Source organism: Pseudomonas sp. NMI542_15 (assembly GCF_021283425.1).
GTDB classification, from domain to species: Bacteria; Pseudomonadota; Gammaproteobacteria; order Pseudomonadales; family Pseudomonadaceae; genus Aquipseudomonas; species Aquipseudomonas fortuita.
Window position 1 is genome coordinate 631,298 of sequence record NZ_JAJSRO010000001.1, and the last position, 57,671, is coordinate 688,968.

General features: G+C 61.6%; 53 protein-coding genes (1 of these 53 cut by a window edge). 17 read left to right on the top strand and 36 right to left on the bottom strand.

All coding sequences use genetic code 11. The features are described 5' to 3' along the window. Positions 1-226: 226 nt before the first annotated feature. The 10 genes from LU684_RS02850 (at position 227) to LU684_RS02895 (ending at position 9,191) form a co-directional block, all read left to right on the top strand. The gene (locus tag LU684_RS02850) at positions 227-757 is read left to right on the top strand and encodes a thiamine pyrophosphate-binding protein (protein WP_019470870.1); all 531 of its coding nucleotides are present in this window, start codon (positions 227-229) and stop codon (positions 755-757) included. Next, a complete protein-coding gene (locus LU684_RS02855; protein ID WP_016499729.1) occupies positions 745-1,341 on the top strand; it encodes a thiamine pyrophosphate-dependent enzyme in 597 nt (198 codons plus the stop codon). The genes LU684_RS02850 and LU684_RS02855 overlap by 13 nt, the downstream gene beginning before the upstream one ends. Positions 1,342-1,416: 75 nt before the next feature. Further along, positions 1,417-2,577 carry an acyl-CoA dehydrogenase family protein gene (locus tag LU684_RS02860; protein ID WP_232894144.1) on the top strand — a complete coding sequence of 387 codons (1,161 nt, stop codon included), beginning with the start codon at positions 1,417-1,419 and terminating at the stop codon, positions 2,575-2,577. A 56-nt stretch (positions 2,578-2,633) separates the two neighbouring features. Further along, entirely contained in the window at positions 2,634-3,830 is a 1,197-nt protein-coding gene (locus LU684_RS02865) for a CaiB/BaiF CoA transferase family protein (RefSeq protein WP_191087731.1), read from the top strand. Between the two features lie 52 nt (positions 3,831-3,882). Then, positions 3,883-4,632 carry an electron transfer flavoprotein subunit beta/FixA family protein gene (locus tag LU684_RS02870; RefSeq protein WP_232894122.1) on the top strand — a complete coding sequence of 250 codons (750 nt, stop codon included), beginning with the start codon at positions 3,883-3,885 and terminating at the stop codon, positions 4,630-4,632. After that, positions 4,632-5,561: an electron transfer flavoprotein subunit alpha/FixB family protein gene (locus LU684_RS02875; protein WP_191087729.1), complete on the top strand. Its 930-nt coding sequence runs from the start codon at positions 4,632-4,634 to the stop codon at positions 5,559-5,561. The genes LU684_RS02870 and LU684_RS02875 overlap by 1 nt, the downstream gene beginning before the upstream one ends. Before the next feature lie 13 nt (positions 5,562-5,574). Further along, the gene (locus LU684_RS02880; protein WP_232894123.1) at positions 5,575-6,417 is read left to right on the top strand and encodes an FAS1-like dehydratase domain-containing protein; all 843 of its coding nucleotides are present in this window, start codon (positions 5,575-5,577) and stop codon (positions 6,415-6,417) included. After that, entirely contained in the window at positions 6,414-7,232 is an 819-nt protein-coding gene (locus LU684_RS02885; RefSeq protein ID WP_232894124.1) for an HpcH/HpaI aldolase/citrate lyase family protein, read from the top strand. The genes LU684_RS02880 and LU684_RS02885 overlap by 4 nt, the downstream gene beginning before the upstream one ends. Before the next feature lie 187 nt (positions 7,233-7,419). Then, positions 7,420-8,025 carry a TetR/AcrR family transcriptional regulator gene (locus tag LU684_RS02890; protein WP_232894125.1) on the top strand — a complete coding sequence of 202 codons (606 nt, stop codon included), beginning with the start codon at positions 7,420-7,422 and terminating at the stop codon, positions 8,023-8,025. 50 nt (positions 8,026-8,075) lie between these two features. Continuing rightward, the gene (locus tag LU684_RS02895) at positions 8,076-9,191 is read left to right on the top strand and encodes an FUSC family protein (protein WP_191087725.1); all 1,116 of its coding nucleotides are present in this window, start codon (positions 8,076-8,078) and stop codon (positions 9,189-9,191) included. A gap of 3 nt (positions 9,192-9,194) precedes the next feature. Here LU684_RS02895 and LU684_RS02900 read toward each other — a convergent pair whose 3' ends face one another. The 4 genes from LU684_RS02900 to LU684_RS02915 all read right to left on the bottom strand — a co-directional run bounded on the left by LU684_RS02900 (position 9,195) and on the right by LU684_RS02915 (position 13,888). Beyond that, positions 9,195-10,238, bottom strand: a complete 1,044-nt coding sequence (locus LU684_RS02900) for a hydroxyacid dehydrogenase (RefSeq protein WP_191087724.1) — start codon at positions 10,236-10,238, stop codon at positions 9,195-9,197. A gap of 12 nt (positions 10,239-10,250) precedes the next feature. Further along, complete coding sequence (locus LU684_RS02905; RefSeq protein ID WP_269803251.1) at positions 10,251-11,606, bottom strand: MFS family transporter; 1,356 nt, start codon at positions 11,604-11,606, stop codon at positions 10,251-10,253. Positions 11,607-11,829: 223 nt separating this feature from the next. Next, a complete protein-coding gene (locus LU684_RS02910; protein ID WP_191087723.1) occupies positions 11,830-12,492 on the bottom strand; it encodes an RraA family protein in 663 nt (220 codons plus the stop codon). Positions 12,493-12,544: 52 nt separating this feature from the next. Further along, positions 12,545-13,888, bottom strand: a complete 1,344-nt coding sequence (locus LU684_RS02915) for an MFS transporter (RefSeq protein ID WP_191087722.1) — start codon at positions 13,886-13,888, stop codon at positions 12,545-12,547. 151 nt (positions 13,889-14,039) lie between these two features. On the opposite strand from LU684_RS02915, the gene LU684_RS02920 reads away from it, so the two are divergent. Continuing rightward, entirely contained in the window at positions 14,040-14,939 is a 900-nt protein-coding gene (locus LU684_RS02920) for a LysR family transcriptional regulator (protein ID WP_191087721.1), read from the top strand. A 102-nt stretch (positions 14,940-15,041) separates the two neighbouring features. After that, a complete protein-coding gene (locus LU684_RS02925; protein ID WP_019470885.1) occupies positions 15,042-15,707 on the top strand; it encodes an RraA family protein in 666 nt (221 codons plus the stop codon). A 53-nt stretch (positions 15,708-15,760) separates the two neighbouring features. Here the strand turns inward: LU684_RS02925 and LU684_RS02930 are convergent, their stop codons facing one another. Then, complete coding sequence (locus LU684_RS02930) at positions 15,761-16,180, bottom strand: PA0061/PA0062 family lipoprotein (RefSeq protein ID WP_024717887.1); 420 nt, start codon at positions 16,178-16,180, stop codon at positions 15,761-15,763. A 181-nt stretch (positions 16,181-16,361) separates the two neighbouring features. Between LU684_RS02930 and LU684_RS02935 the strand changes: the two genes are divergently transcribed. Together LU684_RS02935 and LU684_RS02940 are read left to right on the top strand one after the other, a co-directional pair. Continuing rightward, entirely contained in the window at positions 16,362-16,532 is a 171-nt protein-coding gene (locus LU684_RS02935; protein ID WP_177336035.1) for a hypothetical protein, read from the top strand. Positions 16,533-16,633: 101 nt separating this feature from the next. Further along, on the top strand, positions 16,634-18,205 hold the full coding sequence (locus tag LU684_RS02940; RefSeq protein WP_232894127.1) for a sensor domain-containing diguanylate cyclase: 1,572 nt from the start codon (positions 16,634-16,636) through the stop codon (positions 18,203-18,205). A 24-nt stretch (positions 18,206-18,229) separates the two neighbouring features. On the opposite strand, the gene LU684_RS02945 is transcribed toward LU684_RS02940, so the two are convergent. From LU684_RS02945 to LU684_RS03090, 30 genes are all read right to left on the bottom strand, one after another. Further along, on the bottom strand, positions 18,230-20,302 hold the full coding sequence (locus tag LU684_RS02945; protein WP_023048115.1) for a hybrid sensor histidine kinase/response regulator: 2,073 nt from the start codon (positions 20,300-20,302) through the stop codon (positions 18,230-18,232). Between the two features lie 181 nt (positions 20,303-20,483). After that, on the bottom strand, positions 20,484-21,671 hold the full coding sequence (locus tag LU684_RS02950) for an MFS transporter (protein WP_145914186.1): 1,188 nt from the start codon (positions 21,669-21,671) through the stop codon (positions 20,484-20,486). Positions 21,672-21,695: 24 nt separating this feature from the next. Beyond that, positions 21,696-22,733: a Rieske 2Fe-2S domain-containing protein gene (locus tag LU684_RS02955; RefSeq protein WP_016486864.1), complete on the bottom strand. Its 1,038-nt coding sequence runs from the start codon at positions 22,731-22,733 to the stop codon at positions 21,696-21,698. Positions 22,734-22,855: 122 nt separating this feature from the next. Beyond that, entirely contained in the window at positions 22,856-23,689 is an 834-nt protein-coding gene (locus LU684_RS02960) for an SDR family NAD(P)-dependent oxidoreductase (RefSeq protein ID WP_016486863.1), read from the bottom strand. A 23-nt stretch (positions 23,690-23,712) separates the two neighbouring features. Beyond that, positions 23,713-24,477 (bottom strand): SDR family oxidoreductase, encoded by a 765-nt coding sequence (locus LU684_RS02965; RefSeq protein WP_191087718.1) that lies wholly within the window; start codon positions 24,475-24,477, stop codon positions 23,713-23,715. Between the two features lie 132 nt (positions 24,478-24,609). After that, the gene (locus LU684_RS02970; RefSeq protein ID WP_016486861.1) at positions 24,610-25,860 is read right to left on the bottom strand and encodes a helix-turn-helix transcriptional regulator; all 1,251 of its coding nucleotides are present in this window, start codon (positions 25,858-25,860) and stop codon (positions 24,610-24,612) included. 48 nt (positions 25,861-25,908) lie between these two features. Further along, on the bottom strand, positions 25,909-28,299 hold the full coding sequence (locus LU684_RS02975; RefSeq protein WP_232894128.1) for an efflux RND transporter permease subunit: 2,391 nt from the start codon (positions 28,297-28,299) through the stop codon (positions 25,909-25,911). Further along, positions 28,286-29,329, bottom strand: coding sequence for a WD40/YVTN/BNR-like repeat-containing protein (locus LU684_RS02980; protein ID WP_016486859.1), 1,044 nt, complete (start codon positions 29,327-29,329; stop codon positions 28,286-28,288). Before LU684_RS02980 ends, LU684_RS02975 begins: the two co-directional genes overlap by 14 nt. A gap of 142 nt (positions 29,330-29,471) precedes the next feature. Beyond that, positions 29,472-30,680, bottom strand: coding sequence for an acetyl-CoA C-acyltransferase (locus LU684_RS02985; RefSeq protein ID WP_023049059.1), 1,209 nt, complete (start codon positions 30,678-30,680; stop codon positions 29,472-29,474). Between the two features lie 8 nt (positions 30,681-30,688). Continuing rightward, complete coding sequence (locus LU684_RS02990) at positions 30,689-31,159, bottom strand: MaoC family dehydratase (protein ID WP_031312466.1); 471 nt, start codon at positions 31,157-31,159, stop codon at positions 30,689-30,691. A 9-nt stretch (positions 31,160-31,168) separates the two neighbouring features. Beyond that, positions 31,169-31,954: an SDR family oxidoreductase gene (locus LU684_RS02995; protein ID WP_016486856.1), complete on the bottom strand. Its 786-nt coding sequence runs from the start codon at positions 31,952-31,954 to the stop codon at positions 31,169-31,171. 146 nt (positions 31,955-32,100) lie between these two features. After that, complete coding sequence (locus LU684_RS03000; RefSeq protein ID WP_016486855.1) at positions 32,101-32,979, bottom strand: SDR family oxidoreductase; 879 nt, start codon at positions 32,977-32,979, stop codon at positions 32,101-32,103. Between the two features lie 33 nt (positions 32,980-33,012). Beyond that, positions 33,013-34,164 carry an acetyl-CoA C-acetyltransferase gene (locus tag LU684_RS03005; RefSeq protein ID WP_023049055.1) on the bottom strand — a complete coding sequence of 384 codons (1,152 nt, stop codon included), beginning with the start codon at positions 34,162-34,164 and terminating at the stop codon, positions 33,013-33,015. A 3-nt stretch (positions 34,165-34,167) separates the two neighbouring features. Continuing rightward, complete coding sequence (locus LU684_RS03010) at positions 34,168-35,226, bottom strand: acyl-CoA dehydrogenase family protein (RefSeq protein WP_016486853.1); 1,059 nt, start codon at positions 35,224-35,226, stop codon at positions 34,168-34,170. Positions 35,227-35,235: 9 nt separating this feature from the next. Beyond that, the gene (locus LU684_RS03015; RefSeq protein ID WP_232894129.1) at positions 35,236-36,396 is read right to left on the bottom strand and encodes an acyl-CoA dehydrogenase family protein; all 1,161 of its coding nucleotides are present in this window, start codon (positions 36,394-36,396) and stop codon (positions 35,236-35,238) included. Positions 36,397-36,405: 9 nt separating this feature from the next. Further along, positions 36,406-37,158: an enoyl-CoA hydratase family protein gene (locus tag LU684_RS03020; protein WP_016486851.1), complete on the bottom strand. Its 753-nt coding sequence runs from the start codon at positions 37,156-37,158 to the stop codon at positions 36,406-36,408. Beyond that, a complete protein-coding gene (locus LU684_RS03025) occupies positions 37,155-38,261 on the bottom strand; it encodes an NAD(P)H-dependent flavin oxidoreductase (RefSeq protein WP_060517728.1) in 1,107 nt (368 codons plus the stop codon). Before LU684_RS03025 ends, LU684_RS03020 begins: the two co-directional genes overlap by 4 nt. Beyond that, positions 38,258-39,169 (bottom strand): enoyl-CoA hydratase, encoded by a 912-nt coding sequence (locus LU684_RS03030; RefSeq protein WP_024717888.1) that lies wholly within the window; start codon positions 39,167-39,169, stop codon positions 38,258-38,260. The genes LU684_RS03025 and LU684_RS03030 overlap by 4 nt, the downstream gene beginning before the upstream one ends. A gap of 16 nt (positions 39,170-39,185) precedes the next feature. After that, on the bottom strand, positions 39,186-39,983 hold the full coding sequence (locus LU684_RS03035) for an acyl CoA--acetate/3-ketoacid CoA transferase subunit beta (protein WP_016486848.1): 798 nt from the start codon (positions 39,981-39,983) through the stop codon (positions 39,186-39,188). A gap of 11 nt (positions 39,984-39,994) precedes the next feature. Then, positions 39,995-40,870, bottom strand: a complete 876-nt coding sequence (locus LU684_RS03040) for a CoA transferase subunit A (RefSeq protein WP_016486847.1) — start codon at positions 40,868-40,870, stop codon at positions 39,995-39,997. Next, entirely contained in the window at positions 40,867-41,772 is a 906-nt protein-coding gene (locus LU684_RS03045; RefSeq protein ID WP_232894130.1) for a VOC family protein, read from the bottom strand. The genes LU684_RS03040 and LU684_RS03045 overlap by 4 nt, the downstream gene beginning before the upstream one ends. Before the next feature lie 198 nt (positions 41,773-41,970). Next, positions 41,971-42,918, bottom strand: coding sequence for a bifunctional OB-fold nucleic acid binding domain-containing protein/MaoC family dehydratase (locus LU684_RS03050; protein WP_095115429.1), 948 nt, complete (start codon positions 42,916-42,918; stop codon positions 41,971-41,973). 5 nt (positions 42,919-42,923) lie between these two features. Then, positions 42,924-44,135, bottom strand: a complete 1,212-nt coding sequence (locus LU684_RS03055) for a thiolase family protein (RefSeq protein ID WP_024717891.1) — start codon at positions 44,133-44,135, stop codon at positions 42,924-42,926. Positions 44,136-44,274: 139 nt separating this feature from the next. Continuing rightward, a complete protein-coding gene (locus LU684_RS03060) occupies positions 44,275-45,951 on the bottom strand; it encodes a DUF1302 domain-containing protein (RefSeq protein ID WP_016486843.1) in 1,677 nt (558 codons plus the stop codon). A gap of 71 nt (positions 45,952-46,022) precedes the next feature. Next, on the bottom strand, positions 46,023-47,111 hold the full coding sequence (locus LU684_RS03065; RefSeq protein WP_016486842.1) for an MBL fold metallo-hydrolase: 1,089 nt from the start codon (positions 47,109-47,111) through the stop codon (positions 46,023-46,025). Further along, positions 47,104-48,969, bottom strand: coding sequence for a long-chain-acyl-CoA synthetase (locus LU684_RS03070; RefSeq protein ID WP_016486841.1), 1,866 nt, complete (start codon positions 48,967-48,969; stop codon positions 47,104-47,106). Before LU684_RS03070 ends, LU684_RS03065 begins: the two co-directional genes overlap by 8 nt. Positions 48,970-48,994: 25 nt before the next feature. Further along, on the bottom strand, positions 48,995-50,068 hold the full coding sequence (locus LU684_RS03075; RefSeq protein WP_016486840.1) for an alkene reductase: 1,074 nt from the start codon (positions 50,066-50,068) through the stop codon (positions 48,995-48,997). A gap of 9 nt (positions 50,069-50,077) precedes the next feature. Next, the gene (locus tag LU684_RS03080) at positions 50,078-50,707 is read right to left on the bottom strand and encodes a nuclear transport factor 2 family protein (protein ID WP_016486839.1); all 630 of its coding nucleotides are present in this window, start codon (positions 50,705-50,707) and stop codon (positions 50,078-50,080) included. 5 nt (positions 50,708-50,712) lie between these two features. After that, positions 50,713-51,486 carry an SDR family NAD(P)-dependent oxidoreductase gene (locus tag LU684_RS03085; protein ID WP_016486838.1) on the bottom strand — a complete coding sequence of 258 codons (774 nt, stop codon included), beginning with the start codon at positions 51,484-51,486 and terminating at the stop codon, positions 50,713-50,715. Positions 51,487-51,500: 14 nt separating this feature from the next. Next, positions 51,501-52,235, bottom strand: a complete 735-nt coding sequence (locus tag LU684_RS03090; RefSeq protein ID WP_016486837.1) for an SDR family NAD(P)-dependent oxidoreductase — start codon at positions 52,233-52,235, stop codon at positions 51,501-51,503. 227 nt (positions 52,236-52,462) lie between these two features. Between LU684_RS03090 and LU684_RS03095 the strand changes: the two genes are divergently transcribed. From LU684_RS03095 to LU684_RS03105, 3 genes are all read left to right on the top strand, one after another. Further along, on the top strand, positions 52,463-53,797 hold the full coding sequence (locus LU684_RS03095) for a spinster family MFS transporter (RefSeq protein ID WP_016486836.1): 1,335 nt from the start codon (positions 52,463-52,465) through the stop codon (positions 53,795-53,797). A gap of 17 nt (positions 53,798-53,814) precedes the next feature. Beyond that, positions 53,815-54,645, top strand: a complete 831-nt coding sequence (locus LU684_RS03100) for an alpha/beta fold hydrolase (RefSeq protein WP_232894131.1) — start codon at positions 53,815-53,817, stop codon at positions 54,643-54,645. An 82-nt stretch (positions 54,646-54,727) separates the two neighbouring features. Continuing rightward, positions 54,728-56,857 (top strand): oxidoreductase, encoded by a 2,130-nt coding sequence (locus LU684_RS03105; protein ID WP_232894132.1) that lies wholly within the window; start codon positions 54,728-54,730, stop codon positions 56,855-56,857. Positions 56,858-56,904: 47 nt separating this feature from the next. On the opposite strand, the gene LU684_RS03110 is transcribed toward LU684_RS03105, so the two are convergent. After that, on the bottom strand, positions 56,905-57,671 hold the 3' portion of the coding sequence (locus LU684_RS03110) for a DUF1329 domain-containing protein (RefSeq protein WP_024717894.1). It continues 616 nt past the right edge of the window; only the last 767 of its 1,383 coding nucleotides appear in the window; the start codon falls outside the window, past its right edge; its stop codon occupies positions 56,905-56,907.

Below are 57,671 nucleotides of genomic sequence, written 5' to 3' on the forward strand. Positions count from 1 at the left end.
GCTGAGCGCGTCTATCAGCTATGCCCGCTTTATATAGCCACTGGCGGGCCTGCCCGGGCCATGCTTCACACGGCGCGGCAGTCAGTCGCACTCAACGTCGATGACCGGTGGCATGGGCTCACCTATGCCGCTACGGCATATCTCAAAGAAAAAAACGGTAGTCGTCCTGCGCTGCATCTCGCCGCATGATGAGGAAAAACAAAAGCAGCACTGCCGGGAGATACCCATGTCATCGCAAGAAGCTGAACAGAACTGGCAAGAGGACGTGTTCCGTGTTCTCAAGGCCCACGACGTCAAGCACGTCGTATTCGTACCGGACGCTGGCCACTCGGCGTCCATTCGCATGTCCTATGCAGACCCCGACATCAAGGCCGTTGTGCTCACCACGGAAGAAGAAGGCATTGGCTACCTGGCCGGCGCCTGGCTGGGTGGTGAACGTGGCGCCCTGCTGATGCAGTCGAGCGGTGTCGGTAACTGCATCAACACCCTCGCCTTGCAGAACTGCGCCGGTTTCCCCCTGCTGATGGTGGTGACCATGCGGGGTGACTGGGCGGAATTCAACGCCTGGCAAAACCCGATGGGTCAGGCCACTGAAGCCTCCCTGAACCTGATGAAAGTGATGACCTGGCGCGCTGACAAACCTGAGGATGTGGCCCCCCTGCTCCATGGCGCCGCCACCATGGCCTTCAACGGCGATGCCGCCACCGCCCTGCTGCTAGGTCAGCGCCTGATCGGAGAAAAGAAATGGGTCAAGTAAGCGCCAACCACGTGCTTTGCCGCCGGGAGGTCGTCCGTACCTTGCTCGCCGATCGCAATGATGTGCTCGTCGTCACCGGCCTGGGCTCTGCCTCCTATGATGTGATGGCCGCGGGTGACCACGACAACAACTACTACCTTTGGGCGGCCATGGGCAGTGCCATTACCGTGGGCTTGGGCCTCGCCAATGCGCAGCCGGACAAAAGCGTGGTGGTTGTCACCGGTGATGGTGAGCTGCTGATGGGGTTTGGCGCACTGGCCACTGTTGCACTGCAGCAGCCGAAAAACCTGACCATCGTGGTGCTGGACAACGGCCACTTCGGTGAGACCGGCATGCAAGTCAGCCACGCCGGCTTCGGCATCCAGTTGGACCGGGTCGCTGAAACCTGTGGCTTTGCCTGGACCCAGGAAATCCGTGAAATGGACGGGGTCCATGCCCTGCGCGAGCGTTTCGCCAACCGGGACGGGGTGAAGCTGGCCACCGTGAAGATCAAAGCCGAAAACCCGCCACGTGTACTGCCGCCGCGTGATGGCCAATACATCAAGAACCGTTTCCGCGCCGCCCTAGGCTTTCAGCCTATCTGACCGTGTTGCCGGGTCGGGCCGGCGGCCGAACCACGATGACGCTGCCGGCCTGCCCCACCCTGGAGAATGATGATGATCGACAACAATCAAGAAGAACTCAACGCCATTCGTGAGGGCGTACGCGCCCTGTGTGGCGATTTCCCGGCCGAATACTGGCGCAAGATCGACGAAGAAAAAGGCTTCCCTGAAGCCTTCGTCAAAGCCATGACTGAGGCCGGCTGGCTGTCGGCGATGATACCCGAGGCGTTTGGCGGCTCTGGCCTGGGTCTGGCCGAGGCGTCGGTGATTCTTGAAGAAGTCAACGCCTGCGGCGGCAACTCCGGCACCATCCATGGCCAGATGTACAACATGTTCACCTTGCTGCGTAACGGCAGCGAAGAACAGAAGCGCTACTACCTGCCCAAACTGGCCAGTGGCGAGCTGCGCCTGCAGTCGATGGGCGTGACAGAGCCAACCACCGGTACCGATACCACCAAGATCAAGACCACGGCGGTTCGCAAAGGCGACAAGTACGTGATTAACGGCCAGAAAGTGTGGATCTCTCGCGTCCAGCATTCTGACTTGATGATCCTCCTGGCGCGTACCACCCCGCTCGCCGAGGTCACCAAGAAGGTCGATGGCATGTCGATTTTCCTGGTCGACCTGCGTGAAGCCATCGGTAACGGCCTGACCGTACAGCCGATTGCCAACCTGGTGAACCACGAAACCAACGAGCTGTTCTTCGACAACCTGGAAATCCCTGCCAGCAGCCTGATTGGCGAAGAAGGCAAGGGTTTTCGCTACATCCTCGACGGGCTCAATGCCGAGCGTACCTTGATCGCCGCCGAATGCATCGGCGATGGCCGCTGGTTCATCGAAAAATCCAGCCAATACGCCCGTGATCGCGTGGTATTCGGCCGACCGATCGGCCAGAACCAGGGCGTGCAGTTCCCCATCGCTGAAGCCCACATCGAAATCGAAGCCGCCGACCTGATGCGCTGGCGTGCTTGCGCCGAGTACGACAGCGGTCGCAACGCTGGCGCCGCCGCGAACATGGCCAAGTACCTGGCGGCCAAAGCCAGTTGGGAGGCTGCCAACGCATGCTTGCAGACCCACGGCGGCTTCGGCTTTGCCAATGAATATGACGTCGAGCGCAAGTTCCGCGAAACCCGCCTTTATCAGGTCGCGCCCATTTCAACCAACCTGATCTTGTCCTACGTGGCCGAACATCTGCTGGAACTGCCACGTTCGTTCTGACCCAGGGCCCCCTCGCCAACCGGGAGGGGCCTGCCAAAACAAGAGAGACAACAATCATGAGTCAGCCCATTCGCCCACTTGACGGCATAACCGTCATCAGCCTCGAACATGCGATCGCAGCGCCCTTCTGTACCCGTCAGCTGGCTGACCTGGGCGCCCGGGTGATCAAGGTCGAACGCCCGGGCAGTGGCGACTTCGCCCGTGGTTACGATCAGCGGGTCAACGGCCTGGCCTCGCATTTCGTCTGGACCAACCGCTCGAAAGAAAGCCTGGCCCTTGACCTCAAGCAGGATATCGCCGGGGACATCCTTGGCCAGCTACTGGAGCAAGCCGATGTGCTGGTGCAGAACCTGGCGCCAGGCGCGGCCGCCCGCCTTGGGTTGAGCTTTGAGCAACTGCACGAGCGCTTTCCGCGGCTCATCGTCTGCGACATCTCCGGCTATGGCGCTGGGGGCCCCTACGAGCAGAAAAAAGCCTATGACCTGCTGATTCAGAGCGAAGGCGGTTTTCTTTCGGTCACCGGTGGGCCCGGCGAAGACGGGATGGCCAAGGCGGGCAATTCGATAGCGGATATTGCTGCCGGCATGTATGCCTACACGGGCGTCCTCTCGGCCGTACTGTTGCGGGAAAAAACCGGCATCGGCAGCCACGTTGAAGTTTCGATGTTGGAGAGCCTGGTGGAGTGGATGAATTACCCGCTCTATTACGCCTACGAGGGTGCCCCGCCACCGCCTCGCGCTGGTGCAGCGCACGCCACGATCTATCCATACGGCCCATTCCCTATTGGCGATGGCAGCACCGTGATGCTCGGCCTGCAGAACGAACGGGAGTGGCAGCTGTTCTGCGAGCATGTGCTGATCCGGCCAGAGCTTGCGGATGATGATCAGTTTTCTGCCAACTTCAAACGCGTGGCCAACCGCGACGCCCTGCGAGCGTTGATCATCGAGGCTTTCGCCCCATTGAGCTTCGATACCGTTATTCAGCGGCTGGACCAGGCCAGCATTGCCAACGCCAAGGTTAACGATATGCAGGGTGTCTGGGAGCACCCACAACTAAAAGCCCGAGACCGCTGGCGGCGCATCGACACGGCCGCAGGCAGCGTTCCCAGCCTGCTCCCGCCCGCCACCAGCAATGCCTTTGCGCCCCGTATGGGCCCGGTGCCCGCGCTTGGCGAGCACAGCGAAAACATCCTTGCCGAACTTGGCCTGACTCATGAACGAATTCAACAGCTGCGCGCTTCAGGGGTCATCTGACCCCTCTTTTTACCGCCTGTTGTGAAAGCTCAAGAACAGAGTATTACTGCTTATGAAAGTGCTGGTCGCTATCAAACGTGTGGTCGACTACAACGTCAAAGTCCGCGTCAAGGCGGACAACGCCGGCGTCGACCTTGCAAACGTCAAGATGTCCATGAACCCCTTCTGCGAAATCGCCGTGGAAGAAGCCGTACGCCTGAAAGAAAAGGGCGTGGCGAGCGAGATCGTCGTCGTCTCCGTCGGCCCGCCCGCTGCCGAGGAGCAGCTGCGTACTGCGCTGGCGCTAGGCGCCGACCGTGCCATCCTGGTCGAAGCCGTCGATGAGCTGAGCTCCCTGGCCGTAGCCAAAGCGCTGAAAGCCGTTGTCGACAAAGAGCAGCCGCAGCTGGTCATCCTTGGCAAGCAGGCCATCGACAGCGACAACAACCAGACCGGCCAGATGCTGGCCGCGCTGACCGGCTACGCCCAGGGCACCTTCGCCTCCAAGGTCATCGTTGCTGGCGACAAGCTGAACGTCACCCGTGAAATCGATGGCGGCCTGCAGACCGTGTCGCTGAACCTGCCAGCCATCGTCACCACCGACCTACGCCTGAACGAGCCACGCTATGCGTCGCTGCCGAACATCATGAAGGCCAAGAAGAAGCCGCTGGAGACCGTCAAGCCTGACGACCTGGGCGTTTCCCTCGCCTCCACCAACACGACCCTGAAAGTCGAAGCGCCAGCTGCGCGCAGCGCGGGTATCAAGGTCAACTCGGTGGCCGAACTGGTCGAAAAGCTGAAGAACGAAGCGAAGGTAATCTGATGACCATCCTGGTAGTAGCTGAACACGACAATCACACACTCGCCGCGCCGACCTTGAATACCCTGGCTGCAGCCCGCCAGATCGGAGGGGAAGTCGTGGTCCTGGTCGCGGGGCTGGACGTTTCCGGTGTCGCTTTCGCGGCTGCGCAGATCGCTGGAGTGAGTAAAGTGCTAATGGCAGACGACGCTGCCTACGCGCGCCAGTTCCCGGAAAATGTTGCGCCATTGGTGGCCAACCTGGGTCGCGACTTCAGCCATGTACTGGCCCCGGCCACCAGCAACGGCAAAAACATCCTGCCGCGGGTGGCAGCATTGCTGGATGTCGATCAGATCTCCGAAATCATTTCTGTCGAGTCTGCCGATACCTTCAAGCGCCCGATCTATGCGGGCAACGCCATTGCCACCGTGCAGTCGAACGCCGCAGTCAAAGTCATCACCGTCCGATCCACCGGCTTTGAGGCCCTGCCGGCAGAAGGCGGTAGTGCGCCGATCGTGGCATTGGCTGGCGCCCGCGATACAGGCATATCAGCGTTCGTCGGCGAAGAACTGGCCACGTCCGATCGCCCCGAGCTGACCGTGGCAGACATCGTTGTTTCCGGTGGCCGCGGCATGGGCAACGGTGACAATTTCAGCCACCTGTACCGCCTGGCCGACAAGCTGGGCGCCGCAGTTGGTGCATCGCGCGCAGCGGTAGACGCAGGTTTTGTTCCCAACGACATGCAGGTCGGCCAGACCGGCAAGATCGTGGCCCCGCAGCTGTACATCGCGGTCGGTATCTCCGGCGCGATCCAGCATTTGGCGGGCATGAAGGAATCCAAGGTCATTGTCGCGATCAACAAGGATGAAGAAGCCCCGATCTTCCAGGTGGCCGATTACGGACTGGTCGGCGACTTGTTCGACATAGTGCCAGCACTCACCTCCACGCTGTAACAGGACAAAAACAATGACCCCATCAGCACCTGAAACCTGGATCGGTCGCAGTGAGACCGTGCACGATTGCATCAGCCATAACCTGGTTAAACGTATTGCCGCAACCCTGAGTGAGCCAGCGCCAGCTCCGGGTGCCCCCCTGCCCGAGCTCTGGCACTGGGCATTCTTCCAGGACGCCGTCGAGCACTCCGGCCTAGGTGGGGACGGTCATCCAGCGCGAGGCGGTTTCTTGCCCCCGGCAGATAACCGCAACCGCATGTGGGCAGGTGGTCGCCTGGAGTTCCTCCACCCGCTGCGCGTCGATGCCCAGGTATCTCGCCGTTCGACCATCCTCAACGTTCAGGAAAAGCATGGGCGTACGGGGTCCTTGCTGTTTGTCACCGTACAACATGAGTACGTGCAAGACGGCCAGCGGGCGCTCATCGAGGAACAGGACATCGTTTATCGTGAGCCATCGCCACCCAAACTGGGCGGAACCGAGCCGCTGCCGCAGGGAGACTGGCATCTTCACGTTCAGCCAAGCCCGACGCTGCTGTTCCGCTATTCGGCGGTGACGTTCAATGGCCACCGCATTCACTATGATTGGCCTTATGTGACCGAAACCGAAGGTTACCCTGGCCTGGTGGTGCACGGCCCCCTGATCGCAACGCTGAACGTGCAAGCATTCGTACGGGCGAACCCGCAATTGACAGTGCGTCGATTCAGCTTCCGTGGTGTTCGTCCCTTGATCTGCCCTGACGCGTTCGACGTCGGTGGCCGATTGATCGGTGAGGGTAAAGCCCAGGTCTGGGCTGGCAATCAGGCAGGTCAGGCCCAGGTCGGCGAGATCGAATTCGTCCAGGAGGCACGCCAATGACACAACAACCCGTAGTCCGTAGCGCGCTTTTCGTTCCCGCGACTCGCCCAGAACGCATTCCGAAAGCATTGGCCAGTGGTGCGGACCGGGTCATTGTCGACCTTGAGGATGCTGTGGAAGAGACGCTTAAGGAGCAGGCGCGCAACAACCTCGACCAGTTCCTCGACGATCATCCGCAGGCCAAGATGCTGGTACGGGTGAATGCGCCTGGTCACTGGGCCCACGAGGCTGACCTGTCGCTTTGCCGGCGTCATGCCGGGGTCATCGGCATTCTGCTGCCAAAGGCTGAAAGCGTCGACCAGATAGATCGTGCCCATGCTACTGGCAAGGCGGTGTGGCCAATCATCGAAAGTGCCAAGGGCCTGGCTGCCCTACCATCCTTGGCGGCAGCGGCTGGCGTAGACAGGTTGTCATTTGGTAGCCTGGACCTGGGCCTGGACCTTGGCCTCAGCACGGGTAGCGCAGCAGCCGAGCACGTGCTGGGGCACGCCCGTTACGCAGTGCTGCTACATAGCCGTGTCGCGGGATTGGCCGCGCCCTTGGACGGCGTGTTCCCCGCCATCCAGGATATCGACGGCTTGCAGCGTCAAGTCCGGTTCGCACGGGACATGGGCTTTGGCGGTGCCTTGTGCATCCACCCAAGCCAGGTCAAGGTGATCCACGATGCCCTGAAGCCCTCACATCACGAGCTGGATTGGGCTCGACGGGTGGTCGAGCAGGCCGAAGCTGGCGCCGGCGTATTCACCCTTGATGGCCAGATGGTCGACGCTCCGGTGATTCTGCGTGCCCGGGCAATCTTGCTGCAGGCGGGTTGAAGGGTTCAGTTCATGCTCCCGTTACAGCACGCGACCACTGTTCTGACGCGCAGGGGTAATCTGTATCGGGGGCACCCGTCGAAGAGGTGCCGTATGTGGTTGATGAATGGCGCAGCCCTGCCACCGCGCAACTGCTGCAAGCGCTTGATCTGCCGGCTGCTGCGTGCCCTATCCAGGTTGCCGGCGTATGGTTGACGCCGCCCGTACATGCCCTCCACCTGTCATGCAGGCCGCGTCAGAGCTGATGGTTGAAATAGGCTATACCGCCATGACCATGCGAAAACTGGCGCAACGTGTCGGAATACTCCCAGGCAGCCTTTACCATCACGTCGACTGCAAACAGGATCTCCTGCTCAATGTGGTCTTGGACATCGTCGAAAAACGTCTTCAGGCGTGGCATGCGAGCGTATGCCCACGCGACCTGAAGGGATATGTGTGTTTCTCACTCGAGCGACAAGTCACCGTCCCACAGGAAGATTTGATTTTGCGACACGAGGTCAGGCACCTTGAAACCAGCCACCGGCGCTGGCTGGATCGGGCGAGTGCGCAGCTGGCCCAGCCTGTGGAGTGCATCATTCAGAAAGGTTGTGCGACAGGCCAGTACCGCGTGGACGACCCCTCCAAAGCCTCGCTGGCGATCGTTGCGATTATCGAAAGCGCCAACAGCCTGCGGTTCAGCAAGGCGCCTTTCGATGAAACCTGGATCCAGGAGCACATCCTGCAGGCGTGCAATGCATTGCTGCGACCTCATCATCGCGCGCTCTGGTGCTCAGGCCACCGCAATCATCCTTGACCTATCCTGTCTGCAAGCACGCCCGGACGGAACGGATCAGGACCTAGATCATGCCATTCAGATTCACGCTGTGGTCGAGCCTCGCGCAGTTCACCCAAGGGATCCGAAAAGAGTTCTCCAACCCGGACCGCCTCCCCCAACGCTTGCTGGACGAAGCCGAGACGCTACTGTCCGTGTTGCTGGCTATCGGCATGGCGCATTATCTGGCTGTCGATAATGTTGGCTGGGCTGCTTTCAGTGGCTACATGGTGATGCGTTCAAGTCTGCACGACTGCGTTTACCGTGGCGGGCTCCGGATCATCGGCACTGCCGCAGGCGGCTTGGCCGCAGCAGCGCTACTGACTCAAATGCAAATAAGCGTGCATTGGCTTGGTCCCGTCATAGGGCTGGTCGGCGCATGCACGCTGTGGTGCGCCATCCTCCATGAGCATGGTTACGCCTGGCTGTTTGCCGGACTGACATTCGCCATGGTGGCTATCTCCGGATCTGACGCGACGGGTGGCCCATCCGTGATCGAGATAGCCAGAACCCGCCTGGAGGAAGTGGCATGCGGCACCCTTGCCTGCTGGTTCGTAGCCATGCTCTCCGGCCGTACTGTGCGCAAGATGGTTCCCGATGGTGCGTTATCTTCCCGATCTGGCGCGCGCGTGAGCGAACCGGACCTTGACCGTTGCCTGCTAGGTCATGTGCTGCAGGCAGGCCTGGCGTTGGCGTTGATCCCTTCCTTGGGTATCTGGCTGGAAGTGGCGGGATTGAGCCAGGCAGCTATCACCGTCATGGCCGTGATGATGGTGCCACCGGGGGCGCTATTGCCAGGTAGCCGCGCAGTCACGCTGCGCAATGTTCATCGCCTGGCAGGCTGTTGCGCGGGCGCTGCCTGTGCGGGGCTGGCTTTATGGCTGGTAGGTTCGAACTGGATCGCCATGACCCTGGCAATGTGCATCGGCGTGATGGTCGGGCGGCACATCGAGAACAGTAACCGCTCATACGCTTACGCCGGCACCCAATTTTCCCTCGTGTATCTGGTAGTGATGGTGCCTGATACTTACGTCAACGTCAGCCCTGCGCCCGGGTTCATCCGCCTGGAGGGGGTGCTGGCAGGTTTCGTCCTGATCGGCGTAATACGCCTGGCGAATCAGCTGATCCGCCAGAGCGTGTCCCAATGAACGCTAGGCTGACGAATGACTGCTGGGCTGGAGCCGTTGTCGATAGGCTGCAAACACTTGCGGGTTGACCATACGTGGCCCCTCCTCCCCGCGCAGCACCTGCAGAATTTGCTCCGCTGCCCATAGCCCCATGCGCAGACGGGCCTCGCGGGTTACACCTGCGGTGTGATAAAGGCCTACCACGTTATCAAGCCCAAGCAATGGATGATCGAGGGCTGGCGGCTCTTCGTCCCAGACGTCGATACCCGCGCCCCCAAGGTGATTACAGGCCAGCGCCGCATAAAGTGCGGCCTCGTCATGCAGGCCGCCACGCGCCGTATTGATAAAAATGGCGCCCTTGCGCATCGACGCAAACGTTGTTGCGTTCATCATGTTCAGCGTCGAAGCCAGGCGGGGGCAATGTAACGACACGACATCACTCTGCTGCAAAAGCGCCCCCAGTTCGCAGCCTGTTGCGCCTCGCTGATCGATCTGCTCGCTTGTCAGTAACGGATCATGGGCGATGACCCGCATGCCCAGGGCCTGGGCGATACGTGCTACCCGTGTACCTATCTCACCGATACCGACCAGACCCAGCGTTTTTCCTGAAAGCTCGAAGCCCATCAAATCTTCGCGAGGGAAACCTCGGTCCCTACGCAACCGCCGATCCGATTCGCTGATGCGCCGCGCACTGTCGAGCATCAGCCCGATGGTTGCCTCTGCTACCGATTGGGCATTGGCACCGGACTGGTTCACTACCAGAACGCCGGCACGGGTGCAGGCATCGACGTCGACGGTGTCATAACCGGCCCCATTGGTTGAGACACAAAGCAGGCTTGGCAGTTGGTTGAGTAAACGTTCAGTCACACGCCATTCAGGTGGCAGCTCATCGCGTGCGGATGGCACCTGGTACACCTGGCAACTACGCAGCGCTTGCATGATCAGCGCGGGCGCCTGGTCACGAGGTACGGTTTGCAACACCACATCGGCTGAGGCTTCGAGCGTCTGGGCCATCACGGGGTGGTACCAGACGTCGAAGCGTACGATCTTCTTCACTTCGCTATTCATGCTCGCCTCACCTCAATGGCTGATGTGGGATGGCGTGGATTTGCGTCCCATGAACTTGCGAACCCCAATGTTCTCCTCGACCTTGCCATCGCCATCCAGGTAACCATGTCTGGAGAGGTCTGGCATCAACAGGGAGGAAACAAGGGTGATGGCACCGATGGCTGCGACATACAGATAGAAGTACTGCTCCATGCCCAGCGAACGGAAGCTCAGTGCTACGTACTCAGCGGAACCCCCAAACATTGCAGCACCTACCGCATAAGGCAGCCCTACACCAAGGGCCCGAACGGTTGGTGGGTAGAAGTCTGCTTTCAGCACGCCAGTAACCGGCGTATAGAAGGCTGCAATGAGCAACCCGGCGACCACCAGCGCGAATGCACTCAGCGGGTCCTGAACAGACTTGATCGCTGACAACAGGGGTATGACCAGGAAAGTGGACAGCAGACCGAAAATTATCATGTTGCGGCGTACGCCGATCTTGTCCGCAAGCATGCCGAAAACCGGCTGGGCACACATGAAGATCACCAGCGCCGAAGCCATGATGATGCTCACTGTCGGTGCCGGAATACCGACACTCACCACGAGGAATTTCTGCATGTAGGCAGTGAAAGTATAGAAGTACAGAGAACAGCCGATGGTAATGGTGAAAGTCAGCAGTACAGCGCGCTTGTGTTGCATGAGGCCCCTGAGCGAACCCGCCTCTTTGCTCTTCATACCTTGCGCAGTGGCTGTTTCGCGCATGGTCCGGCGCAGGTACACCACCACGATCGAGGCCAGCGCGCCGATCAGGAACGGCACTCGCCAACCCCAGGCTTTCAGGTCCTGTTCAGACAGCACCAGTTGCAGCACTGCCACCGTCAACAGCGCCAGCAGTTGCCCTGCGATAATGGTCATGTACTGGAACGAGCCATAGAACGAGCGGCGCCCAGCGCGTGATACCTCACTGATGTAGGTAGCGCCGGTGCCATACTCGGCACCGACCGATAGCCCTTGCATCAAGCGGGCGACCACCAACAATACCGGCGCCGCAACACCGACAGTGGCGTAGGTAGGCATGACAGCGATCATCAACGACCCACCGCACATCATGAACACGGAGATGATCATCGATATCTTGCGACCACGCGTGTCGGCGATGTAACCGAATATCCAGCCACCCAGCGGGCGCATGAAGAAACCGACCGCAAAAATACCAGCTGTGGCTAATAGCTGGCTGGTCTGATCGCCCGCCGGAAAAAACAGTGAGGCGAAATAGATTGATGTGTAGGCATAGATGAAGACGTCGTACCACTCCACCAGATTGCCGGAACAGACACCTACAATTGCAGTTGTACGCTCTTTGCGAGTCAACGGACGTGCCGTGCTCATCTCTGCATTCATGATCGCTACCCTTGTTGTTATTGTTTTGCTCACTCGGGTACAGCTTTGCACAGCGATGGTGTGACGGAAGACCTGCCGAAGATCTAACAGCTATGCCTGGCGGGCATGGCCGTTTGTTTGAAACGCGCTGGCCGGCTCTACCCAAATAGCCAGAGCTGGCAATCGGCGGGTAACCCAGCGACAGGTCTGCAAGCGGTTGGCGCTGCGGCGCTTACGCTTTGCGTTGCAAGGTGTGGTATCCAAGGTCCTCGCGAGCTTGCTTCAGGGTTTTGCCCTGGCTGATGGCTGTGCGGATATCGGCCTCGACCCTCTCGATCTCGCGGGCGAGCTGGGCAACGTCACGGGCGCGCCCGCGTGGCACTACGAGCACGCCATTGGCGTCGGCGACAACGATGTCGCGTGGGCACACCCGCGCCTGGCCGACGGAGACCGGTTCGTTGACCGCACCAACCTCAACCCGGTCCTTGCCGGTACGCATGAAACGGCCCTTTGTAAACAGCGGGTAGCCGTCGCCCAATGCCTTGTTGACATCGCGGCAGACGCCGTCGATCACGGTCGCAGCGATTTTCCGCGAGCCTGCATACTGGGTCATGATGTCGCCCCAGACAGTGCAGTCCGTGCGCCCGTCATTGTCGATCACCACCACATCGCCTTCGCCCACGTCCTCGATAAAGTCACCTACGGTGCCGGGCGGCACGCTGGCACAAACATACCGGACGGTGAACGCAGGGCCGACCACGACCTGCTGGTAGTCGCCCAGCGGCATCACGCCAAAGCAGTGGCCGGGCAGCCCCAGTTTGTCCATCGCATCGGACACGCCCGGGGTGTCCAGGCCTTCGAACAAGGCGATCAGTTCTCTGTCTTCGGTGTTCATCTGCAGCTCCTTGGTAAGGTAATAAAATGGCAGGGATGAGCGTCGGTATGGTTCAGGATGCAGTGGTTTTGGGTACCGGCTCGATAATGGTCAACAACAACACGAAACTGAGGAACGAACCGATCGCCAGGTAGGAGAACACGTAACTCCAGCCGTAGCTGTCGAGCAGCAAGCCGGTCAGAAACGGCGTGGCCGCAGCACCCAGCTGGCCGATCATGTTGACGATGGCATTGGCAATCGGGAACGTCTGTTTACTGGCCAGGGCCATGGGGTAAACCATGTAGGACGAGAAGCCGAAGCTGAGCACCACACCCGTGGCCATCAGCAGCAGGCCATAGGCCAGAGGGTCTGCGGGTGAATTGATCAGCAGGTACATCATCACCGAGGTACCCAGCGCTGACAGCAGCATCCCGGGCTTGCGCCGACCTGCCAGCCAACGGTCCGAACAGTAGCCTCCCAGCAGGTTGCCGAGCACGGCGCCAACCCAGGGCGCGGCCGAGACCAGTCCCATGTTCATCACCGTGAAGCCCTTGACGGTCATCAGGTAGGTAGGGATCCACGCCAGCAACACGCTGGACACCCCCAGCTGGAAGCAGTAACTCAGCGCGCTACCCCAGATCTGCCACGAGCCGAATACCTGCCGGCGGGTTTCCAGCAGCGGTACTTCGCGACGCCGAATGAAGGCGTCCAGGCGCCTGAAGCTACGCGCCGAAGGTTGCGTGGCGCTGCCCGCCTGCGATGGGTCGACGGGTGCCGGGTCACAGATATGGTTCAACTCGCCCTGGTTGACGAACCGGCTTCTGGACGGATGGTCTGCCACCATGAAATACCAGGCAATCGAAAGCAAAATGCCGGGCGCTGCGAAAAAATAGAACACCTCGCGCCAGCCCCACACCGAGATGATCACAGCACACAGAGGCGGCACGATGACAGGGCCGAACTTCACCGCTGACAGGAAAATCCCGGAAGCGATGCCCTTTTCACGGGGAGGGAACCAGTTGTTGATAGTGGTCGTCATGCTGATCGGCAACGGACCCTCTGCCAACCCCAGGCCCAGACGATAGAGCTTCAATGCGACCAGGGACCCCGCCGTGCCAACCAGGCCGGTCAACACAGAGGTCATTATCATTGCGCCTGGCAGGATGCGGCTGACGCCGAACTTGCTGAACGCCAGCCCGGCTGGGATTTGTGCCAGTGCGTAAGCCAGCAGGAACAGGCTCATGAGCCCACCTGCCTGGGCGTTACTCATCTCGAATTCTTGCCGAATGAAAGGCAGCGCCACCCCGAGATTCGCCCTGTCCGCTGCTGCAATTGTGTAGATTGAAAAGATCATCCCGGCAACGATCCAGCGGTAACTGCTGCGCCCTTTGGCATGGGCAATTTCAGCGGTCGACATACTATGCGTACCCTTGTTGTTGTAATTCGTGGGTAATCTAAGCAGGGCAAAACAAGAAAAAAAGCGACAAATACTCAACTCAAATCATCACTTTTGGTGGACAATCTTCACCCCCGTCCTCCGCTTGCGCGACACACGCCAAGGAAAACAAGTGATTACCCTCAAGCAGATCGAAGCCATTTACTGGATTGTCGAGCTGGGCAGTTTCGAGGCCGCCGCAGCCAAACTGAACATGTCGCAGTCTGCGATCTCGAAACGGGTTCAGGAATTGGAGGACGCGTTCGGGGTGTCGATTTTCGATCGCTCAAAACGCAGTGCCCGGCTCACGCAAAAAGGGGTTGAATTGCACGGGTGCGCCGTCGATATGCTGCGCCAGCGTGACGATCTGCTTGAACGCATCAGCTCCAAGGAAACCCTGATCAGAAGGTTCCGCCTGGGCGTTACGGAACTTACCGCACTCACCTGGCTGCCTGCACTGGTGGATCGCATTCATCAGAGCTATCCAAGGGTCGACCTGGAACCCTCCATCGAACTGAGCACCGACCTGTTGCGCCGGCTGGAGAGCGACGAGCTGGACCTGATTATCGTGCCCGATATTTTCAAGGACCCACGCTTCATCAGTACACCGTTGAAGGCAGTGGAGAACGCCTGGATGTGCGCCCCGGCTTTGCACCAGGGCGACGAGGCAATCAGTCTGCAAAAGCTGTCTTCCTTCACCGTGCTGACGCAGGGCGGCAGCTCTGGCACGGGCCAAACCTACGAGCGCTGGCTGGCCGAACATGACATACGGCTAGGCAAGACCCTCACCAGCAACTACCTCGTTGCGCAAGTGGGCTTGGCCATTTCCGGAGTGGGTGTCAGTTACCTGCCACTCGCCTGCATGGGGACGTTGATCGCCCAAGGCCGTCTCAAGGTGATTCACACCGAGCAACCCCTACCAACCATCAACTATGTCTGCGTACACAGATCCGATCGGTATCAGGGCCTAACGGTCGAAGTTGCCGGGCTCGCGCAGCAAACCTGCGATTTCGACAAACTAATCATCACCTGAAGCGATCATTTTCGATCAATAAATATCGCTAAAAGCAAACGCTTTTATCTCCTACCATCGCCGCACCAGCCGAGGGTTTTCACTTCATTCAGGAGATTGAGCATGTCGTTACCCGGGTCTCGCATCCTTGCATCACCCGCTCTGGCCCCCGCTTCGCTTATCGAAGCGTTCGCCTCAGTCGTAACCCCACACATCAGCGACAACCTTGGCCGCCACATCGGCGCCAGAGGCCTGACTCGCTACAACACCACCGGCAAGCTAGTGGGCACAGCGCTGACCATTAAGACCCGGCCCGGTGACAACCTTTATATCTACAAAGCGCTCACATTGCTTGAGCCCGGTCATGTACTGGTTATCGACGCTCAGGGTGATACCAACAATGCGGTCATCGGCGAGCTCATCAAGCTCTACGCGCAACAGCGCGGCTGCGTGGGGTTTGTGGTTGATGGGGCTATCCGCGACGTTGACTCATTTGCTTCGAGCCCCTGTTACGCGCGCGCCGTTGTGCATTGCGGGCCTTATAAAACCGGCCCTGGCGAGATCAACGTGCCGGTATCGGTTGGGGGCATGGTGGTTAATCCTGGGGATATTATCGTGGGTGACGAGGATGGAGTAGTTGCCTTCCCTCAGGCAGTCGCCCAGCAGGTGCTGGCCCAGGCCCGGGCTCATGAAGCACATGAAGAGCGGGTCAAAGCTGAAATCGCCACGGGTGCGATCGATCAGTCCTGGCTGGACAAAGTGCTTGAAAAGGCGGGGCTGGCTAACTGAGCTCTGAGCTTGCCACTGACCACACAGCCGCAGAGGCTGAGGCTTCCTGCCCCTTAGAGGCAATAGAACTCGCTTACCTCTGCAACCACCTCCCCCTTGGCATCATACAAGCGCGCCTCAGGTGTCAGCGCCATCGACCTTCCTTCCAGCACATAGCGCTGGCCTGCCTGAAAGTTCGCGTAAGGGACTGTCAGGTAACATTCGCGTACAGTAGTGCCGCCCATCAGGCTCAGCCCGCCGCCACCGCCCACTTCATAGTCAAACCTGACGATCAGCTCATGGCGCCCGGGGCTCACTTGAAAGAAGCGGCCGTCGCGCAACCGTTGCTTATCCAGCCGTTCGGCCATCAGTAACCTGTCATTGGGAAATGGCACCGAGAAATCGACCCAGGCCATCTGCGGATTGGCGCTTGGCAGCGGCGACTGGCAACCTGTAACTGCCGTGATTGCCAATAAAAGCATCATTGTGCGCATGATCGGTGCACCTGGGGCTGGGGCTTTCAGGATACCGCCAACCAGCACTCCACATCCTGCCAAAGAGGTCCGTTCTGCCATTTCACAGGTAAACACGGCCGCAGGCGCGCAAGTGGGCTGCACAATTTCGGCTGCGCCGGTATGGTCAGGGTTCTGATATCGAACTGCATCGGAGGCAGTCATGACAACCCTCTTTCGCATCAGCGTGCTGGTGTTGGTCGCAGGTATGTTGCTGGGCGATATCCTGGTTGCCAGTGTCGGCCTGGCGGCCGTGTGCGGGGTTGCCGTGTACAGCAACATCCAGCAGGACCAGCAGCCGGCTTGCCCTGCAGACTCGGAGTTTCTGGCCTGATGGCTCACGCCAGAGCAGCAGCTCTCCGACGCCCGCCTGCGCGGCAATACCCGTCTAAGCTTGTGCCGAACTTTCCAGCTTTCGAGGGATGAAGCGTACTCATGAGCAAGGTGCTGTCATCGCGTATCGGCCTGCGTGGCCTGGTTCTTGGCTTTGTCCTGCTCGCCGTGCTGAGTACCCTGTGCAACAGCCTGATCACGGCCTACAGTGTGCAACGCGATGCGCTGGTGCATTCGGCATTGGAGGCCAACCGTGCCTATGCCTTCAAGGTCGCCTCGAGCATCGATCAGTTTCTGTACTCGGTCAATGAACGCCTGAAGTACAGCACACAACGCCTGGGCAGCGACTTTGCCAATCGAGCGTTGCTCGAGGAAGAAGCGCACCGCCTGCAGGCCCAGGATTCAGAGTTGAACACCGTGCTGATCACCGACCCTGCGGGCCGGGTGCTGCAGGCTTACCCGCCTGCGGTGCCGATCGGTTCGACGGTCAGCTCCGACGAACTGCACGAAGCGCTCAACGTGCGTCGCCCCATGGTCAGCCAGGCGTTTACCTCAACCAACGGCAAGCTGATCGTCTTCGTCTCCCAGCCTGTCTTCAGCCCCACAGGCGAGTATCTCGGTCTGGTCGGCGGCTCCGTGGTCTTGCAACAGCGTGGCGTGATGCATTCTTTGATTGGTGAACATCACCTTGATGGCGCGTTTGCCTTTGTCGCCGATGGCAACCGCCGGTTGCTGTACCACCCCGATCAGCAACGAATCGGTGAAGTGCTCGGCTGGAGCGAGACGGTGGACAAGGCCTTGGTCGGTGACAGCGGCACGCTGGAGACGGTCAACTATCATAAGGTGCCGATGCTCGCCGGGTTCGCTCACGTGCAGGGCTCCAACTGGGCCGTGGTTGTCCAGCAACCCCGGGAACAGGCACTGGCGCCACTGGGCAAGCTGATGCGCGACATGCTGATCAGGATCATCCCGGCTGGGGTGATCGGTCTGGTCCTGATACTGCTCGGCGTGATGCTGATCACTCGCCCATTGCGCGCGCTGGCCGGCCATGCCACCGACCTTTCGACCCCGAATGCAACGGCTGAACTATCAGCCATCAACGCCTGGTATGCCGAGGCCGCGGCGATCCGCCAGGCGCTGGTATTACAGTCGCAACAGCTGCAACAGAAAATCGGCAGCTTGAACGCCGCGGCCGACACCGACCCGCTCACCGGCCTGGCCAACAGGCGCGCGATGAACGCGGCCCTTCAGGGGCTGGACGCAAGCCAACAGGTGTATTCGGCACTGGCGTTGGACGTCGACCATTTCAAGCGGGTGAACGACAACTTTGGTCACGATGTCGGTGACCTGGCCTTGCAGAGGGTGGCCCAAGTAATCCGCGACTGTACCCGGGCCGGGGACCTGCCGTGCCGTGCCGGTGGCGAAGAGTTCTGCCTGCTACTGCCGAACACCGCGCTGAACACGGCCTGCGAGGTCGCCGAGCGGATCCGCACCACGCTCAGCGCTGCCGCTGTGTCGGAGATCGGCACGTTGACCATTTCCATCGGTGTGGCCAGTCGCAGTGCACACACCCCCAACGCTACGGCCATCCTCAAGCGTGCCGACGAACGCCTGTACCTGGCCAAGCAGAATGGACGTAATCAGGTCGTGGCTGAAGATCGCCTGACGCTCTGATGCGTCATTGAAATACGGCACTTGTCAGCAGCAGTTCTTGAGTAAAGCATTTACGGTCAACGTCAGCGTTTCGAGTGTGAAGGGTTTTGTCAGCACAGCCGTGTTGGGCTCGAGCTGGGCATTGTCCAGTATCTTTGGCTGCGCATACCCGGTCATGAACAGGACTGGCAGGCCAGGCCTGATGCTGCGGCCAGTATTGGCCATCTGCCTGCCGTCAGTGCCTCCTGGCAGGCCGATGTCTGTGACAAGCAGATCGATGCGGGTATCCGAGCGGAGCAACTGCAGGCCAGCCAGACTATCCGTGGCCTCAATGACAATGTATCCGCAGCTACCCAGCGACTCGCTCACAAACATGCGCACGGAGGGTTCATCGTCGACGACCAGGACCGTTTCGCCTGAGGAGGTCAGCTCTGATTCAGGCAATGGCTCGGTACGACCTGCCGCATCCACCTCAACCTTGAGGCTGGGTAGCTGCAGATACACGCGGGCGCCCCGGCCCACTTGGGATTCGATCCGAACCTGCCCGCCTGACTGTTTGGCGAAACCATAGATCATGGACAGGCCGAGCCCTGTACCCGCCCCTACAGGTTTGGTGGTAAAGAATGGCTCGAATGCACGCGCTAGCGTCTCAGTGCTCATCCCTACCCCGTCATCGGCTACACAGACGGTGAAGTACGTGCCGGGTGCCAGTTCAGGATCGAGCGCGTCCCCTTGTACCAGCTCCTCGTTGTACGTCTTGATGGAGATCGATCCTCCACCTTCCAATGCGTCGCGAGCGTTGATGCATAAATTCAGCAGTGCGTTCTCGACCTGAGCCGGATCGACCAGACAGGTGCTTGATTTTGCCTGGAGCTCGACCTTGAGTTGGATCGCTGGCCCGACCGTCCTGCGTATCAGCTCCTCCATGTCGCTGATCAGGGTGTTGACATCGGTATGCACAGGCATCAGCGTCTGGCGGCGTGAAAAGGCCAAGAGCCGGTGGGTCAGGGACGCGGCCCTTTGTGCCGCACCATGTGCCACTGTCAGGTAACGTTCTACGTCAGCAATACGGCCCTGCTTCAAGCGAAGCTTGATCAAATCAAGGCTGCCTGTGATGCCCGCAAGCAGGTTATTGAAGTCGTGAGCGATACCCCCGGTCAGTTGGCCGACCGCCTCCATTTTCTGCGATTGACGTAGCGCTGCGTGCGCCGCCTCTCGCTCGGCCACGGCTTGTTCAATCTTCGCTTCCAGCGTGCGGTTAAGCTCCAGCAACTCCGACTCGGCATTTTTGCGCGCGGTGACATCGATGGACGAGCCAATCAGCCCCATGACCTCGCCTGCTTCGTCGCACAGTGGCGCTTTGACAGAAAGCCAGTAAGTAGCCGTGCCGTCCGGCATGTCGACGCGCTCTTCGATCTGAACGGCTTTCCCGCCATGCATGACGAGCCGATCGGTTTCCATTATCTGCCGTGCTTGAGCTTTGTCTTCCAGAAACTCCAGGTCGGTTTTGCCCAGGTAAAGCTCTGGTGGTTTGCCAACCAGTTGGGTGACACCATCATTCGCAACGATTAGCCGCCCCTCGCGATCTTTTGCGTAGACAACACCGGGAACGGCCGCCGTGAATGTCCGAAGCAAGGCTGACATCCTGTCACGCTCAGCCTCGGCTGAACGGCGTGACTCAACGTCCATGAGAATGCCGGGGAACCGCACAGCCTGACCTTCCTCGTCAAGCTCGGCTCTTCCATTGGCCTCGATCCAGCGGTAGCTGCCATCATGCTGCCTGACACGGTATTCACACCGGAAGCCCCCCCCGCGGCCCATCGCCTCCTGGATATCGGCAGAGACACGATCTCGATCGTCCGGGTGAATCGAGGCGAAAGCTTCCTCGATTGGAATACCCGCCATGCATTTATCTGCAGGCAGTCCGAAAGATCGCGAGAATCGCTCATCCGCAGTCACCTGGTTGGGGCGAATATCCCACACCCACGTTCCAATGATGGCGCCAGCATCAAGCGCCAACTGTAGACGCTCCAACGCGGTCGTTGGAAAAGCAGACTCCTGATTGGTTAATGCGGGAGCATCCAGGTCTCCTGAAGAGCCGGCGGCTTCGCGATCCATAATTGCCTCTTTTCTAATGCACTGAACGACAGGCCAATGGATGCGATTCTAGAGCGTGATGCCTGGCAATAGCGAGCAAAGTCCTTCGCCGGATCTGTTTTCATTTTAGGAGCTCCCGAAACGCCGTGCCTCGCGAACCGGCAGGCATCGGCCAGCCTCGTGGGTTTATAGCGGTCCGCCATCAAGCCTGCACACCAACCGCGCAGCCAGTGCCCACGTTTTGCAAGCGTGGCGCCAGCAGCCAGGTAAAGGCCAGCACCGGGATCAGCGCACAGCCTGCCGCCAGCCATAACAGTACGCCGAAGCCCTCACTGACCAGTTGCCCGGCCAGGGCCGGACCTGCCATGGAGCTCAGCGCAAAGGCGCCTGGAATCAGCATGATCGAACGACCGCTGCGGTCCAGGCGTGCAATCGCTGCGGTCTGATAGACACAACCCCAGGTAAAGCCCACTTCCCAGATCCAGGCGCCGGCGGCATACATCAAAAAGCCTTCGGCATTGCCCAGTAACAACAGCCCGGTACCCAGCACCGCGAGAACGATCAGATGGGGGACGCGTACGCCCAGGCGGTCACCCACCACGGCCAAGGCAAGCGCCGCTGCGCCGCCCAGCAGTTTCAGCACGGCGAAGACGATACCCAGTTCCGCTGGCTGCAGCGCCAGGCCATGGCCCAAGCGTTCGAGAAACGCCCATAGGCCTATCTGCCCGGCGCCGAAAAGGAAGAAAAACGCCAACGCAGCATAAGCCGCCGGCGGGAACCTGAAGCGTGCCAGCAACGAATCGGCTTGCCCCTGCTGCGCTTCGTGAATGAATTCCTGACGCCTGGGCAACGCCAGCGCGCTTAGGCTCAACAGCAGAATGATCGCAGCCAGCATCAAGGCCGCGCCGGTGTAATGGAAATACGCAATTACCAGCGACGGCAAGGCAAACAGCACTGCGGCTACCACGCCCAGTTCAATACCCAGGCGCATGCCCAGGGCGCGTTCCTTGTTGGCCATTTCACCCATGATGCGCATACCCAGGCAAGTCATCAGCGCAGCAAAAAAGCCGATCACCGCCCACAGCCACGACTGGACCGCAGGCGGCAGCCAGGACGACATACCATATGCCGCCGCAGCGCCAAACGCACACCCCAGGGTCAACCAGCGCCAGTTCATGCGATCGATCAGCACCACTGCCAACAGCGTGCCGAGCAGGTAGCCGGCAAAACACACCGAGCCCAGCAGGCCGATCTGTTCGACAGTAAAGCCCAGGCTATCGACCATCGACCCGAGCAGGATAGGCAAGGTATTGAATGGCAAGCCGCCAATCGTCGAAGCGAAGCTGGCGGCCAGCATGATCGCCAGTGTATTTCGGCCACTCATGTTCATTGCTCTCTCCTGCTCGGGCGGCTTTCAGCGCTGGCCGACGGTAATGATTTCGCGCCGCTCGGCCATGGTGGCCGGCACGCTGGTTTCGTCCATGAAAAACTGCTCGTACCATTCACGCAGTTGATAGACCGGGCCATCGCCTTCGGCCAGGACCGGGTTGTTCACCCGAATCTTGTGCGCCCAGATATCCACGTCCTGGTAGAAGGATTCGCGGTTGCGCATCACATAGTCCTTGGCCATTTCCCGATTTTGTTCTTCGCTCCACCCCGGCACTTTCTTCACCATGCAGCCAAAACGCAGCTCAAAACTGTTGGCGGTGATCGGCACATGGCAGTTGAGCAGGATCGAGTGGATCTCCATGCCCTCAAAAACTGCCCGCATCCGGGTAAAGTGCGTGGCTGGTCCGTAGTACGCCGACTCGGCCACCAGATCACCGCCCAGGCGCTCGGAGTCACCATGGAAAATCTGCTGGGCAATGTGGCCTTCGAAGACGTTGGCGAAATACTTGGTTGGCGTGCCATGAACCGGACCGAAGTGCTGGGCATCTGCCAGGTTATCGACCAGTTCGCGTGGGTTGGTCTCGATAATCAGCTTGTCCATGTGCCAGTCGTGCAGCCATTCGTCACTGTCCTGTTCCGGCAGATGAGGAATCACAACACCGTCTGCCGGCGCCTTGCCTTCCGGGTTGTTCCAGACAAACAGAAGGTTGTTTTCTTCACACGTCAGCCAGCTGTGGGTCTTGGCTTTCGGCGGGATACGTTTGCAGTACGGGATCTCCACGCACTTGCCGCTGGCATCGTACTGCCAGTGATGAAAGGGGCATACCACCCGGTCATTTTCCAGGGTGCCGCGCGAGAGGTCAGCGCCCATATGCGGGCAATGGGCATCAATGACGCTGATCTGGCCGCTGGAAGTCGCAAATGCCAGCAAGCGCGTGCCGAAGATATTCAGGGTGTGCAGCTGGCCATCACGGTAGTCGGCCGCTTCACCCAGGCAGTGCCAGCCTCGGCCGAAGCGCGGGGCCAGAGCAGTTTCGACATTGATTGCTGCGAGCTTGGTCATTGTTATTGTTCCTCGTGTGAAAATCCCCGGTAACTTGCCCGGTCAATCTTCACCGAGCAGCCGCCGGTGCTCATCCTCCGCATGGACTAGATGAGCACCACGAGTACTTCTTCAGCCAGTGTTCATCGCCAGTTGGCGACGATGCCGTGCTCCAGCGCAAACGCCTGCGCGGCGATGGTGCGCCGTTGAAAGCGCGCGGCCTGATCGTGGGTGGCCAGCCACACCATCACCTCTGCCGGCACCTGGGGAGGCGCAGTGCCGATGCGCATGGCCAGCACGCCGTTCTCACCGATCGTGGCCTTCAGCGCGTCAGTGGTGACCACCCCCGGATTGAGCGTGAAGGCGCGAATCCCCTGCTCGCCCAGTTCGGCTGCAAGCACCCCCGAGACCCTGGAGACCGCAGCCTTGCCGGCACCGTACGCATAGCCCCAGCCACCGTCGACGGCGGCCACAGGCGGGTCGCCTTCACCGGCACCGGAGGTGACGTTGATCACCACCCCGGCGCCCCGTTCGAGCATGCCGGGCAACACGGTCTGGGTCAGCAACAGCGGCGCCAGCACATAACCCTGGAATACCCGCTGCATGGTCTGCGGCTGCAGCGACATGAATGCGCTGTTGAGGTCGTGACCCTGGTAGATGGCGTTGTTTATCAGCACATCGATGCGCCCGAGCGCCGCCAGTACTGCCTGCCCGGCGGCCAGTACCGAGGCGCTGTCGAGCAGATCCATAGGCACCACCAACGCCTTGCGCCCCAAGGCGCGGATCGCGGCTGCCGTACTGTTGAGGCTGCCCGCCAGGGGCACGCCCTGGGCATCGCACAGCCGATGCACTGTGCTTTCGCCCTCCTCAACAGTGCGGGCACTGATCGCCACATCGAACCCGGCCCGGGCAAAGGCCAATGCCGTCTCGCGCCCGATACCGCGGCTTGCCCCGGTAATGAATGCCACTTTGGTCATTGTTGTTCTCACGTGTACATAGGCTAGAAACGTGCCGGACGAACCATGGCATCCATACCGCCATCTACAAACATCACAGTGCCGTGGACAAAACTGGCTTGAGTCGACTGCAAGAATGCCACGACCTGGGCGATCTCCTCAGGGTTGCCGGCGCGCCCCAGCGGTGCGACAAACTCACGGACCGCCTTGGCAAAGCGTGGATCGTTCAGAGACGCCTGGTGCAACGGTGTCTCGACTGCCCCAGGCGCCACCACATTCAGGCGTATGCCTTGTTTTGCCCAGGCAACCGCCTTGCTACGGGCATTGCAGGTCACGGCGTATTTGGAACTGGCATAGGCCACATGGGACTGCCCCAACGTATTGGCGTGTTCCAGCGCCAGCGCTTCGTTGCCGGCCAGCATGGCCGCAATCATCGGCTGCTGATCCGGGTTCACATGGGTGGCGGCAATCGATCCGATCACTACAGCGGCTGGCCTTTCGCCTTTGGCCAGTGCATCGGCCAGGCCGTCAAGCAGCTCACAGACACCAAAGTAGTTGACCGACACGATAGTACTGGATTCCGCGCTGGAGCCGACCCCGGCGCAGCACACCAGGCCGTCGAGCACCCCGTCGCAGTGCTCGAACACCTCACTGATGGCGGCCTGGCGCCCGCTTGCGCTGGACAGGTCGGCAATCACCTCGGCATTTGCCCGGTCGATGCCGATGGTGCGGTGCCCGGCGGCGCGTAGCGCCTGGCAGACTGCCGCACCGATACCGGATGCAGAACCGCTGACCGCTGTAACTGGCATAACGTTGCTCCTTGTTGAATGGTGGTGCTGGCTAGTATTGGTGCCGCGCAAACCCCACAACATCGTCCGCACGGACTAAAACGCCCCGGCCTTGCAAACAGGACCGGGGCGTTCGGGTAAGCGGGGCGAAGGTCAGGCGCTATTGCGCGCCGGGGTGGCCAGCTTCAACACCGGTTTTTCCGGCTTGTCGTTTGGCAGTGCTGCCAGTTTGGGCTTTCCCAAGGCAACCACACTGTTGAGAATGATGCGCACCAACTCCGTCTGGCGGCGCACACCCGTCTTTGAAAAGATCGAGCGCAAATGCGCCCGTGCGGTGTTGCGGCGCACATTCAATACTTCGGCGGCCTCTTCAAGCGACAGGCCGTTAGCCAGCTCCATGGCCAGTGCGGTTTCGGCCCGGGTCAGGTTGAACAGTTGCTTGGTTACCGTTTCGCTAGCCATAGAGCGGCCAACCGCGTCGCGGATGTATACCACCACCGCAGGTTTGCTCTTACCCTCGGCCCAGTCCTGGGTCGGAATGGCCTCGATCACTACCCCCAGGTTGACCTGGCCCGATGGCCTGGCCACCGACATCGCTTCGGCCGCAGTGCTGACCTTTTCGCTATTGACGTCACGCGCGAAGGCATTGCGTACCAGGCGCTGCAGTTCGCGGTTGTCGCTGGGATAGGTGGCTTCAAGGCGCCCACCCACCAGTTTCAGGCCGTCCGCCTGTTCCAGCAGTTCGCTGGCCACCGGGTTGAGGCGCAGCACGCTGCCACTCTGGTCAAGCACGATGGTGGCCACTGACAGGCGGCTGATGGCCTGGGCATACAGCTCGCTGATCGACTCGCTGCGATCGAGCAGGTTGTGCACGTGCATCGCACGGCGCAAATGCGGCAGGATCATTTCACACAGGGTGCGCTCGGAGGCGGTGAATTTCAGCGCGGCTTTGGGCCGGGTAATGCGAAACCGCAGCTTGCCGCCATCGGGAGTTGAAACGTCGGCACCCATGATGTGGTAGGTGTCGTGCACGGTACCGTAGGTCTTGTAGTAGACCGAATTGGCCCACTCGGCTTCGGTCATCAGGTCTTCGACGGTGAACACCTGGTCCATCGGCGGGTTGCTGAAGGGGGTAACAGCTTGTGGGTAGGCCCAGTAACTCACCTCCCCCTCGCCTTCGATGTCACCGACGACAATCATCAGGCCCAGGTCAGGTTGCTCTGGCACTCGCAAGATCAAGGTGACGTAATTGGCCTGATACAGGCTGCGTACGTGGCGCAAGGTCTTGGCCATCAACTTGTGGTTCAGCGAGCCGTCATAGAACTCGCCGATGAGCGTGTCATATTCAGCCAGCTCCATACCCATTTCTGCCAGCGCTCCAAACCCCACGGTGGAATTTCCCATCGCCCGTCTCCTCGCGGGGCACAGCCCAGGCCGTGCCCGCTTTTATTGTTATGATTCAAACACGTGTGCGCGCGCTGCACGGTTCGCTTTGACCGCAACCAGGGGTTTGCCGAGGTTGAACCAGGCGGCCAAGGCCGGCAGCAGGAAAATTGCCCCAAGTACATTGACCAGAAACATGAACGATAGCAAGACCCCCATATCGGCCTGAAATTTCAGCGATGCAAAGGCCCAGGTGCACACCCCGATCGCCATGGTCAGGGCAGTGAAAACGGCCGCTGTTCCGCGTTGGCACATGGCCTGGTAGAACGCGTGGCGCAGGTTGGCGCCCTCGGCCATTTCGTGCTGGATCCGCTCATACAGGTAAATGCCGTAGTCAACCCCGACGCCAACCCCAAGCGCCATCACCGGCAGGGTCGCCACCTTCAACCCGATGCCAAGCATGGCCATCAGTGCATTGCACAGTACCGCCACGATGGCCAGCGGCACCAGGATGCACAACACCGCGCGCAACGATTTGAAGGTCAACCAGCAGAACAACAGCACCGAGCCAAACAACGCCACCAGCATCAGCACTTCGGCGCGCTTGACCGCATCATTGGACGCCGCCATTACCCCCACATTGCCACCGCCGAGAAAGAACCTGATTTCCGGCACCTGGACCTGGGCAATGATCCGCTTGGCCTCCTGGACCACATGCGAGACCGTGGCGCCATCGTGATCGGTGAGAAACACCAGAATCTGCATCTGCTGGCAGCCATCGGTCACCAGGCCGTCCTCGGGCATGTAGGCACGGGCACCTTGACTCAAGCCCCGGGCCGACCCAGGAATGGCCGCCCAACGTGGGTTGCCTTCGTTGTTGCCGGCAATCACCGTCTTGCCAAAGCCGGCCACCGACTGCACCGACTGCACGCCGGTGACGCTGCGCATCTGGAAGTCGAAGGCTTCCACCGCACGCATCACCGACGGTGACAGGCACGCCTCTTCCAGCCCCTGAGCCCGGACAAACACCGCCAGCACATCCAGGCCGATGGAGTAGCTGCTGACAATTTTCGTGTTGTCCTGGTTGTAACGTGACTCGGCGCGCAACTCTGGCGCGCCAGCACCGATGTCACCGACTTCCAGCTGCCGGGCCTTGAGCACCGCCACGCTCAGCAACATCAGGCTGAGCGCCAGCACCGCCAGGGCCGGGCGCGGTTCGGCCAGCGCCGACAAGCGCCACCACAGCGGGTGCCTTCCCTGCTGCTGGACGCACTCCTTGCTCAGCACACTACGCTCCAGGCGCAGGTAGGAAATAATGATCGGCAACATCAGCTTGTTGGTGATGATCATCAGCATCACGCCGATACAGGCCGTGACCCCCAGTTCATGCACGATAGGGATGTCGATCAGCATGATCACGCCAAAGCCCAAGGCATTCATCAGCAACGCCAGGGAGCCAGGAATGAAGATCTTGCAAAAGGCCAGTTGCGCCGCCTGCAGCGAATCCTTGCCGGCCAGCACTTCCTGTTTCCAGGCATTGGTCATCTGCACGGCGTGCGAAACGCCAATGGAAAAAATCAGGAACGGCACCAGTATCGACATCGGGTCGATACCCAGGCCCATCAGCGGTAACAAGCCCAAAAGCCACACCACCGGCAGCAAAGCCACCAACAGCGCCACTACGGTCAGGCGCAACGAGCGTGAATAGAGCCACAGCAGCAGGCCGGTGATCAGGAAGGCGACGACAAAAAAGCCGATCACGGTCATCAGCCCTTCGACAACATCACCCACCAGCTTGGCGAAACCGACAATGTTGATCTCGATCTGATCGCTGCTGTACTTGTCGCGAATGTCCTCCAGACGCTTGGCGACTTCAACATAACTGACCGATTTGCCTGTTTGTGGGTCAACGTCCTGTAAATCGGCACGGACCATCGCCGACTTAAGGTCATTGGCCACCAGCCGCCCGACCTGCCCGGAGCGCGCGGCGTTGCTGCGCACCTGAGCCAGGTCTTCGGCGCTCGCGGTGAAGCGTGGCGGTACCACCACATCACCAAAAAAGCCTTCTTCGGTGATTTCGATGTAACGCACGTTGGCGGTGAACAGCGAGGTTACGCTGGCGCGGCTGACGCCGTTGATGAAGAACACATCGTCAGTCACCTTGCGCAGCGTGTCGAGAAACTCGGGGTTGTAGATGTCGCCTTCGCCCTTCCATCTAACGCTCACCAGAAAGCGGTTAGCGCCGGTGAAGTACTGGCTGAATTCGAGGAAGTTTAGCATGTACTCATGCCGCACCGGGATCTGCTTGTTGAAGCCGGGGTCGAGCTGGGTGTGGGTAGCGCTGTAGCCCAGCCCCAGGGTCAGCAAAAGGAATACCGTCAACAGCAGTTTGCGTCGTGCCAACAGCAGGTCGGCGCAACGCTCGACCAAGCGCCCGGACCGCGCTTTAGCGTACTTCATGACTTTGCTCTCCTTTGCCCAGTGAGGCAACGCTGTTACCGTTCCCTTGGAAAACGCCCCGTTCACCGGCTACCAGCAACTGATCGGTGCCCACCACGATGGCTGAGGTCAAGGTGCCCAACCCCGGTTGCCGGGTGGTGCCGATCAAGCGGCCTTGTGCGTCCAGGCGCACCATCGAGCTGCCGCCGCCGACAATCAGTACGCCGCTGTGGTCTGGCAGCACAACATGGCCATAAAGCGGCTGGGTATTGCCGACCTTGATCGCCTGCCACTGCTCACCGAAGTTGTCGGTCACAAACACATGGCCGCGCATGCCGTAGGTCACCCAACGCTGGGCGCTCAGGCGAACCACGCCAAACAGTGAGCCGTTATAGAATGCCGGCAACTGTTGCCAATGCTGCCCGTTATCGGCGCTGCGCATGACCAGGCCCTGTTCGCCGACCAACATGCGTCGGCCATCGCTACCGCCATCCAGCGCATTGAGATGGGCACGGTCGACCTCCAGCGCCACCGCGCGCCAGCTGCGTCCGGCATTCTCAGACTGGTAGAACTTGCCGTAGCTGCCGAATACCACGACCTGCTCGCCACCGGCCGCCCATGCACCGAGCAACGGCTCGCCTGCTGCGGCATCAAATTGGACCTCTTGCCAGCTGCTGCCAGCGTCATTGGAGCGCAGAATCAGGCTGTCCTGGCCAACGGCTACCAATTGCTCGGGGTTCAACGCGGTCAAAGCCGTCAGGGAAATCTGGCGTTGCGGCTCGACCGTGGCTTGCTGCCAGGTGCGGCCGCGGTCATCGCTGATCAGGATGGTTCCGCGCTCACCCACCGCCACCTGACGGCTGCCCAGATTGAGCAGGCCGTTTATCTGCATGCGCTCGGTATTCAGCGTTGTCTGGGCGATGTTCAGCGCGCCGCGTGGGGTAAATGCCAGCGCAACGATTGCGGCGACCGTAATGCACACGAAATAGGCAATAAGCTTGGCGCATGGGCGACTGCGTGCAGCGACATCCAGGCGCTCGACAATAGACATACGGTCCACCCTCTTGTTCTTGTAGTCGTGAATCACCGCGCCACCCAGGCGCGGTGTCTGAGGTGTGTAGATAGTCCGTCTGCTCGACCTGCGGGACATCGTCCAAATGGCCTAACCCGGTGCCGATAGACAGAACCGCGGGTCAGTCCAGCTCGAACAGGCCCGCCGCGCCCATGCCCCCCCCGATGCACATGGCCACGACCACGTAGCGCACGCCGCGACGGCGCCCTTCCAGCAGGCCGTGACCGACCATGCGCGCACCCGACATGCCGAACGGGTGACCAATCGAAATAGCCCCACCGTTGACGTTCAGGCGCTCCGCAGAAATCCCCAGAGCGTCGCGGCAATGCAGGACCTGGCAGGCAAAGGCTTCGTTGATTTCCCATAACCCGATTTCGGCCACGCTCAAACCGAAGCGTTTGAGCAGTTTGGGCACCGCCAGCACCGGGCCGATGCCCATTTCTTCCGGCGCGCAGCCGGCCACGGCGATGCCGCGATACGTCCCCAGCGGCTTCAGGCCACGCCGGGCGGCCTCGGCGCGGCTCATCAGCAAGCTGGCCGAGGCTCCGTCGGAGAACTGTGATGCGTTGCCGGCGGTGATGAACTCGCCCTGCTCGACCCATTGGCCGTTCTTCCACACGGGTTTCAACGCCGCCAGGTCTTCGAAGCGGGTTGAAGGACGGTTGCACTCGTCGCGATCGGCAACCACCTGCTCATGGCCATCGGGCTGGCCTTCCTTGTCAAAGCGCAGCTTGCGCACTTGCAGCGGTACGATTTCTTCGTCGAACAGGCCATCGCGCTGGGCCACCGCGGTGCGCTGCTGACTTTGCAGGGAGTAGTCGTCCTGGGCCGCGCGGCTGATGCCGTAGCGCTGGGCAACGATCTCGGCGGTTTCGATCATCGGGATGTAGGCGCTTGGCATACACGCCAGCACCGCCTCCGACTGGTTGCGGTAGGTGTTCTTGTGCTTGTTCTGGGTCAGCGACAGCGACTCGACACCGCCGCCGATGGCAATGCTCATTTCACCGAGCAGAATGTTCTTCGCCGCCATGCCGATACTGATCAGCCCTGAAGCGCACATCCGGTCAAGTGCCATGCCCGGCACGCTGTCGGGCAAACCGCCGGTGTAGGCGCATAGCCTGCCAATGTTGTAGCCCTGGGTGCCCTGCTGTACTGCAGCGCCCATGATCACGTCATCTACCGCGCCAGGCTCGATACCTGCACGCTCGACCACCGCGCGTACCACATGGCCGCCAAGCACCGGGGCTTCGGTGTCGTTGAAAGAGCCGCGAAAGGATTTGCTCATTGCAGTACGGGCAGTCGCTACGATTACAACGTCTTGCTTGTCCATGAACAGCCTCACTCGGTGACGGGATTGAAGGTGTAACGGCTGATGGTGTCGACCACGCAGCCAGGGCGTTCGGCGCCCTCGATCTCGACGCTGATGCGCACCACCAGCTGAACTGCGCTGCCGATCAGCTCGGCACTGATGACCTGCCCTCGGCCGCGTACCCGCGCACCGACTTTCACCACGGCGGGGAAACGCACGCGGTCGGTGCCGTAGTTCACCCCCATGGCCATGTTGTCGATGCTCATCAACTGCGGCATGAACAGGTTGGCCAGGGCCAGGGTCAGGTAGCCATGGGCGATGCACGCCCCGAACGGGCCATTGGCGGCGCGCTCAGGGTCGACATGTATCCACTGCTGATCGCCAGTGGCTTCGGCGAACAGATTGACCCGCGCCTGGGTCAGCTGCAGCCAGTCGGTGACGCCCAGGTCCAGGCCCTGGGCCTTGAGCATTTGCTCGGCGCTACAGAATCGGGTGCTCATGGGGTGCCCTCAAGCCTGTTGTGAACTGACCGACAGCACTTCGCCGACCATGTAGGAGGCGTAATCGCTGGCCAGGAGGATCATGACGTTGGCGACTTCCCACACTTCAGCGGCGCGGCCAAAGGCTTCACGATCGGCCAGTTTGGCCAGCAGTTCTTCGCTGCTGGCTTTCTTGAGAAATTCGTGCAAGGCAATCGACGGCGACACGGCGTTGATGCGCACCCCGCTTTCGGCGGCTTCCAGCGCACTGCAGCGGGTCAGCGCCATGACCCCGGCCTTGGCGGCGGCGTAGTGCGCCTGCTCTTTCTGCGCACGCCAGCCGAGTACCGAAGCGTTGTTGATGATCGCCCCGCTCCCTCGGCGCTCCATGTGCGGCAGCATCGCGCGGGTCATGCGGAAGGTGCCGGTGAGGGTCACATCAATTACCCGCAGCCATTCCTCGTCGCTCATCTCGGTGACCCGCCTGGAACCACCAAGGCCTGCGTTGTTGATCAGCACGTCGACGCCGCCAAGGGCCTGTTCGGCGGCGGCGACCAGGGCTTGCACCTCGGTTTCGACAGTGACGTTGCACAGCTGGCCGTACACGGCCTGCAAGCCGGTGTCGGCCTTGAGCTGTTCCACCGCCTGCTCCAGGCGCCGGGGATGAACATCGGAAATCATCAGGGCGCGGCAGCCTTCTTCGGCGCAGCGCTTGGCCACGGCATAGCCGATGCCAGCGCCAGCGGCGGCAGTGATGAGCACGGATTTGCCAGCCAGCAACTGGTGGCCTGGCACATAAGGAGGGGCTTGTTTCACGCGGTATACCTCTGACAGAAAACAGGTTGTCGACAGGTATAAAGGCCGCAGGGGGCAGGCACATCGTCAAAACGGACGGGGTCGGTTGTGGCAAGGCAAAAAGAGGCAGGCGCCGGTAATGCCGACGCCTGTGCATCAAGCTGCGCTCACGTACCCCAGACCTTTTGCGCCTTGGGTGCTTCGCTGAGGATCGCATCGACCGCCGCCCCTAGTTCAGCGACCTGCCATCGCGCCCCCTTGTCGCGGGTGACGCCGGTACGCCAGCCATCACCGAGGGAGATCCGGCCGCCCTGGCTCTCGAACAGCTGGCCACTGACATGTCCGGACGCCTCACTGCCCAGCCATACCACCAAAGGTGCGACGTTCTCCGGCGCCCAGGCGTCGAAGCTGTCGTCCTCGGGCTTCTTGACCATGTCCGGCATTGCGCTTTCGGTCATCGCCGTACGCGCCGCCGGGGCCAGGGCGTTGGCGGTGACGCCATAGCGGGCCAGTTCCGCCGCCTGCACCAGGGTCAGGGAAGCGATACCGCCTTTGGCCGCTGCATAGTTTGACTGCCCGATCGAGCCCTGCAAACCGGCGCCGGAACTGGTATTGATAATACGCGCCGCCACCCGGATACCGGCCTTCGCCTGATCGCGCCAGCGCCGGCCGAGGATGTTGGCCAGGCAGTAATGCCCCTTCAGGTGCACGCGCATCACCATGTCCCAGTCCTCTTCCGACAGGCTGATGAACATGCGGTCACGCAAGACCCCGGCGTTGTTGACCAAAACATGCACTTCGTCGAACGCCGCCAATGCAGCATCGACGATGCCTTGAGCGCTGCTCAGGGTGGTGATGTCGCCATCGTTGGCGATTGCTCGGCCACCCTGGGAGCAAATCTCGTCGACCACTGCCTCGGCGGCCTCGCGACGAATGTCATTGACCACCACATTGGCGCCTTCGGCGGCAAATGCCAACGCATACGCGCGGCCCAGCCCGCCACCGGCACCGGTGATGATCGCAGTACGACCTGCACAGATTCCCATAGGATGTTTTCCTGTTGTTGAGTGTGGGTAGCTTCAAAGCCGTTCGATGATGCTAACGTTGGCCTGGCCGCCGCCTTCACACATGGTCTGCAGGCCATAACGCCCGCCGGTGCGTTCAAGCGAATGCAGCAAGGTGGTCATCAAGCGCGCACCGGTAGCGCCCAGCGGGTGGCCAAGGGCGATGGCGCCGCCATTGACGTTGGTGCGAGCCGGGTCGTAATCGAGCTCCTTGGCCCAGGCCATGACCACCGAGGCAAACGCTTCGTTGATTTCCACAAGGTCGATATCAGCCATGCGCAGGCCAGCCTTCTTGAGCGCCGCACGGGTGGCTGCAATCGGTGCCGTGAGGTGCCAGATCGGGTCGTCGCCGAGCACCGACAGGTGATGAATACGCGCCCTGGGGGTCAGGTTGTAGCGCTTGAGCGCCGCCTCCGATACCACTAGCAAGGCCGCGGACGCATCGCAGGTCTGGCTCGATACGGCGGCTGTGATCGACGGGAACTCAGCGCTCACAGGCTCCAGGCTGGCCATTTTCTCCAGGCTGCTGACCCGCGGCGTTTCATCAAAGGCCAGGCCTTCACAGGCAACGATCTCGCGGGCGAAATAGCCGGCTTCTGCAGCCGCCAAGGCGCGACGATGGCTTTCCAGGGCAAACACTTCCATGTCTTCGCGGCTGATCTGCCAGTGATCGGCGATGCGCTGTGCGGCGTAAAACTGATTGACCGGCTGCTGCCCAAAGCGCGCCTGCCAGCCTTTGCTGCCGGAAAACGGGTCACTGAAGCCCAGCGGTTGGCCAGCGAGCATCGCCGACGAGATCGGGATCTGGGTCATGGTCTGCACACCACCGACCGCCACCACCTCCTGCATGCCACTCATCACCGCTTGCGCGGCAAAATGCAGCGCCTGTTGCGACGAACCGCACTGCCGGTCGACCGTGGTGCCCGGCACGTTCAGCGGCAAGCCGGCAGCCAGCCAGCTGGTGCGAGCGATGTCACCCGCCTGCGAGCCGATGGCGTCGACACACCCGAAAATCACGTCGTCATACGCGTGGGCAGGAATGGCGTTGCGTTCGACCAGCGCTTTCAACACATGCGCGCCCAGGTCAATGGCATGCACGTGGGCCAGACTGCCTTTGCGTTTGCCCGTGGGGCTGCGCAGGGCATCGACGATATACGCTTGGGGCATGGCTCAGTCCTCGAAGGTGGCGCCCGGCCCAAGCCGGGCTTCATCGCTGAGCACATAGGCGGCGACGCGGGTTTTATGGGTGGCACGGTCGCCCCAGGACGGGTCCAGCGACCACACGCGCTTCATGAACATCTGCAGGTCGACCTCCCAGGTGTAACCCATGGCACCGTGCACCTGGATACCGTGGCGCGCCGCCAGCCAGCTGGCGTCGCAACAGGCCAGCCTGGCCTGCGATACATAGACATCGGCGCGGCGATCCCCCTGCGCCAAGGCATAGGCCGCGCGATACAGCACAGGTTTGGCGAATTCGATCTTGCTGGCGATATCGGCCAGGTGATGCTTGACCGCCTGAAAGCTGCCGATCGGCTTACCAAATTGCTTGCGCTGGGCCACGTAGTCCACCGACAGGTCGAGGATTCGCTGGGCCAGGCCGAGCAGTTGCCCGGCAACCGACAAGGCGCCGCGGTTCAAGGTATCGGCCCACAAGGCCCGCCCCTGTTCGCCGCCGATCAGCAAGGTGTCGCGTGTTGGCTGCCAGCTCACCAGGCCCAGGCGCCTGGAGGCATCGATACTGGCGTTGGCCTGCACATCGACCTGCGCGCGCGGCACCGCATGCACCTCATCGCCCTGGGCAAGGATCAGCCACTCTGCCAGCGGTGCATCAGGCACCAACGGGTTGATCGGGTGGCCGATAGCCAGGCGCACGCTGCCATCGGCGATGCGCGGCAGCAGGCGGGCTTTGACCGGGCTGTCGTCTGGCAGGCCGTTGAGCAGCCCGGTGACCACATAAGCCGTGTCGGCCAGCGAGTCCGGGATGGCGTAGTAGCCCAGCTCCTGGGTCATCAGTGCCCAGGCCACATCGTCCATGCCCAGGCCACCGAACTGTTCGGGCACCGACAATGCCGTCAGGCCCTGTTGGGCTATCTTGTTGCGCAAGTCAGCGGAGCGGCCTGTATCGGTTTCCCAGATCTCGCGCAGCATTTCGGGCGCCGCCTCGGTCATCAGGAAACGGCTGATGGCTTCGCGAAACGTGAGCTGATCATCGGTAAAGGTAAAGTCCATGGCCGGCTCCTATTTCGGCAGGCCGAGCATGCGCTCGGCGATGATGTTGCGCTGGATTTCGTTGGTGCCGGCGTAGATCGGCCCGGCCTGGGCGAACAGGAAGCCATCAAGCCAGCCGCCTTCGACCGCTTGCGCAGCACTGCTCAACAACTCCCCGTGCGCACCCAGGATGCGCATGGCGGTTTCGTGCATCTTCAAGTCGAGCTCCGACCAGATGATCTTGTTGATGCTCGACTCGGCGCCGATTTGCGCGCCACGGCTCAAGCGCCCGACGGTGTGATAGGACGACAGCGCGTAGCCTTCAGCGCCCAGCCAGGCCTCGACAACCGCTTCGCGGATGCTCGGGTCGCGGTCGGCGCTCTGGCGGTTGGCGTTGTACAGCTGTATCAACTTGCGCGCCGTGGCCTGGAAGCGTGCCGGCGAACGCAACAGCAAACCTCGTTCAAAGCCGGCGGTGGCCATCGCCACATGCCAGCCCTGGCCTTCGGCACCAATGCAGTTTTCAACCGGCACGCGCACGTCGTCGAAAAACACTTCGGCAAAGGTGTTCTTGCCGTTCAGCGACTTGATCGGCCGGATGGTCACGCCCGGGGCATCGAGCGGCACCATCACGAACGACAAGCCGTTGTGCCGGGTCGAGGCCGGGTCGCTGCGGAACAGGCCAAACAGCCAGTCGGCAAACAGTGCGCGGCTGGACCAGGTTTTCTGCCCGTTGAGCACATAGTGATCGCCATCACGGATGGCCTTGCTGGTGATCGCGGCCATGTCGGAGCCGGCATTGGGCTCGGACCAGCCCTGGGCCCACATGTCGACACTGGACGCCATGCGCGGCAGGAAGCGCTGCTTCTGCGCCTCGGTACCGAACTCCATCAACGTTGGGCCGAGCAGCAGCTGACCGTTCTGGTTGATACGCATCGGTGCGTCTGCGCCGTAGTACTCTTCCTCGAAAATCAGCCACTCGATCAGGTCGCAACCGCGCCCGCCGTAGGCCTTGGGCCACATGACCATCGACAGGCGCTGCTCGAACAGCTTCGCCTCCCAGGCCCTATGCTGCTCGAATCCTTCCCGGGTGTCGTAGTTGGCCAGCGGCGTAGTCGGCTGATTGGCCGCCAGCCATTCACGCACTTCCTCACGGAAGGCCTTCTGTTTGGGGGTATAAGCTAGTTCCATGGCACTCTCTCAGAACTTGGCGTCGCGTTTTTCGACGAAGGCGCGGCGGGTTTGCGCAGAATCCGGACTGGTGTAGGCCTGCAGGGTCAGCCCCTGCTCCCAGCGGTATTTGTCTTCCAGGTTGCCGTCCTCGATACCGTTCAGGGCTTCCTTGGCGATACCGATCATCACCGGGCTCTTGGCAGCGATTCTGGCGGCAATCTCCAGCGCGGTTTCGCGCAGCTGCTCTTTGGGCACCACGCGCTCGATGAAGCCATACTGCGCAGCCTCGGCGGCGCCGATCTTGTCGCCGGTGAAGAACAGATAACGAACCTTCTGCACCGGGAACAAACGCTGCAGGTGCGCGCCGCCGCCCATGGCCCCACGGTCAACTTCGGGCAAGGCAAAGGTGGCGCACTCTGAGGCCACGACAATGTCGGCAGCACCGGTAATGCCGACGCCACCACCGAGGACGAAGCCGTGCACGGCGACGATGACCGGCACAGGGTTGCGATGCACCGCCTTGAACGCCGCATAATTACCGGCGTTGACCGCTACGATGCGTTCGGGGTGGGCGTCCAGTTCCTTGATGTCGACACCGGCGCAGAAACCACGGCCTTCGGCACGGATGACGATTACCCGGACGTCGGGGTTGGCGCCCAGGGCTTCGACCTGATGGGCCAGGTCCATCCACTCCTGGCTGCCCAGGGCATTGACCGGCGGTTTGGCCAGCACCAGCTCGGCAATGCCCGCCTCGATCTGTGTGGTAAATGCTTGACTCATGAGGGTGTTCTCCAAAGTTCGGCAGGCTGATGCTCGCTACGGCAGGCCAACAGGGCTTCCAGGCAGCGTTCGGCTTCCTGGGCAATTTCTTCGATCACTTGCTGGCAACTCTTGAGTTCGCCAATGGCGGCGGCTACCTGGCCGCTGGGCAGAATGCCTTCGTCCGGAACACCGTCGATCATCGAACGCTGCAGCAGTACCGGCTGGTTGGCGGCCATCAGCGTTTGCGACAGCGCGCCGGGGTCTTCCTTGAGTGCCTGGCGCAGCACACCGAACAGATGGCTCAGGCTCATTCCGGTTTGCTGCTTCCATTTCCAGGCGCTGCGCAACGCGATGCACAGGCGCCCGAAAGACCCGGCCTGCTCCAGGCGGTTGATAAACGGGTTCTCGATCATGCGGTGGCGCATGCCATCTACCGCCGTGGTCACCCGCACCCGTTGCGGGTCGTTGACCTCGAGGTAATGCACCAAGGTGCTCGACGGCGTAGGCGAGTCCCGGGTCATCAAAAAGCGCGTGCCCATGGCAATACCCACAGCGCCGGTCGCCAGCGCGCCGGCAAGGCCTCTGCCGGTGGAGTAACCACCTGCGGCGATTACCGGGACCGACACCGCCGCGAGCACCTGGGGCAACAGGATCGAACTGGGCACACCACCGGTATGCCCGCCGCCCTCGCCGCCCTGGATGGTGATCATGTCCGCGCCCAGCTCCACCGCCTTCAGGGCGTGTTTGAGTGCACCCACCGTCGGGATGCACAGCACCCCGGCAGCCTTGAAGCGGGCGATGGTCTGTTTGTCCGGGCCACGTCCGTAACTGACCGCCCGCAAGCGGTAGCGAATCGCCAGGTCAACGCATTGGGTCGCGTTTTCCTGGAACATATGGAAGTTCAGGCCGAAATTGCTGCCACCGGTGGCGGCAATTACCTTGTTGATCTCGCCTTCCAGGGCATCGGCCGCAATCGTGGCCCCGGCCAGAAAACCGAAACCACCGGCGCGGGTTGTGGCAATCACCAGGTTGGCCTCTGCCACCCATCCCATGGCGGTCTGCACGATCGGGTAGCGGCAGCCCAAGGCTTCGGTCAGTGGCGTACACAACCAGCGGCTCATGCCTGCTCTCCACTGGCGGCAGCCTTGTTGGCCTGGGCCATGGCCTTGGCATCGAAGCCGCCCAGCTTGTCACCCGACAGCAGTTCGTTGTGGGCATGGGCGAAGTGGTGCCAGGCAAAGGCGGCGTCCATCGCCGTGCGTTTACCCTGCAGATCCTCGACGTGGTTAATGGCCTGCTTGGTCAGCGCAAGGCCCATTCGCGGCTGCCGGGCAATACCGGCCGCCAGCGCATAGGTGCCCTGCTCCAGTTCCTCACGGGGCACTACCCTGTTGACCATGCCCATCTGGTAGGCACGCTCGGCACTCATGCGATCGCCGGTGAACAGAAACTCCTTGGCGATGCGTGGGTTCAGTTCATACGGGTGGGCAAAATACTCCACCCCCGGAATGCCCATACGTACCACGGGGTCCTGGAAAAACGCATCATCGCTGGCCACGATCAGGTCGCACACCCAGGCCAGCATCAGCCCACCGGCCACACACGCACCCTGGACCATGGCAATGGTCGGCTTGGGCAGCTCACGCCAGCGCCGGCACATGCCCAGGTACACCTCTTGCTCGCGGGCATACAGCTGCTCGGCGCCGGGCTTGTTGGTGTGATCCCACCAGAGGTGTGCACGCTCGAACGGTTTGTTGATATCGCGCCCGGGCGTGCCAATGTCATGGCCGGCCGAAAAATGCTTGCCCGCCCCGCGCAGTACAATGACCTTGACCGCATCATCGTTGACAGCCTGGCGCAGCGCCGCATCCAGCGCATACGTCATCTGCGAGTTCTGCGCATTGTTGAAGCCTGGCCGGTTCATGGTCAGCGTGGCGATACCCTCTGCCACGCTGTACAACACCGGTTCCTGCGTTTCGTACACCGAGTGGTCTGCACGCTCGACGAATTCACTGTCAGGGCTGTTCATGCTCATGTCCCTCGCCTTACGCCAGGCGTATGCCAGCCGGGTTGCCCTTGATCGCCGAACTGCGCAGATCATGGGGGTCGAGCCGACGGATGAGCGCCAGTTGCTCAGGCGTCGGGTGTACGGTTTCTTTCAGCGACGCTGACTTGAGCAGCGGGAAACCGGTGTTTTCCTGCACCTGCTCAAAGCTCACCCCCGGGTGCAGGCTGCGCACCTGCACCGCGCGGTCCGGGCCGTCGAAATCCATCACACACAAGTCGGTGATGATCAGGCGGATGTCCATCAGGTCGCGACGTACGCCTTTTGGCCAGCGGTCGGCCTTGAAACCGACACCGGAGACCATGTCCACTTCGCCGCTGACGAACACGCGGGTGTTATGGTTGGGTACAAAGAACGAGTTGATGTGATTGATGCTGTTGCCGGGCAAGCCGCGCACACCCAGCATTGCGGCCTTGGGCTTGTGGTAATCGCCCACGCAAGAAAGGTTGCTCTGGCCCCAGCGGTCGATCTGCGTCGGGCCGATCATGGCGTGACGGCGGCCACCCCAGACGCACTCGAACACCCGTTCGAAGGTCAGCGAGCCCGAATATTTGGGCACATGATCGCCACGCGGCCCCAACGGGATCGGTTCTTCGACCAGGTAGGCCTCGCTGTCGGTCATCAGCAGTTGCGGGCTGTGGCTGAGTTTGGCCAGGCTGGCGCCCAGGCGCGGGATCACGCCCAGGCCCGAGGCGATCAGCTCGCCGTTGTCACGCCAGGCTTCGCTGGCCGCGACAATCATCAGTTCCGCGAGGGTGAATTCACAGGTAGTCGACATTTTCATCCTCCTCAGAATACTGGCAGGGCCAGGGAGCCCATGCGTTCGGCACCGCCGTTCTGCTCTTGATAAGCCCGCTCACCGGCCGCCACATACTGCGCAACATAGGCCTGCCAGCCGCCCTCTTCACCGGCACTGGCGGCATAGCGTTTGAGGTGGCTCAGGTCCCAGCCATACTCGGGCTGGCAGGCGGTCGGGTGGGCGCCGAACGGTGCATGGATCACGCCACTGACCAGGTACCGCTCAAAGGTGTTGCAGCGTGCCTGTTCGGTGGTCAGTTCCAGTCGTTCGTGCAATTGCTCGCAAGACACGAAGCACTGCTGGGCCGCGCGAGCGAACAGGTGGTCGAAATACGGGTCTGGGCCGGTCACCAGGGTGTTGCCCAGGCGGTCGGCGACGTTGACGTGGACAAACGCCACGTCCAGGTTCAGGGCGGGCATGGCCAGCAGCACTTCACCGTCGTCATACGGCGACTGGATGGTTTTAAGTTCAGGGTTCAACCGTGTGACATCGGTGGCCAGGCCGCAGCGGGTCGGTAGAAACGGCAAACGCATGGCCGCTGCACGCAGGCCCCACTGGAACATGCCTTCATCCACCTCTAGCAACTCCAGCCCACCGGCTTCGCGGGCTTTGCGGTAATAGGGTTCCAGCGGAATGGCATCGAGGGTGGCAAAGCCGAACACCAGCTTCTTGACCTTGCCCTCCGCACACAGCATGCCCACTTCCGGGCCACCGTAGGCGACCACGGTCAGGTCCTTGACGGGGGACCGCAGAATCTCGCGCACAACCGCCATCGGCTTGCGCCGTGGCCCCCAGCCGCCGAAGCCGATGGTCATGCCATCGCGCAGGTGCGCCACGGCATCGGCCGCCGTCATTTGCTTGTTCATTGCACATCTCCTTGCTGTTGGCCGACGGAAAAGTCATGCCCCCACAGGCTTACCCGGGTAAATTCGAAGGCCGAGTGCTCAGCCCAGTCCACTTGCAGGCCGCCGTAGCCGTACTCCAGGTCGAAGCCGGACGGGGTCTTCATGTAAAACGAGGTCATCCGGTCATTGAGGTGCTGACCGAGGGTCGCCGACAGCGGCACGTGATGGGCCAGGCGCCGGTCATGGGCGCGGCCCACTTCAGTCATCGAACCCACTTCCACCATCACGTGCACGCAGCCTGAAGGCACCGCGTACTCCGCCAGCGCCAGCGAGTGATGGCGGCTGTTGCGGCAATGCAGGAAGTGAATGCGGATTGGCGGTGCTGCCGGGTCGGGGCGAAAGTTGAAGATGTCCGACAGCTCGAAGCCCAGCACGTCCTTGACGAAGGCCAGGGTCGCGTCAAAGTCCGGGGCCGGCAGCACGGTATGGCCCAGGCCCATGTCGCCGGTGACAAAACCCGGTACGCCTTGCGGCGAAATGAACGGCAGGCAATCGGAACGGTGCCCCCAGCTCAACTCGTGGCGGTTGCCGGAGGGGTCCAGGACAATCACCAGTGCCTGTACGCCACGCTGCTCGATCTCGGCGGCAGAACCTGCTTGCCAGCGCACACCGTTTTGCTCCAGTGCCTGCAATGCGGCGTTGAATGCCCGCTCGCTGGCCAGCTCCCAGCCTGAGGCCAGGTACCCTGCCTTGGCGCCTTCGACGATGAGCATGCGAAACGGCCGATCGTCCATCTTCACGTACAGTCCGCCACTGGGCGCGGGCACCACCATCATGCCCAGCACGTCTTCGGCATAACGTTGCCACTGACTGAGGTTTTCGATTTGAGCGACAAAGTAGCTCAGCCCCCGGATATCCATCATGCCCTGCTCCTCAATGACTGGACCGTTGTTGGTCTTCATTGTGCTGAGGGCAGGCCTGGTGCTCATCGTCCGTTGAGACTAAGCAGTTGATCTATCGGGAGTACTGAAATGCAGGCGGTGGAAACAGGCTTGCCCCGCGACAGTGATGCGCAGGCACAACGCATCGCATCGCAGGGCAATCTCGCGCCTTCGGAGGGGTTACATGTACAGGATTACCAGGTCGTTGATGACCGAGGGCCGATCACTGCCGACGACGTGGGTATTCACCTCCAGGGTCAACTGGGTGCCGCGCTTGACCCGCGCCACCTGCTTGACCCTGGCCCGTGCATGAACCCGCGAGCCCGCCGGCACCGGCGCCGGGAAGCGCAGGCGGTCGGAGCCGTAGTTGACCATGGTGCTGAAACCGGTGATCTCATAACCCAGCGCCAGCTTGAGCCGCGACTGCAACACCTGTACCAGCGCGCCGTGGGCAATGGTGCCGCCAAACGGGCTGTCCTTGCGTGCACGCTGCGGATCGGTGTGAATCCAGTAGTCATCACCCGACAGCGCGGCGAAGGCATCGATCAGTGCCTGATCGATGACAATCTGGTTGCTCCAGGGGCTGAAGGTTTCATTGACCAGGCTCTGCAGTGCCACCTCATCATCCATGGCGACCAAGCGCACAGATGCTGCTTCACCCTGCTCCGGCGGTTGCGCCTGAGGCACGCCGTTGTAGCGCTGTAGCGCCGTGCTGTCCTGGTCCGGACCGGTAAAGCGCAGTAAACGCGTACCCTTGGCGTCGACTTCGGCAAACACCGGTTTGAGCCGCATGCCGATGCGGATCTGATCCTCTTCAAGCCCCACCAGGGTGGTGTTGATTCGCACGCCTTCGTCCAGTTCGATGACGGCCAGCTTTTGTGGCATCTCATCGGCAAAATCCGGCAACGTGGCAATGCGTGCCACGGTGAAGCTGTACAGGGTGGCGCTACCACTGACTTCGCGCCAGCTCAGGTCATGGGCCAGGCACTGCGGGCAGTGCCTGCGCGGGTAGAAGACCCAGTGTTCACAAGCATTACACTGTTGTATCAACAGGCGCTGTGCCTTCAGGCCTTCCCAGAACGGCGCGGAAATTTCAGTCGGCACCGGCATTGGCTTATTGTTCGACATGCGGGTCATGCTCCCTGAAGTATCAACGCGGCCTGCTCACTCATCACGCCACCGGTGCCGGACACGTAGACAGCGTCGCAGCGTTCAAGCTGGCGCTCCCCCGCCTCACCGGTGATCTGCGTGACAGCCTCGATCACCTGTGACATGCCCCCGGCAGCGCCGGCCTGGCCGAAACTCAACTGGCCACCGTGGGTGTTCATGGGGAAATCGCCGCGCCAGGTCAGGTCATGCTCGCGAACAAACTGCATGCCCTCACCCTTGGCACAGAAGCCGGCGTCCTCCAGGGTCAGCAACGCGGTAATGGTGTAACAGTCATAGATCTGCGCCGCATCGACATCGCCCGGTTTGAGCCTGGCCATCTCGAAGGCGCGGCGCGAAGCAGGCCCAATCGGGGTGTTGAGCATGTTCTGGGCATACGAAGGTGACTTGAACGCCAGGTGCTCACCGAAGCCTGTGATGAATGCCGGGCGCTTGCGTGCACGTGCGGCCACTTCTTTGGAGGCAATGATCAATGCCGCGCCACCGGCCACCGGCATGACAATCTCGAGTACGTGCAAAGGATCAGCCACACGCTTGCTCGCCAGCACCTGCTCGATCGTCAACGGCTGGCCATGGAACATCGCCTGGGGGTTGGCCAAGGCATTGGTACGTTGATCAACGGCAATCTTGGCCATGGCCACCGGGTCGTAACCGTACTGCGCGGCGTAGCGCTGGGCGATCATGGCGTAGCCGGTGTTCTGGCCCATGTGGCCGTAAGGCAGATCGAACTCCGCCTCTGGCGCGCCAAAGGCGGTACTGTGACCGCCGTAACGCATGGCGCGGGCCATTGCCCCGGGATCTTCGTCGGGGCCCATCGGCGCCAGGCGCGCCGGCATCACACACAGCACCGCCTGGCACAGGCCCAGCTCGATCGCCGCGGCCGCGCGCCAGACCATACCCACTGCGGTACAACCACCAAGGTCGACCACTTCGGCGAAATTAACAGACAAACCCAGGTATTCAGCGGCCATGGCCGGCACGAACACCGAAGCTTCGTGGAAGTGCGGGCCATTGATCACCAGGCCATCGAGGTCGTCGGCACGCAAGCCGGCGTCGTGCAGCGCCTGCGCTGCCAGGTCGGCCACTTGCTCAAGATGGAACATTCGCGGCGCTGTGGCGTACTTCTCGGGTTTGTATTGCGCGGCGCCGACAATCGCCGCATGACCTTTAAGACCCATGTATCCCCCACTCGAAGGCTGTGTGCTTGAGGTTTTTGTCTTGCGACCATGCCACAGGTGCCGTGGCGAGTGATCGTCCATTTTGACTAGAACAGCGGCCAGCGTCAGGGTTGACTCAAACCTGACGCCGGCGCGCTAATCAGAAGCTGTATTTGACCGAGAATGTACCGTAGTCGCGGTCTGCCAGCAGGCGCTTGACCGGGTCAGCGTCGCCCAGGTAGCCGGTAACCCGCAGGGCGACTTCCAGGTTGCCCAGGTACTTGAAGGTGGCGCCCAGGCTCAACCGGCGATCACCCTGCAACCCGGAGATGGTCCCGGCCATCGGCGTGGCACCACTGAACACGTTGGAGAAGTTCACCGGCACTTCCAGGTCCCAGCCTTCGAACACGCCCGGGTAGCTGAAAGACGCACCCAGGGTGTAGGCACTGGCAGTCTTGCTGCGCCAGCCAGTCGAGGTCTTGTAGGTGTAGTCGTCGGACGGTTGCACCAGCGGCCGCATGGACGGAATCAGGCTGTTGCCTAAACCCAGCAGGTTCGGCGCGGCCGAGGCTTCGTCCACGCTGTCGACACGCACATGCACGATCTCGGCGGTAAGCGAGGTCTGGCTCGCCCAAGGCCGGTCACCCAGAATACGGATCGCCGACAATTGCATTTGCTGGCCCTTGCCACGCGCAGGCGTGGGGCCAAGGCCGGTGTTGACCATCACTGGAGCACCGTCGCGATACGACCACTCGCCACCGATCTGGGTCTCGCCGATTTTGGTCGAGGCACTGATCCCGGTCAGCTTAATGTCTTCAAAGTAGGTAATGCGGTAGCCATCTGGCGTGCCGAAGAACACGCCTGGCCCGGCCGGGACGGCCCGGTAACCCACCAGGGCAGTGGCTGGGTTCTTGTCATGATAATTGACATGAAACAATGACAGTTCCAGGGCGGGCACGGGTCGAAAGCGTATCTGAGCCCCCCACTGACCGCTGTCACGCGGTTCATCGGTGCCCTGGTAGTTGATGCGCGTACCATTGGCCCCGATGAGAAATTCTCGTCCTGGCCCGACCACATCGCTGGTGGACAGGTAGCTGCCCACCGGCGGCAATTCCGTGCCCATCCATTCGTATTGCACGTAAGCGCCCAAGGTCCACTGCGGGTTCAAGCGATACGACGCCGACACCTGGCCGACCGGCAACAGCACTTCCTTGACCTCGACCCCGGGCTGCGCGGCCTTGACCGCATCGGACGGGTTCTGTACACCACTGACGCCGGGGTAGAACAAGCTTTCGCCCCACGACTCGATATGGCGCCCGGCCTTCACATCGAGCATCGAACCATTGTCAAAGCGCCAGCCGCTGAACACATAAGCATCGAGGAACTTGCTGCGCCCGCCGCTGTAATATTTGGTGTCGCTGGTGAACTCGTTATGGTCGCCAGCCTTGTTGACCGTGCCCGGTGAGTCGTTGTCGTTGGAACGATGGTAAACATCATCGTAGAAGGTACTGGCGCGCAGCACCCCGCCGTAGTTGTCCTTGCGCACGATCATCTCGGCCAGGGCGCCGATCCGGTTGGTCACCAGGCTGCCCTTGTCGAAGTTGCGATCGCCATCATCGGCGTTGGGTGTCAACAGTTTGCTTGACGGGTTCGACAGGCGAACCCCCAGGCCGTAGCTGGTGGTCACCGTCCAGTCGATTGTCGTGCCGTTGTCGAACTCGATCGTTTCACCAGACCATGCGGGTGTGCAAACCAATGCGGTTGCCACCACCAGACCCGATAATTCGAAACCCGATACAGCTGGGCCAGCACCATATTTGTTGTTTTTATTAGTCACACTGCCTCTCCGATTAACGACCTGACGGTCGCGCAAAAGTGCAAGAACACCACTCGTTAGCCTCAGCCCACTCACAGCTGCCCTAGCACCGACTGAACGTTGACACCCTCGGGCGTGCGCCCGTAGCGGAACACGCCGGCTGTTTCTTCACGCACCAGTTGCCCCTGCGCAATCAGGTAATTGACATGCGCCAGGGTCTCGCCAATCGCCATCAATTCATCGAAGCGCCCCTTCACCTTCGGAAACAGCTCGGCCATCAGCTCCACGGCACTGCGCGGCGCGGTGCAGGCGGCCAACAGTTGCTGCAAGTGCCCCAGGTGGTGCGCGCGCAGTTGATCAAGGCGCAGATGCAGGTTGTAAAACGGCCGTTCATGCGCCGGTAGCACCAGCACGCTATCGGGCACCTCCCGCAAGCGCTCGACCGAATCCAGCCAGTCGCGCAATGGGTCGGCATCGGGCTCGGTGACCTGCACGCAGACACTGGAGGTGATGCGCGGCAGCACCTGGTCACCGGAAATCAACAGGCCGTCCTCGGCGCAGTACAGGCAGGCATGTTCGGGCGAATGGCCGCGGCCGATCAGGACCTGCCAACGGCGCCCGCCTATCACCAGTTGTGTGCCTTCACTCAGGCGCCGGAAACTGGTGGGCACCTCTGGCCGAAAGTGCGCGGAGCCCAGCAACGGGAACAATGCTGCGGTCTGTTCCTGGTTGAAGCCTGCGCGCTGGTAATGCTGGTAAAACGCCCAGCTAGTGCTGGTGTCACCTGGCGCGCGCAGCTGGTGCATCGCCTGATATTCACTGGCGCTCATGAACACCGGGCAGCGGAAGCGCTCGGTCAACCAGCCGAGCACCCCGACATGGTCCGAGTGAAAGTGCGTGCAGATCACCGCCAGCAGCGGCAAACCACCCAACACCGTCACAAACAGCGCTTCCCAGATGTCGCGGGTCTGCGTGTTGTTGAGCCCGGTATCGACCGCCACCCAGCCCTCGCCGTGGCGCAGCAGGTACAGGTTGATGTGGTCAAGCCCGAACGGCAGCGGCATGCGCAGCCACAACAGCCCTTCGGCAACCTGCTGAACCTCGCCATTGGCTGGTGGCTGCGGCCAGGGGAAGCGCAGGCCTGCGCGCCATTCGTGCCCCTGGGCATCCAGGCTACTCACTGACGTCACCCGCAAAAGCGGCCAGGCCAATGCGCCTTAGCACGTGGGTGCTGTACGGCACATAGCTGCGGCTGCTTTCGTCACGGATGAACAGCGGGTCGCTGAACGCCGTCGGCGCGTAGCCCTGGCGCTGCAGGTCGACCTTGCGCAATTTGAAGGTGCTGGTCAGGTCAGCCGCCGCTGACACCCGCACGAACACCGGCGCCGCATAGCGTGGCAAACGCACCTCGGTCAGCGCATAGAACGCTTCAGGGTCAAATGGCTGGCCAGGCTGCATCAGCACCGCCGCCATGCCGGCGCGCCCCTCTTGCCCGGGCACCTGCACACCGTAGATGTTGATCAGCTCGAGCCCGGCAAAATCCCCCAGCGCAGCCGCCACCTCCAGGGTGGAGACGTTCTCGCTCTTCCAGCGAAAGGTGTCACCGATGCGGTCGATGAAGTACAGGTAGCCGTCTTCGTCATAACGCAGCAGGTCGCCCGAACTCCAATAGGCATCCCCTGGGCGCAAGACATTGCGGCGGATCTTGCTGTCGGTTGCCTCGGCCGAGGTGTAACCCTCGAAGCGGCCGCCGCCGATCTGCGGGTGGTCGATGATCAAGCCCAGGGCTTCACCCACTTCACCCACTTCGCAGAGCTGGTAAAAACCGTGCTCGTCGCGTGGATGGCTGTCGGTTTCAACGTCATAGCGCACCAGGCGCAGGTTGCTCTTGTCCCAGAACGGTATGCGCCCGCAGGCGCCCACATAGTTGTCGACGTTGACCACGTTGGTATTGGACTCGGTAGAACCCCAGCCCTCGAACACCTGGATCGGCCCGAAACGCTGCACCCAGTTCTGCCAGGTCTCGCGCGTCAACCCGGCGCCGAGCATGCAGCGCAGGCCATGGTCGCGTTCGCCGGCCGCCTTGGGCTGGTTGAGCAGGTAGCGGCAGATCTCGCCGATGTACTGGAACACGCTGATGCGGTGCTCGCGCACGTCCTTCCAGAATTCGCGGACGCTGAACTTGCGCCGCACCACGATCGCCGCACCTGTTTTCAGCGCGGTTGACGTCACTGAAGTGGCCGCTGCGCCGTGGTACAGCGGCAGGCAGCAATAGAACACATCGCCGGGCGTGGTCTGCAGAGTGACTTCCATGATGTCGCCCGTCGACATCCAGCGCATATGGCTGTAACGCGCGGCTTTCGGCAAACCGGTGGTGCCCGAGGTAAAGATCAGCAGGCTCGGCGACTCGGCGCGCAGGTCGGCACGCAGGTCACGCGGGAATGGCGTGCACGGGGCATTGGCCAATGCTTCGGCCAGGCCGGTGTCAACCTGTGCAGGCATTGCCCCGGCCCACGCTTGCTCGGCTTCTTCGACCAGCAACAGCGGCAGCGGCGGCAGGCCTTCGGTTGCCAGAACGTTGCCCAGCACTTCCTCGCCGACGAGCATCGCTTTGGCGTCGATTGCCTCCAGCGCGTGCACCAGCGGCCGGCCACTGACCTGGGTATTGACGAAGCCCACCACCACACCGAGCTTGACCAGGCCAAACCAGCAGCAGAAAAACGCCGGGCGGTTCTCCATGGCCAGCGCGCAGACATCGCCGGGGCGCAGGCCACGGGAATGAAATACGTGAGCCAGTTGGTCGGCCCGGGCGTTGACCTGGGCGTAGCTCAAGCGCTGATCGCCATAAATGACGAAAGGCCGCTCGCCGTGGCGTTGCGCCTGTTCTTCGAGGCGATCCGCCAGGGTATAGCGATCCGCAGGTTTGATCCGCGCGGCAGCTTCGGCCCGGCGATCAAGGATGGCCTGGGTTTGTTCGCGGGGCACAACCCCGCGATCAACACTGGACAGCAGGCTTGCGTTGTTATTGAAATTGTTCATCCCTACCTCCGATAAAACCGGCTGTTCATGCAGTCGCCTGGGCGTGGGTCGGATAATCCGAATAGCCAGGCGATCCTTTCGTATAGAGTGTCTTGCGGTCGAAACCGGCTAGAGGCAGGCCGGCACGCAGGCGTTCGACCAGGTCCGGGTTGCCGATAAAGTGGCGGGCGAACGACACTGCGGCGCCCTGCCCAGCTTCTATTGCCGCAGCGGCCGAAGGCCCGTCGAAACCGTCATTGAGGATCAACCCGCTGCTGCTATGGCTGCGCGCCAAGGCAAAGGCATCCAGTGTGGCCAGCGGCGAGCGCATGATGTGCAGGTAAGCCAGGCCAAGCGGCTCGACTTGCTCACACAAGGCTTGTGCAGTGCCGGCCGGGTCAGCGTCGCTGATGTCGTTGTAAGGGTTACCCGGGCACAAGCGAAAACCTACGCGCCCCGAGCCGATTGCCGCCGCCATCGCGGCCAACACCTGGGCCGGGAAACGCACACGGTTGGCTGCTGCGCCACCATAGCCATCACTGCGCTGGTTGCTGCCGGACGCCATGAACTGCATCGGCAGGTAACCACTGGTGCAATGCAGCTCGACCCCTTCGAAGCCGGCTTCGCGGGCGTTCAGGGCTGCGCGCCGGTATTGCTCGATCACGCGGTCAATGTCCTCAAGGCTCAACGCCTGAGGCTCATCGGTATCGACCAGGCCGGCCCCATCGCAGAACACCTGGGTGCGGGCGCGTATCGCCGATGGGGCGACGGTCCGTGCCCCCGCCGGTTTGTTTTGCCAACTGGCGGCGCGGCCCACGTGCATCAACTGCAACACCATGCGCCCGCCGGCATTGCTCACCGCGCGGGTGATCTGGCGCCAACCCTCGATCTGCGCGCTGTCGTAAATGGCCGGTGTGCGGCAATAGCCCAGCCCCTCGGCTGACGGTGCGGTGCCTTCGGCAATGATCAGCCCGGCACTGGCGCGCTGGCGGTAATAGTCGACCATTTCAGCTGTCGGCACGGCCTGTACGCTGGCGCGGCTGCGGGTCATCGGCGCCATGACAATGCGGTTGCTCAGCTCCAGCTCACCCAGGCGCAGGGGTTCAAACAATATGCTCATCGCGAGTCCTCAGCGCACACGAATCTTCGGTGCCGCAGCACCGCGTCGCAGGGTGGCTAGAAAGTGCTCAAGGGGCGCGGCCGGGGCAACATCAGGCAGTTGCTCCTTGTCCGGGCGCCGGGCCCAGAACTCGGCCCACGACGGGAACAGGTCGTGGAAGCTGCCGGCATAGGGTTCACGCCCTGGCCAGCGCATCTTTCGCTCGCCGATAGGCGGCTTGTTGAGGTCGCTGGCGTACCAGTAGCACGGCAGGCGGCGACGGAAGTACCAGCGGCCATCGATGCGCTGGTAGTCATCCCAATAAAGCATTTGCATGGTCACCCACTCGGGGCCGGTCTCATGCTCGTTCTTGGAATACACCACGCCAACAGCATTGTCGGCGTCAAGCAGTTCGATGATGTGCTGGCCCAGGTGATGCGAGGTACCGCTGAACTGATCGCGCAAGGTGGCATCGACCCACGCTTTCAGATGCGCACGGCCAGTCTTTTCGCGGCCAACGCGGATGTCTTCGGCAAACAGATTGACATGGGCATCGAGGTCGCGCATGTCCAGCGACAGCGAGTACTTGGCCGCCAATTGACGAATTTCCTCAATCGACTCAAGCCGGTCGATGCGTGCCAACAACGTGTTCGGTTCCATGCTCATCACTCCAGCACCGTGTAGAGTTCCGAGCTGCGCCCGCCATCCACCGGCACACACGCGCCGGTGATATAGGACGCTTCGTCGCTTGCCAGGAACAGAATCGCGTTGGCTACCTCCTGCGCCTGGCCGATACGGCGCAGCGGGATCAGTTTCTCGGTGTTGCCACGGGCCTTGGCGTCGGCCAGCATGCCCGCGGTTGCCGGGGTTTCGATGACGCCCGGGACCACCACGTTGCAGCGAATCCTGTTGGCCGCCCCTTCGCTGGCTGCAGCTCGGCTGAAGTTGATCACTGCGGCCTTGGCTGCCGAGTAGCCGGCCATCCAGGGCGTACCAAACAACCCGCAGATCGAGGCGATGTTGACGATGGCGCCGCCGCCTTGGGCTTTCATCAGCGCCATGGCCGTGCGCGTGCCCCAGAACGTGCCGTCCACGGTGGTGCGGAAGTTGGCGTGCCAGTCGCCCGTGCTGGTGCTGTCGATGGCACCCCAGGTGTAGGCCATGGCGTTGTTGACCAGGATGTCCAGGCGGCCATGCTGCTGCGCTGCGGCCTCGATTGCGCCGACAAAGGCTTGCTCGTCGCTGACATCGACGACCTGCCAATGGGCCTTGCCACCTGCTTCGCGAATGGTGCTGGCCACAGCTTCCAATGGCGCCTGATTACGCCCGCAGAGCACCACGGTGGCGCCCTCCTGGGCAAAGCGTCGGGCGGTGGCGGCACCAATCCCGGAGCTGGCGCCGGTAATGAAGGCGATCTTGCCTTGAAGTCGTGTGCTCATTGCCTGCTCCCGGTTCAAATGAAGGCCATGCCGCCGTTGACGGCGAGGTTCTGACCGGTGATGAAGCTGGCGTCGGAACTGGCCAGAAACACGGCGGCGCGGGCGATCTCATCGACCTCGCCCATACGGCCTAAGGGGATTGCCTTGAGCATGCCCTGCAGCCACTCATCGGGGATGTCGGCCATCATCGGTGTGTTGGTCGGGCCGGGCACCAAGGTGTTGACGCGGATGCCGCTGGCGGCCAGCTCCCGCGCCATGCTGCGGGTCAGCCCCATGACGCCGGCTTTGGCCGCGCAGTAATGGCTTGGGCCTTCGCCAGTCATCGCGGCGGTGCTGGAAATATTGATCACCACGCCCTGAATGGCGTGCTTTTGCATCAGCCGCACCGCTTCACGGCTGCACAGGAAGGTGCCCGTGAGGTTGACCCCAATGACCCGCTGCCAATGCGCGTCCGGGGTGTCGACAAAGCTGTCGACTGAACCGACACCGGCGTTATTCACCAGGATGTCGAGGGCGCCGAAACGGGCTTCCAGCCTGTGCATCGCCGCCGCCACCGAGTCGCTGTCGGCGACGTTGCACGCCAGCGCCAGGGCGTGCTCACCGAGCCCTTCGATCGTCTGCTCGGCAGCCTGCAGGTTGATGTCGACCGCCACCACCCGCGCGCCGGCCTCGGCAAAGCGCTGGGCAATCGCCCGCCCCATGCCTTGCCCGGCGCCCGTGATCAGGGCCACTTTGTTCGCTAACTTCATCGTTGATCTCCCGCAAGCCTTGGCTTCCCCGATCACCGGCACAACGCGCTGGATGATCGAGCACGGGACAAATCATTAACCCTGTACAAAACCGCAACATCGTCCGATAAGACTACGCAGCCGCGCTTGCCCGCTGTGCCGCAAGCAAGTGGTCTGAATGGACGATGTGCCCGAGCGTGATCGGCGCCACGCTCCTGCTCACTAGAACAAAACCGGGAGCACCCGTCGTGAACTCTTCCAACCGCGTTACCTGGCGTAGCCACTACGCACTGTTCGTGCTGGCCGTGATTTACATCTTCAACTACATCGACCGGCAGTTGATGGCGATCCTGATCGAGCCGGTCAAGGCGGAGTTCGGCATTTCCGACACGGGCATCGGCCTGCTCTCGGGGGTGACATTTGCGGTGTTCTATACCCTGTTCGGCTTCCCCCTGGGCCGGCTTTCCGACCGTATCGGGCCGAAACCGGTTATCGCCGCCTGCTGCATTGCCTGGAGTGTGATGACCATGGCCTGTGGCCTGGCCACCAGCTTCTGGCTGCTGGTGTTGGCGCGGATCGGCGTAGCCGTTGGTGAAGCGGGCGGCACGGCGCCTTCGGTGGCGATGATTTCGCAGCTTTACCCAGCAAAAAATCGCTCCACTGCGCTGTCCATCCTGATGCTTGGCTCAAGCTTCGGCGCCATATTCGGCCTCGGTTTTGGTGGCTGGATCGCCCAGCATTATGGCTGGCGCTCGGCGTTTGTGATCATTGGTCTACCGGGCATCCTGCTGGGGCTGCTGCTGTGGCTCACGGTCCGTGCGCCGAAAATTGCCAGCGAAGTGCAGACCAAGGTCGAAGTCATTCAAGAAGGCTGGGCGAAGACGGTGGCCAAGCTGATGGAAACCCCATCGTTCCTTTGGCTGGTGCTGACCGGCGCGTCCAGCGCCATCGCCGGCTATGCGATTGGCACCTGGAGCCCGAGTTTCCTGATCCGCTCCCACGGTTTGAACCTGCAGGATGCAGGTTTTCTGGTCGGCGTAGTGGGCGGCAGCGGTGCCACCTTCGGCACTCTGGCCTGCGGCATAATCTCCGACCGCATGGCTCGCCGTGATGCCGGCTGGCAGATCGGCGTCCCGCTGCTAGCCACCCTGGTCAGTATCCCGTTCGCATTGGCGTACTTCCTTTGGCCAACCGGCATTCTGTTCCATCTGGGCAGCACCCCGGTGCCGACCGCATTCCTCTTCTATGCAGGCTTTGCCTTCTTTGGTACCTGGTGGGCGACCCCGTGCCTGGGCGCCGTCACACATTTGTTCCCGGCTGCGCGCCTGGCCCAGGCAACTTCAATCTTCGTCATGGCCATGACCCTGCTGGGTGTCGGCGTTGGCCCGCTGTTGATCGGCGTACTCAGCGATCTGCTCGCCCCGTCCCTCGGCACCGAAGCGCTGCGCTACGCCCTGGCCGCCTCCATTTCGATGCTGATGCTCTCGACCGTATTCCTGGGCATGGCCCTGCCCCGCTACCGCGCCCAACTGCAGCGATCGGCTGCACCGACTGCCACCCCTGAAAATGCCGTAACTGCCTGATCAATGGAGATTCGAAGATGTCAGAACAAGACCTACCGTTGCCTATCGGCCACTTCGTCACCCTCGACAACGGCCTGCGCCTGCATTACCTCGACGAAGGGAGCGGCCCCGTCGTGGTGTGGTTGCATGGCAGTGGCCCGGGCGCCAGTGGCTACAGCAACTTCAAGGGCAACTACCCCGACTTCGTTGCGGCCGGCTTTCGTAACCTGGTGATCGACCTGCCCGGTTTCGGCCGTTCGGACAAGCCCGACAACGTCCAGTACAACCTGGATTTCTTCGTCAACGCCGTGTCCGGCTTGCTCAAGGCCCTTGAAGTGCAACGTTGTACCCTGCTCGGCAATTCCCTGGGTGGCGCCATCGCCATTGGCCTGGGGCTGGCCGAACCGCAATTGCTCGACAAGCTGATCCTGATGGCCCCGGGCGGTGTCGAAGAGCGCGAAACCTACTTCAAGAAGATCGGTATTCAGCGCATGGTCGAGCTGTTCAATGCCGGCCCGCTCGACATCGACAAAATGCGCCAGATCATGAGCCTGCAGCTGTTCGATGCCTCGCAACTGCCCGACAGCCTGCTGGCCGAACGCGTTGCCGTGGCCAAATACCAGCCGCACTGCCTGTTCTCGACCATGATGGTGCCGAACATGACCGAGCGCCTCGAGGAGCTGCAGGTACCGATTCTGGGGTTCTGGGGCACCAACGACAACTTCAACCCGGTCGGTGGCGCGATGAAAGTGCTCGACAACGCCCCTGACGCCCGCTTTATTCTGCTCAATCGCTGTGGACATTGGGTTCAGGTGGAGCACCGTGAGTTGTTCAACCGTTCCTGCCTCGAGTTCCTGCGCCAAGCCTAGTCGTCGTACGCAACGTACCTTGCGACAGCAGCAACCTGGCCGCTGTCGTATCGACTGGCTTCTACCAAGGGCTGACATAACAATGACAAAACTCTCCCACTTGCTTGCGCCTGGCCGCATCGGCCCCCTTCAACTGCGTAATCGCATCATCATGGCGCCCATGGGCTCCAACTTCGCCGAATCCGACGGGCACTGTGGCGAACGTATCCAGGCCTACTACGAAGCACGTGCCGAAGGCGGTGCCGGGCTATTGATCATGGGGGTGTGCGCCGTCGCCTTCCCGGCCGGTACCGCCGAGCCGTACCAGGTCGGTGTCTCTTCTGATGAATTCATCCCGGGCCTTGCCCAACTGGCTGAACGCGTGCACAGGCACGGTACAAAGATCGCCATGCAGCTGCAGCACGCCGGCAAGAACGCCATACGGGACATGGCTGCGGGCCGGCCACTGTGGGTGCCGTCGTTGCCCCCGGCCAGTACCTCCGACATGATGCAGGTCTTGACCCCGGAAGAACTCGCCTCCTTTGTCAGCGCCGTACGCGGTCGCAAAGGCAGGATCGAGATGCGGGTGATGGACCAGGACGACATCGCACAGATGGTCGAATGGTTCGCAGCCGCTGCCGAGCGTGCACATCGCGCCGGGTTCGACGGTGTGGAAATCCATGCCGCGCACAACTACATCATCGCCGGCTTTTTATCGCCGTATTACAACCGCCGTGAAGACGCATACGGTGGCACAGTGGAAAACCGTGCGCGCTTGCTGCTTGAGGTCCTGGCCGCCATACGCGCGCGGGTTGGCACCGGCTTTGGCGTCTGGCTGCGGCTGGATGCCGAAGAACTGCTGACCCCCGGTGGCATCACCCTCGACGATGCCAAGGCGGTTGCTCGCCTGGCTGAGGGCGCCGGCGCCGATGCAGTCAGTGTCTCGGCCTACGCCATGACCAGTAGCGGCGTGGCCTTTACCGAAGCGCCGCTGGTGCAAAAGCCCGGGGCTTTTCTCCAATGGACAGCGGCCATCAAGCAATGCGTAAGCATTCCGGTGATTGCCGTCGGGCGTATCGAACCAGAAACCGGCGACGCCGCGATTGCCGCCGGCCAGTGTGATTTCATCGCCATGGGCCGCAAGTTGCTGGCCGACCCACAATTGCCCAACAAACTGCAGGCCGGTGAGCTGCAGGCCATTCGACCGTGCATTTACTGCTACGTGTGTGTCAGCCAGATCTTTATCAACGAGCGGGTCAAATGCGCGGTCAACCCGCAAACCGGGCATGAAAGCGAGCGCGTCATCACTCCGGTTGCAGCCCCGCAACATGTGGCGGTGATCGGCGGTGGCCCGGCGGGCCTGGAAGCCGCGCGCGTGGCGGCCTTGCGCGGCCATCGCGTGACGCTGCTCGAGCGCAGTGACCGCCTGGGCGGCACCCTGTTCTTTGCTGCCCTCGCCTACCCCGAAAACGGACGCCTGCTCGACAACCTGCTGTACCAGGTGCGGCAACTGCCCATCGATGTACGCATGGGCAGTACGGTGGATGCAGCCTTGCTGCGCGACCTGGGCGTCGATCAAGTGATTGTGGCCACCGGCGCACAGCGCGCCGCACCGGGCATCCCAGGCGCCGAGCAGGATCATGTCTGGAGTGGTGATGAACTGCGCCGGCTGATGACCGGCGACCGTGCCGAAGAGATCGCCCGGCGCAAGCTGTCGCTGACGCAACGCACCCTGATGAAGGCCGGCAACCTGATCGGCGTCACCGACAGCACCGACGCCATGCAAAAGCTGTCACGCGTGTGGATGCCCCTGGGCAAACGCGTGATCATTGTCGGCGGTGGGCTGGTGGGGCTGGAACTGGCGGAGTTCCTGATTGCACGTGGGCGTCAGGTGTGTGTGCTGGAAAACAGCGGCCACCTGGGCCGGGAACTGGCGATTGTGCGGCGTTGGCGGGTGCTGCATGGCATCCGTGTGCACGGTGGGCAGCTGCTGACCGGGGTGAGCGTTACCGCCATCGACGGTAACCGCGAGCGCTATCAGACAGCCGAAGGTGAAGCTGCCGAGGTGCGCGGTGATTCGATGGTGCTGGCCAGTGGTGCGACGCCTGATACCCGCCTGAGCGATGCACTGAGCAGTGCCGGGTTGAAGGTCGTCAGCATTGGTGACTGTCAGAGCCTGGGTTACATCGAAGGCGCCATCGCCGCCGGCAATCGCGCTGGGCGAGAAGCCTGAAGCCAAAAAAACCCCAGGTTCTACCTGGGGTTTTTTTGGCTTTGTCGTTACCGCCCCATCGCCCTCGCCGCATCGGCGGTGTACATGTCCGGGGTGAATTTGGCTTCGTTGAGAATCGGTCCTTTCTTCGATTCGTTGGTCATGGCGTAGCCGGTGTACTGGCCCGAGTTCAGGTCCATGAAGAACTGCGAACCGGCCTGCCAGGCGCTCATGTCCGGGTGGTAGTAGTAGTTGATCATCGCGTGCTTCCACAACGCACCACGGCTGTCATAGTTGTCCGAAACCACCGCGTTCCAGGTGTCTTCGTCAATAAACAGCACACGCTTGCCGTATACATGGCGGTAGCCTTCTTTCAGCTTGGCCTCAAGCACCCACACACGGCGCAGCTCGTAGCGCATGTAGTCGGGGTTGGGGTGGTTGGGGGTAAGCATGTCGGCGTACTTGATGTCACCGGTATTGGGTTTGAAGGCGTTGGCCGGCACGTAGACTTCGCGCTTGCCGATCAGCGTCCAGTTGAAGCGCTCGGGCGAACCGTTGTAAAGACGGTCTTCGTCAACCGTCATGGTCCCGTTGGTGCCGATCATCGGCTGATCGTACCCGTAGCCAGGCAGTTGCCGCACACGCCGGGTAGACGGGCTGTAGCTCCAGGCCTGGCGAGGGTTGGCGAGGAAGTTATAGGGCTCTTGCGAAATACTCACCACACCGTTGTCGCGCACCGGCTTCAAGGTGGTGTTCCAGCTCATGGCTTGTATCTGGCCTTCGGTTTTTGGCTCGACGGTCGGTGAGTTGGCTTGCGAGAGGTTGCGCGCATAGG

Coding starts and splice junctions, on each gene's coding strand:
- LU684_RS02850 (WP_019470870.1), top strand. CDS start 227: ATGTCATCGCAAGAAGCTGAACAGAACTGGCAAGAGGACGTGTTCCGT.
- LU684_RS02855 (WP_016499729.1), top strand. CDS start 745: ATGGGTCAAGTAAGCGCCAACCACGTGCTTTGCCGCCGGGAGGTCGTC.
- LU684_RS02865 (WP_191087731.1), top strand. CDS start 2,634: ATGAGTCAGCCCATTCGCCCACTTGACGGCATAACCGTCATCAGCCTC.
- LU684_RS02870 (WP_232894122.1), top strand. CDS start 3,883: ATGAAAGTGCTGGTCGCTATCAAACGTGTGGTCGACTACAACGTCAAA.
- LU684_RS02875 (WP_191087729.1), top strand. CDS start 4,632: ATGACCATCCTGGTAGTAGCTGAACACGACAATCACACACTCGCCGCG.
- LU684_RS02880 (WP_232894123.1), top strand. CDS start 5,575: ATGACCCCATCAGCACCTGAAACCTGGATCGGTCGCAGTGAGACCGTG.
- LU684_RS02885 (WP_232894124.1), top strand. CDS start 6,414: ATGACACAACAACCCGTAGTCCGTAGCGCGCTTTTCGTTCCCGCGACT.
- LU684_RS02890 (WP_232894125.1), top strand. CDS start 7,420: ATGGTTGACGCCGCCCGTACATGCCCTCCACCTGTCATGCAGGCCGCG.
- LU684_RS02895 (WP_191087725.1), top strand. CDS start 8,076: ATGCCATTCAGATTCACGCTGTGGTCGAGCCTCGCGCAGTTCACCCAA.
- LU684_RS02900 (WP_191087724.1), bottom strand. CDS start 10,238: ATGAATAGCGAAGTGAAGAAGATCGTACGCTTCGACGTCTGGTACCAC.
- LU684_RS02905 (WP_269803251.1), bottom strand. CDS start 11,606: ATGAGCACGGCACGTCCGTTGACTCGCAAAGAGCGTACAACTGCAATT.
- LU684_RS02910 (WP_191087723.1), bottom strand. CDS start 12,492: ATGAACACCGAAGACAGAGAACTGATCGCCTTGTTCGAAGGCCTGGAC.
- LU684_RS02915 (WP_191087722.1), bottom strand. CDS start 13,888: ATGTCGACCGCTGAAATTGCCCATGCCAAAGGGCGCAGCAGTTACCGC.
- LU684_RS02925 (WP_019470885.1), top strand. CDS start 15,042: ATGTCGTTACCCGGGTCTCGCATCCTTGCATCACCCGCTCTGGCCCCC.
- LU684_RS02930 (WP_024717887.1), bottom strand. CDS start 16,180: ATGCGCACAATGATGCTTTTATTGGCAATCACGGCAGTTACAGGTTGC.
- LU684_RS02935 (WP_177336035.1), top strand. CDS start 16,362: ATGACAACCCTCTTTCGCATCAGCGTGCTGGTGTTGGTCGCAGGTATG.
- LU684_RS02940 (WP_232894127.1), top strand. CDS start 16,634: ATGAGCAAGGTGCTGTCATCGCGTATCGGCCTGCGTGGCCTGGTTCTT.
- LU684_RS02945 (WP_023048115.1), bottom strand. CDS start 20,302: ATGGATCGCGAAGCCGCCGGCTCTTCAGGAGACCTGGATGCTCCCGCA.
- LU684_RS02950 (WP_145914186.1), bottom strand. CDS start 21,671: ATGAACATGAGTGGCCGAAATACACTGGCGATCATGCTGGCCGCCAGC.
- LU684_RS02955 (WP_016486864.1), bottom strand. CDS start 22,733: ATGACCAAGCTCGCAGCAATCAATGTCGAAACTGCTCTGGCCCCGCGC.
- LU684_RS02960 (WP_016486863.1), bottom strand. CDS start 23,689: ATGACCAAAGTGGCATTCATTACCGGGGCAAGCCGCGGTATCGGGCGC.
- LU684_RS02965 (WP_191087718.1), bottom strand. CDS start 24,477: ATGCCAGTTACAGCGGTCAGCGGTTCTGCATCCGGTATCGGTGCGGCA.
- LU684_RS02970 (WP_016486861.1), bottom strand. CDS start 25,860: ATGGGAAATTCCACCGTGGGGTTTGGAGCGCTGGCAGAAATGGGTATG.
- LU684_RS02975 (WP_232894128.1), bottom strand. CDS start 28,299: ATGAAGTACGCTAAAGCGCGGTCCGGGCGCTTGGTCGAGCGTTGCGCC.
- LU684_RS02980 (WP_016486859.1), bottom strand. CDS start 29,329: ATGTCTATTGTCGAGCGCCTGGATGTCGCTGCACGCAGTCGCCCATGC.
- LU684_RS02985 (WP_023049059.1), bottom strand. CDS start 30,680: ATGGACAAGCAAGACGTTGTAATCGTAGCGACTGCCCGTACTGCAATG.
- LU684_RS02990 (WP_031312466.1), bottom strand. CDS start 31,159: ATGAGCACCCGATTCTGTAGCGCCGAGCAAATGCTCAAGGCCCAGGGC.
- LU684_RS03000 (WP_016486855.1), bottom strand. CDS start 32,979: ATGGGAATCTGTGCAGGTCGTACTGCGATCATCACCGGTGCCGGTGGC.
- LU684_RS03005 (WP_023049055.1), bottom strand. CDS start 34,164: ATGCCCCAAGCGTATATCGTCGATGCCCTGCGCAGCCCCACGGGCAAA.
- LU684_RS03010 (WP_016486853.1), bottom strand. CDS start 35,226: ATGGACTTTACCTTTACCGATGATCAGCTCACGTTTCGCGAAGCCATC.
- LU684_RS03015 (WP_232894129.1), bottom strand. CDS start 36,396: ATGGAACTAGCTTATACCCCCAAACAGAAGGCCTTCCGTGAGGAAGTG.
- LU684_RS03020 (WP_016486851.1), bottom strand. CDS start 37,158: ATGAGTCAAGCATTTACCACACAGATCGAGGCGGGCATTGCCGAGCTG.
- LU684_RS03025 (WP_060517728.1), bottom strand. CDS start 38,261: ATGAGCCGCTGGTTGTGTACGCCACTGACCGAAGCCTTGGGCTGCCGC.
- LU684_RS03030 (WP_024717888.1), bottom strand. CDS start 39,169: ATGAACAGCCCTGACAGTGAATTCGTCGAGCGTGCAGACCACTCGGTG.
- LU684_RS03035 (WP_016486848.1), bottom strand. CDS start 39,983: ATGTCGACTACCTGTGAATTCACCCTCGCGGAACTGATGATTGTCGCG.
- LU684_RS03040 (WP_016486847.1), bottom strand. CDS start 40,870: ATGAACAAGCAAATGACGGCGGCCGATGCCGTGGCGCACCTGCGCGAT.
- LU684_RS03045 (WP_232894130.1), bottom strand. CDS start 41,772: ATGATGGATATCCGGGGGCTGAGCTACTTTGTCGCTCAAATCGAAAAC.
- LU684_RS03050 (WP_095115429.1), bottom strand. CDS start 42,918: ATGTCGAACAATAAGCCAATGCCGGTGCCGACTGAAATTTCCGCGCCG.
- LU684_RS03055 (WP_024717891.1), bottom strand. CDS start 44,135: ATGGGTCTTAAAGGTCATGCGGCGATTGTCGGCGCCGCGCAATACAAA.
- LU684_RS03070 (WP_016486841.1), bottom strand. CDS start 48,969: ATGAACAATTTCAATAACAACGCAAGCCTGCTGTCCAGTGTTGATCGC.
- LU684_RS03075 (WP_016486840.1), bottom strand. CDS start 50,068: ATGAGCATATTGTTTGAACCCCTGCGCCTGGGTGAGCTGGAGCTGAGC.
- LU684_RS03080 (WP_016486839.1), bottom strand. CDS start 50,707: ATGGAACCGAACACGTTGTTGGCACGCATCGACCGGCTTGAGTCGATT.
- LU684_RS03085 (WP_016486838.1), bottom strand. CDS start 51,486: ATGAGCACACGACTTCAAGGCAAGATCGCCTTCATTACCGGCGCCAGC.
- LU684_RS03090 (WP_016486837.1), bottom strand. CDS start 52,235: ATGAAGTTAGCGAACAAAGTGGCCCTGATCACGGGCGCCGGGCAAGGC.
- LU684_RS03100 (WP_232894131.1), top strand. CDS start 53,815: ATGTCAGAACAAGACCTACCGTTGCCTATCGGCCACTTCGTCACCCTC.
- LU684_RS03105 (WP_232894132.1), top strand. CDS start 54,728: ATGACAAAACTCTCCCACTTGCTTGCGCCTGGCCGCATCGGCCCCCTT.